This window comes from Maribacter algarum (ex Zhang et al. 2020) (assembly GCF_005885635.1).
GTDB lineage: Bacteria > Bacteroidota > Bacteroidia > Flavobacteriales > Flavobacteriaceae > Maribacter_C > Maribacter_C algarum.
In genome coordinates this window covers 173,015-230,685 of the sequence record NZ_VATY01000001.1, presented here as the reverse complement: position 1 = coordinate 230,685, position 57,671 = coordinate 173,015, and the positions used below count along the sequence as shown (strand labels likewise).

The following is a 57,671-nucleotide window of genomic DNA, read 5'->3' as shown; positions in this document are numbered from 1 at the left end:
AAAGGGAATAGACTCCACTGAGGCCAAATATGCTTCTATGATTGAAGGTATGGACAAAAGCCTTGGAGATATCATGAACTATGTGGAAAGAAAAAATATAGAAGACAATACTATCATTTTGTTCATGTCAGATAATGGTGGATTAAGTGCGCATGCCAGAGCAGGAGAGCCACATACTCATAATGCACCATTGTCAAGCGGAAAAGGTTCTATGCGAGAAGGTGGTATTCGTGAACCGATGTTGGTCAAATGGCCAGAGGTTGTCGAGAAAGAGTCGATATCAAAGCGTCAAGTAATAATTGAGGACTTTTATCCTTCCATTCTCGAAATGGCGGGAATCGATAGTTTGCAAACTATACAAAAAATAGATGGACAAAGCTTTGTTTCGGTTTTAAAGGGCGAGACTTATAATGGTGTTCGGCCTTTGTTTTGGCATTATCCAAATGAATGGGGTCCCTCGGGCCCAGGAATTGGTGCGGCAAGTACCGTACGAAAAGGCGATTGGAAATTGATTTATTATCACGCGGACCGAAGTATGGAGCTTTTCAATTTGAAAGATGATATTGGAGAAACGAAGAATTTAACTGAGTTAAATCCGGAGAAATTAAAGGAATTGGCTACTACCTTATCCGATTATCTTAAGGGAGTGAATGCACAAATGCCGATAGATAAAGAAACAGGGGAGGTTGTCGAGTATCCGATACAAATATTAACCACTAATGAAGAGTAGTATTTGTTTCTTATTGCTATTGGTTTTGGCTGGATGCATACAAGTTGAACCACCAGAACCTATTGGTCCAATTCCCTCCGAAAGACATTTAGCGTGGCATGAAATGCAATATTACGCCTTCATCCATTTCAACATGAATACATTTACCGATATGGAGTGGGGTACAGGCGGTGAAAAACCAGAACAGTTTAATCCCACAGAGTTAGATGCCCGACAATGGGCACGCGTTGCCAAGGATGCCGGAATGAAAGGCATTATCATCACGGCAAAGCATCATGATGGATTTTGTCTTTGGCCTACTAAGACTACGGAACATTCGGTTAAAAATTCCCCATGGAAAGATGGTAAAGGGGACTTATTAAAAGATTTATCGGAAGCATGTAAAGAATACGGACTCAAATTAGGAATCTACCTTTCTCCATGGGATAGAAATGCAGGAAATTATGGAGAACCAGATTATGTATCTGATTTTCATGAACAACTTCGGGAATTGTTGACCAATTATGGAGAAATATTCGAAGTTTGGTTTGATGGAGCAAACGGTGGTTCCGGATATTATGGTGGGGCTAACGAAACCCGAAAAATAGATAACAAAACTTATTATCAATGGGATAAAACCACAGCTATAGTTCGTGAATTACAACCCAATGCTGTCATTTTTAGTGATGGAGGGCCTGATATTCGTTGGGTAGGTACAGAGGAGGGTTGGGCCAATGAAACCAACTGGAGTATCATGCGACGTGATGAGATTTATCCGGGATGGCCTAGGTATGTAGAATTACGTTCGGGTCATGAAGATGGCACACATTGGCTGCCGGCAGAAGTGAATACGTCAATACGACCAGGTTGGTATTATCACCCAAGGGAAGACCATCAAGTGAAAACATTGCCGCGGCTTGTACAAACTTATTATGAATCCATTGGAAGAAATGGGAATTTTTTGCTGAATCTTCCAGTAGATAATCGCGGATTGGTTCATGAGAATGATGAAAGGCAATTACGCGGTTTAAAAAAACAAGTTGACGCTGATTTCAAATCTGAATTGGGTCGTGGTGCAAAAGTTACGGCTTCAGATGTGCGGGGAGGTAGTAATACATATGGGGCGTTTAATGTAAAAGATGAAAATAATGAAACCTATTGGTCGACAAATGATGGTATTACTGTAGGAAGTTTAACTTTTGAATTCAAGTCGGCAACTGAAATAAATCGAGTACTTCTTCAAGAATATATCCCTTTGGGGCAGCGCGTAAAGATGTTTTCTATTGAAGCCGAAGTCAACGGTAAATGGATTGAGGTGGATACGCAAACCACCGTTGGGTATAAACGTATTTTGAGATTTGATACGGTAGAAGCAACCAAAATAAGAGTAAACTTTCTAAAATCTAAAGGTTCGCTTGCAATTTCAAATGTAGAACTGTATCGAGCTCCGAATTTCTTGGTGGAACCAACAATTCAACGAAATAAGGATGGTTTGGTAACACTTTCCGTTCCTGATGAATCGGTTGAAATTTTTTATACTTTGGATGGAAGCGAACCCTCGAATTCATCGCAAAAGTATACCAAACCCTTTATGATAGACAAACCAACTACTGTCAAGGTAATTAGTTATGACAAAGACTCTGGGAAGCAAACAAAGTCTATCAGTAGTGATTTGGACATTCCTAAAAAAGATTGGAAAGTTGTTCATGCTACCTCAGGAAATCTTGAAGAAGCAAGGCGTTTGATTGATGAAAACCCCAAAACGTTCTGGGCAACTTCAAAAAGTGTATCAAGTCGACAAGAAGTTGTAATCGATTTAGGTGATACCTATACTTTGAAAGGATTTACTTATTGGCCTATTCAAGAGCGGTATCCATTTGGAATAATTAAATTTTATGGATTTGCCGTGAGTAAAGATGGTAAAACTTGGGAATCATTAGGAAAGGGAGAGTTTTCAAACATTGTGAATAGCCGCTTAGAGCAAAGAGTAGAATTCCCTAAAAAACAAGGGCGATTTATTAAATTACAAGCTTTGACTGTGGACGGAGAAGATATGCAAGCGTCTTTTGGTGAAGTCGGTGTGATTACCGAATGACTACTTCCGCAAATTAAAACCCAGCATGAAAGTCCATAATTCTTTTAATAAAAAATATGGTAAAGGAGAGAATCACACAACTAATCGCAGCTAGCGTATTTTCGTTATTCAACTGTTTTTTCAGGTTTAGTAGGATTACCTTCATGTCTTTGTGATTTCTTGGGCAAAGCTCTATTTAAAACGCTCTTTGTTGAAAAATAGTCTGTGAAATAACAGTTCTATTAGTTTAAAGGAATGACTACCGCTATTTAACGAGATGTGGTGAGTTTGGTCGAGTATTGTTTTTGGGATACCATGACTTTACCTGCAGTCAATAATTCTTCCAAGCACAGGAGTATACCGCTAAGTTTTACGCAGCTGCCCTAGAGCTAAACCCGACAATTTTTCTAGTACAGTTCTCGCCATCCATTGGTGTGATACATAAATTTCTAGGTTATGGACTTTTAACTTCAAAAATAGCTGGTTCAACTACTTAAGGCATTAATCAATTCATTCAAAAAAGGACTTTTATCTGCCAAACATACTTTGGGTATTTTAAAATTGGGACCTGCCCACCATTTTAGATAGCGCTCTATTTGTACTATAGTAGAATTAATATGTTCATTCTTTCCTTGTTTTTTTGCATTTGTCATGAGTTTATGCGCAAAATCTAGAATATCCTTCTCACCTTTTTCATTGGAAGTGGGTCGAGCTAGAAGATAAAGCTCGATTAAGGTGCCATAAGGCCAAGTGACAGAGGTTTTGGCTTTATTGATTTCTTCACGCGCCGCGCCTCGCGCCGCATACCAATAATCCATATCATCTTCATCCAATGCCCCTAAAAGTATAGTCTTTAAACTCAAGTACTGAACAATGCTCCAATGGTGAGAACGGTTACAATCCGCCGCTTTTTTGTACCATTTTTTTGCTTCTCGTAAATATTCCAATTGTTTATCCCATGTATCGCTACTTTGAAAGTTTCCCTCCATAAACTCAACTTCAGCTAAGCGCTTATAAGAACTTCCCATTAAGCCCGCATATTCTAAAAATTCTTTTTCTTGAGACTTTTCTTCTTCTATTTTGTTTGCTTCTAAACCCAAATCCCTGATTGACTCGTTTATCTGAAACTTTACCTTTATAAAATCATCTTCAGATAAAACCCCTTTATTTTTACCGTCCCTAATGCTATTAAGGATGGAAAGTTGGCATTTGGTTTTATGGTTTAAAAGCTCATATTGATATGTTATAGGTAGATTTACATAAGTTACTAAACTAATCCAATCATGGCTGTCCTGATGAGGCTTGTTGTTATACAAATTAGTTCTTATTTCCATTAGTATCTCACGAATATCATCACCTCGAAATAATCGATTGTAAAGAATTTTGGAAATCATATTAGACCCATCCATTGATAGGGGAAACTGTGAACCTATTACGATAGGTACCCCGACATTGAAAGTAACCTGTAAAGGGTTTTTATCTGGCAGAACGCCGTTTGTAAAATTAGCACCATCACATATCATATAGTTTACTAAATAAGGCAGGTTTTTTGGGCTCAAGTCTTCAAAAATCGATTTAATCTCCACGGCCGATGTAGATTTGTAATTTTCGGGGTCATCTATTTCAGTATTGAAAGCTATGCCATATTCAAAATCACCAGGGTTATTCCTATCTATCCTTAGAAGTCCATGCGCCAAAAGATGTATGTGTGTGTATGGCTTATTATTCTCACCTTCTTCGAGAATTTTGTTTTTGAATTCAAGAAATGTTGGATTTTCTAAAACAGTCAGTTGTTTGGAACCACCTCTATTATTTAGCGCATAGTTAAAGGACCCCAAGTGATTCTTGTGGGGTACTTCTTTGAATCGAATGCCAGTTTTGCTATAAGAAGGAGTAACATAGGCGAACAAGACTCTAGGAGTCTCGGGTATATTATGATTTAAATCCGTAGCTCTGCGATCGTTTCGAGTAAGAATACGCCCTCCTCCAGGTTTTGAAATAAATCTTGGAGAATTATTAACATCAAGTAATAATTCAAAGGGAATTAAAGCTAGTTCAGAGGGGTTCAAGAAAATTTCTAGATGATCTATGTCTTTTTCTACGGAATTGGAATCAATAAAAAAGGGACTTATGGAATCACTTATTTCCTTTATTACAGATAACTTTTTGGATTGAGTGATTCCACTTCCATATCTCAAAGTGTCGCTCAGTTTTTTTGATAGGTTTTTGTGACCTTCTGGTGTCTTAACTTCATCAAGGACACTTTTGTCTCCAATTGAAATGATATATGGTTTTCCTTCAGAAAGAATTCCTGTCTCTAATTTATCAAAACGAAGATATTCTATTTTTTTAGTTTTCATTGGAATCAAAAATCATCCTCAAAATCATCCTCAGAATCAATACCAAAATCATCTTCAATAATTACATTATTCTCTGTTATTTGATCCGCAGCAAGTATATCAATTTCGCTACTTAACCAATTTAATTTGAACAATTTAATCCCAAGAACACCAGATTTTCCTACGGCATCGAAAGTACTGTTATTAGAAGAAGTGAAGCTGACACCGCCTCCAACTTTACCACCATCAATTTGTTGCAAAATATCCGCACTTGCATTAAGTACAAATTCTGACCCAGCCTCACGCGCGCAGACGACTAAGCAGTTGTTGCCTGTATAGGTCCCAAAAACAACTTTATATTTTTTTTTCCAATCAGGTTGTGCAGCGAGAGCATGGGCGACTGATTTTAGATTTTCAATTTGACTCAATAATATTTCATCTGCCTTCAGAACAATTGAATTCTTTTTGCTAAACTCAAATTTTAAAGATGCTTTCGCATTTCCTAAACCAGCAAAAGAACCGACAATATTTCCATCTAAATCAAACTTTAGAGATTTTGTGCCAACTGAGGAAAAATTCACTTTGGTCGGCGGCCCAGGTTTAATATCGAGGACTATATCTGGGTAATCTGTTTTAATATTTCCTACGGGTTCAAATACCCCACCTCTAAAATACCCATAGCTACCCACTTCAATAATGTTGGTAACTGGCATCCAAGCACCATGACTTCTTAATTCTTTCCGTAATGCCTTCTCATAATTTTTAGCTAATCCACTCATGCTTTGTCGTCTTTAAAATTTATAAATAAATATGAACTTCATTTTTGATTCGGTAAATACCAAAAACGTAATATTCTTTAATTAAATTTCGGGGGGGGGAAGTAAATCTTACATTAATATAGGAAAATTACTAAAATAACAATAATTTTTTTTTGTAATCCTTTTGGCGAAAGTACCAAATTAAAGTAACTTAACATTTATTTCAACAGAATACCATAGTAGCCCAATGATTTAGTTTTTCTTCCCCCTAATAAATTAGAGGTATTCCTTAGTAAGTATATTTGAATTTTTAAAAACGAGTTTATGGAAAGTATTTTTCTTTCACATCATTTTGATGATCAAATTGAACCTGTAGTAGAATGTTTTCACAGACTCATTAAAAGTCATGATTTAGAAGTAATCGACGGTAAAAGACTGCAAGGTGAGCTTGTTGAGACTAAGGTGAGAGAACTTATAGTAAGCTCAGATGCGGTTGTGGTTTTTTTGTCCAAAAGAGAAGATGGAAAAACCAATGATTGGGTTAAGCATGAACGCTCTATTGCACAAACGTTAGGTAAACCAATAATTGCAATAATTGAAAAAGGAGTTCTGAATCCGCCTCAATTTAGCGGTTATGAAACCATGGAATATGATTCAAAGAACTTAGTTAAAACCGTACTTGAATTATCGGAAAATATATTTGGTTGGAAAGAAGGATTTGGAAAAAGAATTAAGGCTTCATTGGAACCAGATGAAATCGTCAAAACTGTAATGGAAAATTATGGAAGGGAAAAATTGGTCCAATATCGTTTTTATAGAAAAGGCTCATGGAGTTCTTGGAAAGAGGCTACTATTTTGAGAATGCCAGCGGGTCCAATTTTAGAGATGAATGGAATGACCGAAGATGCATTAGTGGAAATTCAAGTAAAGACACAAAATCAGGTATGGACATCGGAAACTGTAAATTCTAACTTAAGAATAAAGGTGATATGAAATACTCGGAAGAATTTAAAATTGGTCAGAGTTCAGAAAAAGATACAACCATTAAAGACTATTATGGATGGGCTATTTGGATAGAACCCAACTCAAATGAACTCTCCGAGATAGCACATGTTGAATATCTATTACATCCCACTTTTAAGAATAGGTTGAGAACTGTGGAGGACGAGCAAACAGGTTTTAGGTTAGAGTCCAAGGGATGGGGTGAGTTCATGATTGAAATAATTATTTACAAGAAGAATGAGGAACAATTGAAATTATCGCATTGGCTAACACTTGAAGATAACTATACAACGATTGAAGACACCAATGAAAATTCTGATTTAGAAGGAAAAAAAGTATACATATCCTATTCGAAAATAGACAGCAAAATGGCTACGGTTCTTGAGGATTTGTTAGACGATTTAGGAATGGAAGTTACATCAGGATCACATTATCAAGCCGGTGTGCCTATTGAAGAATATATTGAAAATGCAATTTCAGATGCAGATTTGGTTATTAACGTCAACTCAGAAAGACCAACAGCTTGGCATCAATCAGAATTAAGTTTTGCCCAAGAAAAATCAAAAGAGGTTATTTCAATAAATAATATTTTAGACACAGAGAAAGTAAAATCTTCAATGAGTTCAAAAAGTCTTCTAGATGATGATTATATGTCAAAGCTAAAAACATTGGGCAATAATTTGAAGAACTTAAAAAACTGATATGAAACCACTCTGCTTTGTACTCATGCCTTTTGGCATAAAATTAGATAAGTCTGGCCGAGAAGTTGATTTCAACAACATTTATGAGTCCTTAATAAAGAAAGCCATTGAAGAATGTGGAATGGAACCGATAAGGGCAGATGAAGAACTGCTTGGGGGAACAATTCATAAACCAATGTTTGAGCGACTAGTACTTTGTGACTATGCCATAGCCGATCTTACTTCTTTGAATGCAAATGTTTTTTATGAGTTGGGATTAAGACACGCCATCAAGGCACATACTACCATACCCATATTTGCTTTTGATGCTGATTTACCTTTTGATCTTAAAATGCAAAGAACCCTACCTTACCAATTGGATAATCAAGGTAAATTATTAAATATTGACGCTACCAAAAAAACCCTGGTCTCTCATTTAAATGCGTGCAAAGAAGAAAGTAGGGTGGATAGTCCGGTATTTCAATTAATAGAAGGTTGGAAAGTGTCTCATAATTTGGCTCATGAGAAAACAGATATTTTTAGAGAACAGGCCATTTATGAAAATGATATAAAAGAAAAACTTTTTAATGCCCGATTAAAAGGAAAAGAAGAGGTTCTCAAGATGTTTAAAGACTTGCACCCTATAAATCAAAAATCGGTCGGTGTGGTTGTAGATCTTTTTCTGTCTTTAAGGGGTGTAAAAGCCTGGGAAGAGATGATTGCTTGTTACAACGCAATGGATGCCCCATTGAAGAAATCCAAAATGATTCGCGAACAATTGGGATTAGCTTTCAATAGAAATGACGAATCTGAAAAGGCACGAAAAGTACTGGAAGAAATACTTAAAGAATATGGGTCAGATCCTGAGACAAATGGAATTTTAGGTAGAGTTTTTAAAGATTTGTTTGATAAGGCAGAAAAGGACAAGGATGAATTAAGAGCAAAAGGTTACCTAGAAAAGGCCATTAAATGTTACAAAGATGGTTTTGATGCAGACTGGCGTGACGCATATCCAGGCGTTAATTTAGTCACCTTATTGGAAAGAAAAGGAGATGAAAAAATGCTCGAGGAGTATTTGCCGATAGTACAATTTGCCGTTAGACGCAAAATCGAATCTTCCAGCCCTGATTATTGGGACTTGGCTACTTTGAGCGAGTTAAATGTTATTGAAAATGACTACGAAGAAGCATCTAAATTATTATCCGAGGCAATTACTCTAATTCCTCCACAGGAAACTTGGATGTTGGAGACAACCCTAAATAATTTTGAAATAATTGATAAATCAAGGCAGGAAAACGGAATACATGAAAAAGCGTTAGCATCACTGATTTCAGAATTTAAAAAGTATTTAGGCTAAACAATACATATTATTTATGAAAACCTTAGCAGAACATTTAAGTGCCAATAACGGAAAGAAGAGAATACTTTCATTAGATGGAGGTGGAATTCGCGGTGCGTTGACCTTAGGCTATTTGAAAAAAATAGAAAGTATTATTCGCGAAAAGGAGCAGGATGATTCATTGCTTCTATGCGATTATTTTGATTTGATCGGTGGTACTTCAACGGGTTCGATTATTGCTTCAGGCTTAGCTATTGGAAAATCAGTAGATGAGATAACAGAACTTTATTTAGAGCTTGGCGGGAAAATTTTTGGTAAAAAGAGAAGTTGGTGGAAGCCGTGGGAAACGGCTAAATATTTAAAGGCTGAGTATGACTATTCGGCCCTAGAAAAAAGTTTAAAGGATACTTTTGGAGATATTTTATTAGGTGGTCCTGAAATAAGAACTGGACTATGCATTATCGCCAAAAGGGCAGATACAAATAGTACTTGGACGTTAATCAACCACCCTGATGGTAAATTCTACGATTCCGAAATTGGTCGAAACAAAGATATACCTTTATGGCAGGCTGTGCGGGCGAGTAGTGCTGCTCCAACGTATTTCGTACCTCAGCTCATAGATGTAGGAAACAATGAAACCGGTGCCTTTGTTGATGGAGGAGTCAGTATGGCGAACAACCCCTCATTAACACTTTTGATGGTTGCCACGCTCAAAGGTTTTCCTTTTGGTTGGGAAATGGGTGAAGAAAAGCTAGAACTTGTTTCTGTTGGAACAGGATACAGCGTTTTTTCGAAAAAAACGGATGATATTGAAGATAACTGGATTTTAAGTTGGGCAAAAACGGTCCCAGATATGCTGATGCAAGATGCTAGTTGGCAAAATCAAGTTGTATTGCAATGGTTATCTAATTCTCCAACAGCCGACGAAATGGATATGCAAATGAACTCTTTAAAAGGTGACTATATCGGCGGGAAACCACTTTTGAAATATTTAAGATATAACTTTCCTATTACTACCGAAACATTAAATGCATTGGGCATGAATAAAGTTTTTGATGATAAGGATGTAAAAAGTCTAGTAGAAATGAGCAATGCAGAGAACAGATTTGAACTATTGGAGATTGGCAAACGCGATTCAGGAAGAATAAAAAAAGAGCATTTTTAAGAGTATCAGGGGTACAGAGTTAAAAGAAGGAGTTGATATTTTATTAGCTACCTAATTGAACAGCCTTCTCCATAGCATTATAACGTTCTCTCCACCTAACTAGATATCATCAATATGAACCATTTCTTGATCTCCAAATTTCCCTCCCCATAGTATTTTTTTGTAACCATTCTAAAAAGTACTTGATAGGTACAGGCACAAGTGGATATTTGATTAATACACTGAAGTTAGCAAGTAAATCAATGAACTTTCTATGCTGCTAGTTCCTAGATGGATACCAGCGTCATTATTTTGCGAGTCTGCTTCAAGAGCTTTGAGCCGTACCTGTGTTAATTCATGTTTGCCAATACCATGAATAAATGTTATATGTAGCATATCGATTTTTTAAAAGAATGACATGAAAAATTTTTTTATTGAGGGAAATGGAAAAAAGATAAATTATCTTGTAATTGAACCTAGCGACTTGTTCGTTTATCTTTTGCAATCATTATTATTTTTCAGCTGCAAAAATTCTATTGACTTGCTATCGCAACTTAATATAACTTAAACAGATTAATTAGTCTTAAAAAACGGTAAATTGAGTAGTCTTTTTCATCATTTTTATATTTTTAAGCTCGATAGATTTGTTTAGATGCCAAGAAGAAAGGTTTATATATCATCTACCTATATGGATTTAGTGCCGTATCGAAATGCGATCCTCAATATGTTTCAACATAAAGGATTGCAGGCTGAATATGAGGTTGTTTCCATGGAGGGGTATGTTTCTGAAAGTGGAATGAAAGCTCTTGATGTTTGTCTTTCGGATGTGAGGGAAGCTGATATTTATATTTTGATTTTAGCTAAACGATATGGATCTATAGTTGAAGATACCGGAATATCATATACGGAAATGGAGTACAATGAAGCAAAAAGACTTATAGATTCGAATCCACTTTACAAAATATTTGTTTTCTGGAGTGATGATGAGAATGAAAAAGATGATTTTGCGAATACTGAGAACCTAGAAGATCTTGCCTTAGAAAACTTCTACAACAAGGCAAAAGATCAGAATGCCTCTTTTATTCACCCATTCACTACTCCTGATAATTTATGTAAGCAGATATTATTGACTTTTAATCATAATTTTAAAAAGAAAATAAGTGCTAGTGACTATAAAGAATGCTTACTACAAATGGATCGCGTAATCCCCTCTTCAGTATTTAAAAAGAAGTTTAAAAAACGAACAAATTCTTTTTGTTTTGTTTCGGATAATGAGAATAGCCCAAACGATTTCATTAATCGGATTTTTCACGTTGATATAGGGGAAACAGGATATAAAAAGTGTCATATCAGCCTAAGTAAATTGAAAACTTTGGATAAGAGCAAGTTCGAGCTCTTTTTTAACATCTTTATTGAAAAAGCTTGGTCCATTGATACTGATGAATATGTATTTACTGGAAATGAGAGACTTTTTTTAACCATAGAAATTACCGATATAGAAATTCAAAATAATGAAAAATTACACTTATTAGAACAATTGCTTTTAGAGTTTTTACCCACTTTTTTGTTAACCGAAAATAGTAATCCTTCTAGCAATTTATTCTTCATATTTTTTAGCTATGAGGAATATAATATTAGTTTGAATAAGCAATATGAAACATTCATAAGAAATCTTAAAAAGAAATTATCTATTGAAAATTGTCTTTATGATATAGAAGAGTTAGATGATGTTGAGAAAGACGATATAAGGGAATGGTTGAATTCTTTTGTAAATGATAAATTTCTTGAAAATGATGTAGATGACATCTTACGGGAAAATCGACAGAATGCATCAAGAAGGAATTCCTATAAAATGAAAAAAGCTAATGAATTAATAATAAAATGGCTTGACAACCAATATAGAAACTAAACTAAATTATGGAAATAAAGGATGAATTACTTACAGAGGATTACTATAGGCCAAACAAAGATCTTCTGGCGGCTATCAATACTGCCCTATTTTTAAAGCGACCCTTACTTCTTTCTGGTGAACCAGGAACAGGGAAAACAGAATGTGCTAATTTTATAGCCAGACAATTGCAAAAAAGCTTCTCCAATAATTTTAAATCTGACAAAGCTTTACGGTTTAACACAAAATCTGTTTCACAATCTACTGATCTTTTTTATAGTTATGATGCGGTATCCCATTTTGGAGATAAGGAGGGGAAACCAAAAGAAAATTTTATTTCACTTAATTGTTTAGGCGTAGCAATTTTACAAACATTACCTGTGAATGAGAACTGGAATTCATTTCAAAACTATACTTCAGATGTGGTAAATGATGATAGTGGAAGAGGATCTGTTGTATTAATTGACGAAATAGACAAAGCACCTAGAGATTTCCCTAATGATTTATTATCTGAGTTGGAAAAACCGCCATTTAAGTTTACTATCAAAGAGTTAAATGGTTTGGGTTTTATGCAAGATGATGCAAGCCCAATAGTTGTGGTTATAACTAGCAATAGTGAAAAAGGATTACCTGATGCTTTTCTTCGTCGCTGTATTTTCCATCATATTAACTTTCCTTCTCCAGAAGTACTTTTAGAAATTGTTAGGACTAATCTGCAATTAGAAAGTCCTTTTTTCGCTAATGCAATTGATTTATTCATGCACTTGCGAAATATGAACAATATTGGAAAAGCTCCGGCGACCTCTGAACTAATTGATTGGATATGTTGTTTAGAAAAAAATGAACTTTTAGATTCTAATTTAAAAGATTGGAAAAACGCTTCACCAGAATTTCATAACAAAATACGGAACACTTTGGGCATAATAGCAAAAAACAGAGCAGATTTTGAAATTATGAGCAAAGAACTTGGAAAGCGATAAGACAAATACAGATTTTGCTAAAGGCAATTACATGCCACTATCCTTATTTTTTGATGAATTAAGGAAAAATGATTTTGTGGTTTCTCCTGAACAAATTTCTAATACCCATCTCATAATTAAGAATGTTTCAAAACGAGTTAATGAGGAATTAGAGTTATGTGATTATTTATCCCCAATTTTTGCTAATTCTCATGAAGAACAAATTCAATTTAAGCAGATTTTTGAAAAGTCCTTTAGATTTTCGGATAGTATAGGAACGACTAAAGAGCTATTGATATTGAAATGGATGCGGTCGATGCCTAAATGGCTCGGATGGGTCTTAGGGCTTATTTTGATTTTAGTTTTATCCCTCATTGTAGTCAGTCAGAATAAATGCTATTCCTGGTTAGGTTGCAGTGCTCCTATAGTGCAGATGGACGCAAAAGTATTTAATACAGATTCAAGAATAACTAGTAAGAACTTAGAACTTAGTTTTCAATTACAACAAAATTCTTCAAAGAATTTAACCCTTTCAATAGCGACAAATTGGGGAGATGGTTCACCAATTGATTCTACGTCATCCCATACCTATACTGAAGGAAATATTTATGACTTATCTGTGGATGTTGGCATGTTTAATAAGTGGGGAGTAAAATATGCGGATACAATCATCAAAAAGAGAATAGAAGTCTGTATCCCCGCTAAAATAGTATTGTCGGAATTACAGGGAAGAAATTCTATTCCAATAGGAAAAGAGTTTAAACTAATTGCTAGAGTAGATGGGGAAGAGCCAAAACAAGTAAAGTGGTATGGCGAAAACGAAGAAGAAATTTATAGTAAAAAGTCTAATGAGTTGGTGTATGTCCTGAACGAAGAAGGTGACCGAACTTTTTATTTTAAATCATTTTTTGGCGATGAAAATTCAGAATGCAATCTGCAAAATGCCTTTACGATTAATGCGTATCGAAATACTGAGAAACCTACAGCATTATTTGAAATGTCGGCTGATGCAGCATCCATTCCAAAAAAGAAAACCTATCAAAGTTGGTTTTATTTTTTAGCTCTTGCTGTCTTTTCAACTTCTTTTTTTGTTATCCATTTTTATCGAGAGCGGGAAGAAGAGAAGAGGGCCAAACATATTAATGATAAGCGATTTGATGAATTAGTCAACTCTTTCTCACTTGCAAATAAAGGTACTATAGATATTCCTTTCCATAAAAAGAATTTCTTACCCGTGGTAGAGAACAAGATTCGTGATGTGGCTAAAAGTATGAGGAAAAGGATAAATGATAATATAGTCTTTCTTGATATTAAAAAAACAGTTCATAGTGCAGTCCATAATTTTGGTTTTTTCAAACCTATATATGGTTCAAGAACACAACAAAGCGAATTTTTGGTATTAATTAATCAAAAAGAGGCTAATTCTCAACAAACAGAATTATTTGAATTTTTAATAGAACTTTTACAAAAACAAGGTGTTTACATTGATAAATATTACTTTAAAGAGTCACCTTTATATTGCTGTCAAGAAGCAAAAAAAATATCATTAGAACATCTAAACTCCAAATATCCAGAGCATATCCTCTTAATTTATGGTGATGCACATCAATTAATTTATCCAGATTATCCGGTTATTAAAAAAGACTTACTTAGAACTATTAATAAGTGGGAACATAGAGCAATTATATCCCCTATTTCATTTAATGATTGGGGCTTTAAAGAGAAGGAGGTTTTGTTAAAAGAATTACCGGTATTTCCATTAGATATTGAAGGTCAATTGCTGGTTATGAATAACCTTTTTATTGAAAACCTTAATATTTTAACCATACTGAGTCAATTCAAAAGCGGTTTTTATGAACATGTAATGGTAAATTTCGAAGATCTAGAGAATCTTCTTAAATACTGTGAAAAGGAATCATGGGCTAATATTAACAATGAAAACCGCTTTTCAAATGTTCTTTTTCAATGGATAGCTGCTCTAGCTGTCTACCCTAAAATAAATTGGAACCTTACCTTATCAATAGGAAAGAGAATAATGGATGAGTATGACCTTGCGAAAAAATTAAATTTCACATCATTATTAAAATTATCAAGAATCTCATGGTTAGAAAAAGGAGAGTTTCCTGATTTTATGCGTTTGAGCTTATTGAAACATTTAACTGTTGAAAATGAAGTTTTGGCAAGAGAAACTATTCTGGAGCTTTTGGATGAAATAGGGGAGGCTGAGTTGAATGAAACCCATTATGCTTTTGAAGAGAAGGAGACGCAACGAATTATTAGTCAATTTACTTTATATGCTTATGATTCCAATAAATATAACCATTATAAAGATGTAGAAAGTTTATTTGGAACTCTAAGAGAGAATAGCCAAATGACGGATATGGTAGCTAGAGCGTATTTGGAGAACCCGAATTTGAATTGGAAAACTCCGATAAATCACGATGATACTAGTTTAACTGGAATTAAAAATATAAGCCTGCAGAGTTATTTTAAAGAGGATTCTGTTAAAAAAAGGAGAAGTTTTAAAGATTATTTTTGGACAACTTTATTTTCGGCGTTTTTGATGTGTTCGATGCTTTTTGCAGGTGCGGTATTTCTTGGAAATTCATTTCTTAATGTAACAAATATGGAAAGTGAATGGGAGGCATTAATTTGGCAAGAAAACCCCAAAATGAAAGAAGTTGAAATACATTTGGAGCAAAACGTTGATTCTATTACAAGAAAATTGAGTCTTCAAATTGATAAAGAAGTTGAGGTTCTAAGGCCTATAGGAAAAGTTTTAGGTGATTCTTCCAGGATAGAAAACAAAAGCACGTTTACAATACCGGTATACACTGATGACAAGGAGAAATCTATCAAACTATTTTGGAATGATATTGTTATTATGGATTCAAGTATTGTTATTAATTGTAATTCTTATGATATTACTTTAAACAAAGCACTACCTAAACCAATACAAAAGATTGATTCTGATGATGACGGAATAGTGGATATAGAAGATGATTGTAAGAATGAGAAGGGTCCATTAGAAAACTATGGATGTCCATGGCCAGATCAGGACAAAGATGGAACTCCAGATAAAGACGATAAATGTGTCGACGTTCCTGGTACTATTGATAATGGGGGTTGTCCGCAATCAAACTTTATTTTACTTAACGACTTTAAAATTGGATTCTATTTTTATGAAGAGCAAAGATATTTGGCTGAAGAGTTTATGGATTATATGGAAGGAACTGACTTCAAGGGACAAATACAATTATATCCAAAGGACGATGACTTTTTTAAAGCATATAATTATCCATCAGGTTTTGAGATTCGGTATGAAGTAAAAACAGAATTTGAGGTTTCAAAAGAGCTTAAAAAGTTGTTGGAAGGTTATAACAGTTCAAAATACAAGTTTACAAGATATACTGTTGGAACAAACACACCAGGCTTCATATCTGTTTTCATACCTTACTATACTGAAAATGGAGATTTTGATAAGGATGGAGTTTTAGACAAAAACGATAAATGTCCAAAAATAAGAGGTCCAGTATCAAACGGTGGTTGTCCTTATAGTGCCGATGATTGGGATGGAGATGGAATTCCGAATGATGAGGACAGATGTCCGGAAGAAAGAGGAACTAAAATTAACAATGGATGCTTTAAACCTATTTCTATTGTTCAATCAGAAGATGATTCACTTAAGGTGACCAAAGTTCGTGGTTTTGATGATGACCTCGATGGAGTTGTTAATAACGATGATGATTGCCCTAATGAAGCAGGTCCGTCAGAAAATAATGGGTGTCCATGGCCTGATAAAGATGGTGACAGCGTATTAGATAAAGATGATAAGTGTCCTGATGTTGCTGGTACTCTTGCTAACAATGGTTGCCCAACAGTAACTGTTGAAGTTCTAAAGCAATTGAACGATTATGCCAAGACTATCTTGTTTGATACTGGTAAATCGTCTATCAAAGCTGAATCTACTGGTGTAATGGTTGATATTATCAAAATCTTAGGTGAGTACTCAACTGCTAGATTCTCAGTAGAAGGTCACACAGATAGTCAAGGAAATTCAAAAGAAAATTATGTGCTTTCCGAAAAACGAGCTAACGCAGTTCGTGATTACCTAATTGACCAAGGTATCGATGAAAATCGATTGATAGCCGTTGGTCATGGAGATTCTGAACCTATTGCTACTAATAATACCCGAGCCGGTCGAAAGAAAAATAGAAGAATTGAGATAAACTTGATCAAGTAACTGGTTTTATTCCTTTAATCTCGACTGCTTTGTGCTATACTCATAGAAAGTACTTTTGTGTAAATGGTGTTAAACACTGTATAAATGGTTGTACTCGACTGAAATATTATCTATAATTTTAAATGTTCGATTAAGAGACTGGTTTAGAGTTGGCCTTTAAGCAAAGAATTAAAATGCCTGCTTTATTAGAGTAAGAGAACTGACTCTGTTTCGTATTCTATCAAAAAGACGACATCTCGTCGGTTAGACTATATCCTTCCCCCCCCAAAAATTGTGAATTTGCCAAAGGCGCTGTAGTATGCAGAAAAGTGATATAAAACCTTCCGTATATATTTCTTACGCTTGGAATCCTGAAAGCGAAGCTATTGCCGAATTCATTGAAGTGGAATTCAAGAAAAGAGGTGTAGAGGTAATTCGCGATAAAAATGACTTGAAGTATAAAGGACGGATTAAACGTTTCATGGACAAGATTGGAAGGGGTAAATATGTAATCCTTGTTATTAGTAAAAAGTATTTAAGGTCTGAGAACTGCATGTTCGAGCTCTTACAAATATTTAAAAACCAAAATTTTTACGAACGAATTTTCCCAGTAGTGCTTGATGAAGTAAAAATTGCAAGGGCTGCCGATCGATTGGATCTCTTAAAATACTGGGAAAATGAGACGGTTAATCTTGATAAAAAGATTAGAGAACTCAAAGAATTAGCAAATATTCAAGGAGTAGCTGAGGATTTAAATCTATATACTGAAATAAGAAACAATATTTCAGGGTTGACGAACATCTTGAAGGACATAAATACCTTGAATGTTGATTTACACATTAATTCAGATTTCCAACAGCTATGTGATCTCGTTCAGAGCAAGATCAAGTCTGATTTCAAAGGAAAAAGAACTTCACCGATTAAAAAAGGAATTATAGCTTTTACTTTAATTTTCCTGTTACTCTTTATGTTTCAGGGCATTCGGAAGAGTGATTTTTTAAACAAGAGTAAGAAACTAAGAGACAGTACGGCTATTGCGAAAGTTAGATATGATTCCATACAAAATCTAAGAAAAAAGGATTCTTTATATACACTGAAAAAAAAGCAAAATAAAAAAATAGAGAAAGAGGCGACAGTTCCTTATATAGCCTATGACGTAAAGTTAATAGTACCTTCAAATATGTCTAAGGCTGAAGTTTTCGTTGACAATAAGCCAGCCGAAATCATTGAGCGGAACCTGATTTTCATAAAAATTCGTTTGCACAAAAAAAACGGTATGCATCGCTTTACAATTAAGAATGGCGATAGAAACTGTTTTACTGACCATAGAATTACCAAAAATAATATGCGGTTGACCCTATGTGATTAAAAGTATTGTTCCCCACTACAGATATTTATTCTTTTTGAACTATGAGCTTCAGAAACTCTAGTAAATAGTAAAAGTGATTAAGACCATGAAAAAAAAACTAAAAATAGGAGTCATATTAATATTTGCTGCACTACCTGGGTTAATACATCCCATAGTCGAATTGAATTCTACAAACGATTCTATAGTGTATGTCTGGGACTTTAGTGTCAGCGACGATTCAATTAGAAAAATAGGCAATCAGCTCACAAATGATTTTGAGACGGAATTAATCAATTCTGGATTATATACTGTACTTGAGCGGAGAAGATACAATCGAGTAATGGCGCATAAAAATATGGAAACGGAGATGGCGGAGATTCGAAGTCTACCTTTGGCTTCTCTTGATAGTCTCAGGGCATTTCAAGCCGAAGTTGTAATTTTTGGTGAAGTAAAAGATGATATTGATAGCGGTGAATACGAAGTTATCGTGACATTTCAAAGCTTAGGTGAAGTCATTCTTAGAAAAGGAAGTATTTTGATAAAAAGAGGTCTCATTCGTGATAATCTTACGCGAAAGAATGCCATGAAGAAGTTGCTCGATCGATTGCATGCCCATGAACTTCTCGCGGCCAAGAAGGAGCAATACGATCAAGTTTCAAGAGTTTTAGCGACGTATATGGTTCGTGTTAAAGATGTTCAAAAAGAATTTCAAGATATGGCGAACTTTGCTTTTGATAATCAAAACTACTTCAATGCATTAGCCGAGAAGATTGAAGACTATAACGAAGTTTTTGATGATGTTCACAATAATGGGGCAACATATCACATGAACTTTTCCAAACATTGGAATAAACCTAGAAGTCAAGAGTTAGAGGCTATTTTGAGCGGAATTTTAAATGACATTCATAAAACCAATATTCTAAAGCTTGACAAAGTGAGAATTGCTATTGGAGAGTATGGCCGCAGTACTTATAGTAATAGTGAAAAGAAAAAAATGAGGGAAGAAATACTTAAAGACATTAAGATAATAACCAATGATCTTGATACACAAATTGACATAATGGATTTAAAAATAAATACATTTCAGTCTCAGTTAAAAATTGAAATGAGTGGATAAAGATTTTGTGTAAGATGAATTAGCAACTTTAAAACCCCAATCCTATGAAAACAAAAAACTATAAAACCCTACTGATAATTTGCTGTACAATCTTGATAGTTGGATGTAGTTCAGACCCTGGTGGTGGCACTACATTTATTCCTGGATTTAACGCAACTTGGCAGGTTGAAGGCGACAGTGATTACAAGATTGACTTACAGCCAAATGACGATAATAAAAATGTTCATATGGGAGTATTTGATGGTGATGAAATTCACAATAGTAAATCCGAATTGAACAATCCGTTGTCTGGAAGTTTTAAAGGACTCGAAATTGAGTTTACTATCAATCGGGAAGACCCTGGTCCTGATGTTCAATATAAAGGAACAATGACTCCAGTTAGTGAAACTGATCATACGATCGTGCGCATTGAATTGAGCTCATCGGAAGGCGACTTGGTTTTGGTCTCCTTGTAATTTGCGAAAAACGTCGAATTATGCCTTTTGGTTACTTTTGAAGTCAAGTAGGAGGGAATACCTCTCGTTTTCCCACCTTACCTTGTTGTAAACAAAACACCCCCCCCCGGTTAGGTGATGCGTATCTTGACTTTTATTAAAAATACTCTGGCAAGATTGGTCTTTTATTAGTTCCCAATCTGTGGTGTATTTTTGAGTGAAGTGGAGCCGGAGGTACTAGAACCTAACATCTAATTCATCCATATGTAGGGGATTTGAGAGGATTGGCTTTTTGTGCTCACCGAATGGGTGATTTTAAATAGAAGCAGTAAACGAAAATTCAACACGGCAGAAACATTAATAGTATCAAAAATCCCCCCCCCTAAGTGTTAAGATAATGATAGATAGTCATTACCTTTTTTTATTCATACCCCCTAACATAAATAGAATATCAATTATTTTAAATTAAGGACTCCATTTTTAAAAACGTGTGAACATTTCGATAATTCATTGATGCCATGGATTTTCAAGGAAATAGTTTTTTGATTTCAAATTTCAAAAAGTTATTACAAATACCACGAAATGGAATTACTTATAACGCAGAAGTATATTGTTATAAGAATAATAAGGAGAAGTATTACATTTATTGTTTAAAAATGACTGTCTATGTAATAAACAATACCAACTACACAATTCTTAATAATCAAAAATGTAATATTCAATAAATTGAAGGAAATTGCCCACCCTAATGAACCTTACAGAAATCGAGAATGGTCTAAACCCATTTGGCTTTAATAAAAATAACCTTACTTCTAAAGTCTTCGAAGTCTTAGAGACATGTGAGCGCTCCAAAAATTTAATGATAGGTATTTATTTGATTGAACAGGGCCACTTTTTGTATGCAAACCAAAATCTTAAAAAAATGTTGGGTGAAGATTCTTCAAGATTATTGAAAGAAGGATGGACTTTCTGGCTCTCTCTTCTTGATTCGGATGAAAACCTACGGATAGAGGCCCGAATCCTGAATTTTTTGTCATTTGCTACGGTATGCAGTCCACTTTCACTGAGATATCATATTACAGATATTAAGAAGAAGCGTATTTCTATAAAGCATGAAATGATTGTACACAGGTTGAACAGGCTTACCTTGGCCGTAAACTATTTTTCCGATGTTACGGACAAGGAGCGTATTGAAGGTTGCTTCTCCGTTCCTGATAATAATAATCGAAACAGATATTCAAAAAGCTGGCACACTGCCATTTCCTCGCGGGAAAAAGAAGTGCTACATCTCGTTGCTGATGGTTTTTCTTCAAAACAAATTGCGAATATGTTGTTTATTAGTAATCATACGGCCATATCACATCGCAAGAATCTTATTGAAAAGTTTGGTGTAAAAAATACGGCTCAATTGATTAAAAAGGCTTCCAAGGTTATGGAATTGTGATTTACAAATTTATAGTTTGTACGGTTTTAAATTACCTGGAACTAAAATCCCCATTTTTAGGGATTGTTTAAGTACTGATTTCTTTTCATCTTAGTACTACTATTTATAGGGCTTTTCGTCAGGTCTTTAATAGTAATTCCCTCAAAACATAGTTTCCCTCATCCAACAATTAAGCATTCATTATAACATGATCAATAAAGCCTTGTCTTTCATTGAGGATCAAACTAACCTGTATTTACAAGGTATAGATCCGACTGAAACCGAGAAACAAGCTATCCTCGGTAATATTGCGAAAATCGCAGATGATGGAGATGACGCAGGGGTTGTTATTACACTAGTAAATATAGAAGAAGATCGTATTTCTAAGAATCCTGATGGCATCTATAGGGTAGGTGGGCAAGTAAAGAAGGGCAACCCCAAAATACTAGTCAATTTATATCTGCTGTTCTCCGTACACCTCAAAAATTATGCTACTTCTTTAACTATGATTTCTAATGTCATACAGTGCTTTCAGAGCAACAATTATTTCCCCCGATCAGAATTTCCATCACTCGATGAAAATATAGAACGCTTAAAATTGGAATTATATACGATGAATTTTGAACAAGTAAATCATCTATGGAGCACTTTAGGAGGAAAATACCTGCCATCTGTACTTTATAAATTACAAATGATACCCATTGCCGATCAAGACAATCAAACAGAGTCTGGATTGATTACAGAAATTGAAACAAATAAAAGTGTTATTGAGGCAGTCGCTCCATAAAACTGGTTGGATTTGAAATGTAACAGTTGATCTAGAAAATGCTTGGAGCTAAAATAAGCCAATAGAAATTTATAAATGAAATATACCACTCTCTTTACTATAGAAATAGAACATGATTATTATTCAATAAGCAAACCAGACGTATTTCGTATTGTACCAACTGAGGCCACTGAAATTGTGCTACGAAATGCGGGTCTTGTAACTAAATTTTATAACAATAAACTTTATGCACTCGTAAAGCATATACAAGATACACGTCCTCTTCTTGATCTGGCCAATAATATTAAGCTTCAGTTTTTCTTGGAGGTTGTAAATTCTAATTTCGCTCAGATTACCAATTGCAAAGTAGCTGATCCTTACAATAACAAATTATATTTCAGTAATGCAAACTCTATTATAGATGGAGGAGAAAAGTCTGTGGAAGACGAGCTTTATCTACATGAAAGATTGCCTGAGTTCGATAACGCAAATACTTATCTGTATAATGACCTTGTAAGAAGTGGTTCAAATACCGCCTATGAATGCTTAAAAAAAATCAATGCAACTACGGGAAATCTAAATAACAACACTCAATTTAGGAATTTAGGCAAGATAAGTTATGCAAACCCGAACTCCGCTCTGACTTTTACAAACCTATCGCGCGATGTGTCATTGACTACCCCAAACTCTGCAATTGACATTAAATACTTCGCCTATGATACAAGTAGTCTGCTATTTGATAAGGAAATAAAAAGTACAATAATAGGTCCTCTTGAAAACCCCAATAACATTGATTTCTCAGGCGTACAAATAAAGTTTAGTGATGATAACCATCAACCTTTTACAGAAGGTATTTATCGAGTGACTATAAATACTCAAGAAGAATTTTTCTATTTCAGGCCGACAAATGATTGGCAACCCTATCTAGGGTTAATAAACATTCATAATGACGACTTCGTTACTCGTGACGAATACCGTTTTCTTCAACCAGATGGTAGTTTTTATATGCTTCCGGCTAATCCTACGGAAGTTGATATAAGAGCGTATAAGATTCGGTTTGCGCCAGCTCAACACTTATTAAAATATAAGTGTAGAACCAACAATGTGGTTGATATAAGCGACGAGGATGGTGTAATTCAGTTCGAACGTCTAGTGGGCACAACTACTTTTCAAAGTACGTTACCGGTACGATTGAAAGAAGAAGCTATAGATACCATTTCTGTAAACCTAGCAAGTTCGGGTACATTGACGAAAACAAAACTTCCGGGGCGCAATACCCTGTCGCTTTCAGAAGATGAAAACAGCTATATCATTAGCGAAACTTATTTGAATTTATAAAAACAATTAAATCAGAAATTATGGCAACAGTTCTAAAAACACCAGGCGTATACATCGAAGAAATACCAAAGCTACCACCTTCTATTGCCCAGGTTGAAACAGCGATACCAGCCTTCATAGGGTATACTGAAAAAGCAAAAAAGAAGATTGATGATGATTTGGTAATGGAGCCTTTGAGATTATCATCTTTGAAAGAGTATCAAACCTATTTTGGATATTCAGAAAAGGAAACAAGTATCGGTGTACAAGTTTTAAATGCTGATTTACCAAATGAAGAAGTTATTGTTACACAACCTTCGAACCCTTCCCCCTTTAAAATGTACTACAACATGCAAATGTATTTTGCTAATGGGGGCGGACCTTGTTTTATTGTATCGGTTGGGACCTATGCTTCTGCCAGAACAAATAATTCGGTAGCCCCGGTAATTCTTAATGAGCAGGCTGGATTCATGGGCTTAAATGATGGGCTTAATGCGATTGCCCTTAAAGATGAACCTACGCTTTTAGTTTTCCCTGATGCCAGCGCACTGACTGATGATGCGGAGTTTTATGGTCTTTACAACAGTGCTTTGACGCAATGTAACAAGTTACAAGATCGCTTTACGTTATTAGATACCTACTCGGACAAAGAATATAATAACGGTGTTGCTGATGTCGATCCTGTTGAAGAAATCAGATCTAATATTTCTCCTGAAAAAGATATGTTGAAATACGGTGCTACCTATTACCCTTATTTAGAAACGACATTAGATTATGCCTATAGCGAAGGTGAAACCGAAGTTAATGGCTTAAATATTAGTTTATCGGCAACCGCCCAAAAAGTGGTTGACGGCATTGATTTACTAGAATTGGAAACATTATTAACAGCGATAGTTGACACTAAATTAGAGATTGAAGCGGCAAGTGAGAGTGATGCTTTACTTTCTAAGAATACCATAATTAATCAAGTCAACGCTCTTATCGGTTATCTCGAATCGAACAAGAATAGTATCAACAATTTAATTGAAGAGGCAACAGAATCGGAAGAGCCCACACTCGTTGAACCAGCAGCTACTAGTTTGGTAGCAAACATGACAACTTGGATGGATGCAAATTTGGAACAAATAATTGCCGACTTATATGGTAAACTATATAAACTAAATCAGGATGATACGAAAGCAAAGCTAGTAGGTACTTTGACGACTAATGCAACAAATATATATGGAGTTTTAGGTATCAATGAAGGTACCATTACTGATTCTACAATACACGATTCGCTAGAGGCACAAAAAACCACAGCGACCAATGAGCTTTTCGATTTGAAAGCTGCTATTGATGCTTTGGGCATAACTACACTACCTAAATTGTCCGATATAAAGGCAACAAACAATGCACTCTACAATCAAATTAAATCAGAAATAAGTAGGTTAAACGTAACCCTAACTCCAAGTTCAACAATCGCAGGTATCTATGCCAGGGTTGATGGTAGTAGAGGGGTTTGGAAGGCTCCCGCAAACGTCGGGTTTAATTATGTAGTAAAGCCATCCGTTTTCGTCAGTCATGAAGATCAAATGGGTTTGAATGTTGATACTCTTGCGGGAAAATCAATAAATGCCATACGAAGTTTTACGGGAAGGGGTACCGTTGTTTGGGGGGCAAGAACATTGGCTGGTAACGACAACGAATGGCGTTATGTTAGTGTTAGGAGGTTTTTCAATATGGTAGAACAAAGTTGTAAAAATGCTACAGAACCTTTTGTTTTTGAACCTAATGATGCCAATACATGGTTAAAAGTACAGACAATGATCGAGAATTACCTGACCAACCTTTGGAGAGAAGGTGCGTTGCAGGGCGAAAAACCCGAACATGCTTTTTACGTCGCGGTTGGTTTGGGAAAAACCATGTCGGCACTAGATATTTTAGAAGGTCGAATGATAGTAGAAATAGGCATGGCCGTTGTGCGACCTGCTGAATTCATTATTCTAGAGTTCTCCCATAAACTAGCAGAATCGTAGTTCGAAAAATCATATTGATTAATCATAAATAAAAGAAATAATTATGGAAACATATCCTTTACCAAAGTTCCATTTCCTGGTTGAATGGGGTGGAAGCAAGTACGGCTTTAGCGAAGTTACAGGTCTTGATTTTCAAGTTGAACCCATTGAATTTAGACATGGCAATAGTCGAGAGTTTCATAAAATCAAAATGCCAGGGATGCAGAAATATAGTAACCTCACTTTAAAGAGAGGCACTTTTGCAGATAATTTTGATTTTTATAACTGGGTCAATACCGTTAGTATGACAAAAGTGGAACGACGAGATTTGACTATAAGTTTATTAAATGAAGAAGGCAATCCCTTAATGTCATGGAAAATTAAAAATGCTTTTCCCATAAAATGGCAGCCGAGTGATATGAAGTCTGATGGAAATGAAGTCGCTATTGAGACACTTGAAATTGCTCATGAAGGTATGACAGTGGCCGGTAAGTAGGATATTTAGATACGATTCTTGGTTATGGAAGATGCACTTAGTTCCGGAGGGTATTATCCCCCGGTTGGCTTTTATTTTAAGGTTGACTTCATCAATATTGGCAATGACAATGATACCCGTTTTCAAAGTGTTGGCGGACTCAATATGGAACTCGATGTCGAGAATATAAAAGAAGGAGGACAAAATCTGTTCGAGCATAAAATTCCTGGTAGAAGCAAGTTTTCTGATCTCTCTTTAAAGAGAGGACTACTCCTTGATTCAGAGGTTATAAAATGGGTAAAAAACGCTTTGTATAATCGAGAGTTTGTGCCAGTAAATATGAACATACATTTACTGAATAACGAGCATAACCCATTACTTACTTGGAAGGTTTTTAAGGCGTGGCCGCGAAAATGGAACGTAAGCGATTTAAATGCTACAGAAAATTCAATTATGGTAGAAACCCTAGAAATAGCATACAATTATTTTAAAGTGGAAAAAGGATAATATGGCATTGCATATCAAAAATTTGAAGGTGAGTATTTCTGTAAATCAAGCTCGCTCGGAAGGTGGGGAAGGAAGTAGCACTCCCGTATCAGAGCAGGATGCAAGTAAAAAAATAGATTCCGAAAAAGTAGCTAAGGACGTGGTTGAGCAGATAATTCAGATAATGAATAACAAAAACGAAAGATAATGGCTCTCGGAAAAATCGAAAAGCTTAAGATTATTGCATTTAAAAATGCGGACTATTCAGATGCTCCTTCAGAGCAAGAAACATTTACCGCTATGCTTAATCCCGAGACTTACAGTTTAGATTATAAAGTTGAATATCAGGACGGGCAGGGGCAGGGTACCAGTAGTTCGCAGCAAAGATTTTCTGTAAAAAAACCTGAGGAATTTGCTTTTGAACTTCTCTTAGACAGTTCTGGAATAATTGATGAAAACCCCAGAGAATCTATCGAGGACGACATTACCGAATTGAGGGATCTTTTGTTAAAATATGAAGGTGAAATTCATGAACCTAAGCACTTTCAGGTATTATGGGGAAGCCTTTTGTTCAAAGGTCGGTGCACTGGACTAAATATCACAATTAAATTATTCAATCCTGATGGTAAGCCTATTCGTGCTCTTTGCAAAGTTACTTTTAGCGGTAGCGTGGAAGATAACTTGAGAACAGCGGAAGAGCGAAATGAATCTCCCGATATGACCCACTATCGTTTGATCAAATCTGGGGATACACTTCCAATGCTCTGCTACAAAATCTATGGAAGTTCCAACTATTATTTACAAGTAGCAAAAGTTAACAAACTTTCATCATTTAGGAATATTTCTCCAGGAGATGAAATTTTATTTCCTCCCATCAAGAAAAATACCCCAGTAGCATGAGTGAGGTAAATACCATACCAAGCACTTTACCTAAGTCGGTTTCGACCTTCACTATACTTCTGGACGGGAATAAAATCTCAGACCAATTTAAGGTATTGAGCATCGTTGTTCAAAAAGAAATCAATTCCGTAACTAAAGCTACAATCTTATTCCAAGACGGTTCGGCTGCAGAACAAGGTTTTAAGACAAGTGATACTGAAGAGCTCATACCAGGAAAACCTATAGAGGTTCTCGCAGGATATCAAAATGATGAAGAATCGATTTTTAAAGGTATTACCGTTAAGCACAGTATCAAAGTGAGAAAAAGTGTTTCGGTTCTTATTATTGAATGCCGGCATGAAGCCATTAAAATGACTACTAAATTAAAGAACAACTATTTCCATGAAATGAAGGATGATGAAATTGTGGATCAATTATGTAGGGATCATGGCTTAAGTTTAGAGAGCGATACATCAGAAATAACCCATAAAGAACTGGTGCAATTTAATTGTACCGATTGGGATTTCATAGCTTGTAGAGCAGAGGAAAATGGTTTTTGGATTGTTACTCAAGAAGGGACAAAAATAAACTTCAAAGCCCCAGATTTTTCACAAGAACCCGTGCTTACCCTTGCCTATGGTGCTACAATCAAGGAGCTTGATGCAGAAATCGATGCAAGATGTCAGTACGAAAAATTAAAGTCGATCAGTTGGAATCCTGCCGACCAAGAAACTTTTAAAAGCGAGGCACAAGATCCAGGAGTTCCTGCCGCTGGAAACATAGCTGCGTCCGATTTGGCAGGAGTAACCGCCAATACAGAATTAGAATTGCGACATACCTCCCTGTCAGAAGCAGAACTCCAAATTTGGGCCAACAGTATTTTAAAGAAACAACGTCTGGCAAAAATACGAGGTACATTAAAGATAGATGGTACACACATTCCTTTACCAGGACAGCTGATAGCACTTGAGGATGTCGGAGAGCGTTTTGAAGGTAAAGTGATGGTCTCAGGAGTAAGGCATCAGATAGAGAAGGGAAATTGGGAAACATATATCCAATTCGGGGAACCACTCGAGCGTTTCGCTGAAAAATTCAAAATTGAACAACCTATGGCATCAGCATTAGTACCTGCTGTTCAAGGATTACAAATAGGGGTGGTAACCAGTTTGGAAGACCCCGAAGGAGAAGAGAGAATTCAAGTACGCCTTCCGATGGTGCATGATAGCGATGAAGGTGCTTGGATGCGACTCTGCACGCTCGATGCTGGAAAAGAAAGGGGATGGGTATTTCGGCCAGAACAAGATGATGAAGTGATTGCCGGTTTCCTGAATGCAGACCCACGTTTTGGTGTGATTTTGGGGAAAGTACATAGTAGCAAAAACAATTCGCCCTTTTCCGCAGCCAATGACAACCCTGAAAAGGGGTACCAATCCAAAGAAAAATTAAAATTAGTATTTGATGATGAAAAGAAATCCATTTTGTTGGAAACCCCTGGAGGACATTCCTTACTAATGAATGATGATGACGCTAGCATTACCCTCGAGGATAGCAATGGTAACAAATTTATAATGAACGACAGCGGAATTCAAATTGAAAGCTCGAAAGAGATTAAAATAAAAGCTTCAAATAATCTTAAAATTGATGCCTCCAAAAATGTGGAGATAAAGGGAAGTTCAAAAACCAAGGTTGAAGGAGGTACTGGGGCCGAGTTTTCCTCAGGAGGGTTAACTAAAGTAAAAGGAACTACACTAGAATTGAATTAAAAAACTATGGGAGCACCGGCAGCTAGAGTTAATGATTTTCACATATGTCCAATGGTAACGAGTACCGTACCGCATGTAGGAGGGCCCATTTCTATGGGGGCTACTACGGTAAAAATAGGAGGATTTCCTGCGGCAAGAGTGGGAGACATGTGTACCTGTTCCGGGCCTCCAGATTCCATTTTAATGGGGTCTTCAACAGTAAAGATTGAAGGAAAATACGCCGCTCGCTTAGGAGATTCAACAGCTCATGGGGGAACCATTGCTGTTGGCGCGTTTAATGTACTCATAGGATAAATATTTACGAATGGCTAAGGCAAAAGATTTTATAGGTGTAGGTTGGAGTTTTCCACCTGCTTTCAATCAAGAAACGGGTCAGGTTGAAACTACTGAGCTATACGATGATATTCAGAAAAGCTTGGAAATTTTATTGACTACAAGACCAGGTGAACGCGTCATGCAGCCCAAATATGGCTGTCATATGGAACCTCTGTTATTTGAATCTTTAGATACGGGTGCCAAAACGATGATTAAAGAACGAATAAAAACCGCCATACTATACTTTGAACCTCGCATAGAAACTAAAAAGATCATTTTAGATGACTCTCGACAAAACGAAGGTTTACTATTGATTTCAATCGAGTACATCGTTAGTGCCACAAATAGCAGGTTCAATTTTGTATTTCCTTTTTATAGTGAAGAGGCAACTGAGATAAACACTTTAACCACAAACCACCCATTGGCCATTTAAAATGAGTGATTGTTCAGAAAATAAAACCCCATTGATTAGAACTGGTACAAGCCAGACACAACGAGTATTGCCTAAATTCAGTCCTAAATCAGTAGAAATTATTGATAAAACCACTGAAGATTGGATGGTTTGGGGTGGAAGATTTTCAGAACACATTCAGTATACCGATTTAAATAATGCCTCCGTGGGCACTATGAAGCCATTCTTCAAAAACAATATTAGTGCACAATTGGCCTTGGTCGCGAGCTACAAACCAGATGATTTATCCAAATACATTAGAGAAAAACTCATCTATATTGAAACCAATACTGCTGGTCTTAAAGAGGCCTATACTGAACTTTTTAATATTGTTTTTTCCTATTTTCTTGTAATTGATCGGTTGTTTCTAACTACAAAGTCAGATTCTGAGTACAATACTATTTTACTGCGTCATGTTCTGGCAAAAATTAAACCTTTGGAGTCCCGAACTTTTGCCTATTATAAAGCTTCCATAGAAGGAACGGCTTTACAGCGCTTGATTATTCCAAGTGAGAAGGTTGATTTGGATATTTTCTATGAACCAATTATTGGTCATGAAAATTTCGTCGCGACTGGATTGTCAAGCTTGGATGAAAACCGCTTCGTTCCACCGGAAGATTTTATTTTTTACTACAATGAAGCTTTGGCAGATTCTTCTATTTTTGGAGGTTTGACAGGTTTTAGAAAGCGAATTAAGTATGTAACACAGCATAATTTTTTTACTAGCATTCTTGACGAGATTACCGCTTCTACAAACTATATCACCAGACTTTCGCAGAAGTACATTACTAAATACTTAACCAATTGGTCCAAACACCGCCCTAATTATACACTTTACCTAAGTTGGTTACAATTACTTGATGGCACTAAAAATCATCTGAATGAACTTACAGGTCGGCACCTTGATTTTTACTACAAAGATGTACTACGATTAAAACCCTTGTCACAGGAACCTGACAACGCTTTTTTGGTATTGGAATTGAATAAAATAACTCCATCTTATGCAATAAAAGAAGATACGCTCTTTATGGGGCCAAAAGACAAAACTGGAAATACCATTACATATAAAAGTATTCGCGAAACGGTTCTCAATCAAGCAAAAATTAAACACCTCTCCTCATTGTATTGTGCAGACGCAAATGACAATACAACCTTACAACCAGGGAATGATAGAAGATTATTTGCTGCACCTATTGCAAATAGTGCGGATGGACTTGGTGAAGAAATTGCTGAAGATGTAATCGCTTGGCATCCTTTTCATATCAAAGAATACAAAAATGGTGAAATAAGTTCAATAAATATGCCCAAAGCTGAAGTAGGCTTTGCTGTTGCATCACATTATTTAAGATTAAAGGAAGGATATAGGACAATTACTTTAGAACTGATAACATCAGGGCTTTTTGATATAGATGTTTTCAGTTATGACGCGTACATAACAACAGAAAAAGGCTGGCTGAAAATAGAGTTACCTGTTTTAGAATTAAACAAAAGTAGTATTGGTTTAGTTTCTCAATTGACTTTTAGTTTAACTATTGAAGGCGACAAAGAAGCCGTAACTGGATATAATAGAGATGTGCATCAAGGAAATTTTAATACCACTGAACCCGTACTAAAAATCGTTTTAGCACATAAGGATTCTGAAGACTTCATATATGACAAATTAAGCAATGCAGGTGTCGCCAGAATCGATTTATCGGTTGGGGTAGGACAGATTACCTCCTACAACGAAGACGGAATAAAAAATTTGGAACTGTATAATGATACAAGTCCGTTGGACCCTTCCAAACCGTTTCATCCTTGGGGGCCCGAACCCACAGTCGGAAGTTCCTTTATTATTGGCAGTGATGAAATTTTCTATAAAAAAGGAGCAAATATTCAATTAAACTTTAAGTGGAAAGACTATCCTTTGAATAGTTCAGGAGGTATAAATTCTGGCGCAATTGATTTTGATGGTTATGGCGCAGTTACCTATAATTCTACCAATAGTGTGGCAGGACCAAATACTCCCAACGTTAAAATTTCGAAACTCAGTAAGAATAAATGGGAGGTTTTGGAACTTTATGATGATGAAAACGTATTCACTTCGCCTTCTGGTAGTAGCGCAATTGAACGCGTAATTCTAGGCGTTGATTTGTCTGAGGATAGCGAGGAGGAAATTTTTCTATCTAAAAATGAAGCATGGGAAGAGTATGGAGCAAATTCAAGTAAAGGATTTATCAAAGTATCCCTAAAAAATGATTTTGGACATCGCGATTATTATAGTGCACTTTTAAATTATTCAAAAGTTGAGGGCTTACTCTCAGCACCTGTATATCCTTATCAACCAACGCTAGAATCGTTTAGTATTAGTTACACAGCAAATTGTTCAATTTCGGTATATGATAACTTCGAAGATGGCCCAGGAAAATTCTTTCATATAGGCCCCTTTGGCGATAATGCGCAACATAGATCTTTACAAGGCTATTTTCCACCAAAATTAGTGAACAAGTTAATATATAAAACCCCTATAAATTATAAATCTCAAGGAAGTCTTTTCATAGGTCTAGAGAATTTGTTTCCGGGTGACACCCAGTCCATTTTATTTCAACTACAAGAAGGCAGTGAGGATCCCCTGCTTGAAAAACCAGAGGAGCATCTAATTTGGGAATACTTAAAAGCTAATGACGTTTGGGAAGAATTCGACGATGATGGAGTTGGAGATAATACAAGTGGCTTGATAGAGTCAGGGCTAATTAATTTTGTAATTCCTAAGGATGCAAGTCTAGTGCATGCCTCTTTTGAGAGTAATCTGATATGGATTCGTTGTTCTGTAAAAGAAGCACCAGATGCTGTAGCTAAGATTATAGGAGTTCATCCCAATGCCATTCAAGTGCAACGAGTTCTTCCGGAAACGATTACCTACGATACAATGATATCTCAGGCGGGTGAGATTAAGAAACTCCGTGACCCTGATGCAAGAATTAAAAAAATTAACCAACCGTTCTCAAGCTTTGGCGGTAGACCACAAGACGAGGAATTTTACCAAAGAGCATCGGAACGTTTACGGCATAAAGGGCGTCCAATAAACATTTGGGATGTTGAGCGTCAAATTTTGGAATCCTTCCCTATGAATAGGGTAAAGTGTTTAAATCATACTAAAATTGAAGGTTCGATAAGTGAAGGAAATTTGATATATAATGAAGTGGCCCCCGGTCATGTATCAGTAATCACAATTCCTGATTTGGCCAATAGAAATGACACTGACCCTTTAAGACCTTATACCAAGAAAAGCACCTTAAACAAAATTAAAAAATTTCTTGAGGCCAGGACTTCATGCCATGTGAAGATTCATACGGCACAGCCTGATTTTGAAGAGGTCAAGGTAAAATGTTCAATTACCTTGCAAGAAGAATTTACAGATATAAATTATTATAAAGAAGTCATTCAAAATGACATTATGAATTTCTTAAGCCCTTGGGCTTTCACTTCAAATAAAGAGCTCAATTTCGGGGGTAGAATTCATCAATCCGTTTTAATCGATTTTATTGAGGAATTACCTTATGTAGATTTTCTCATTGATTTTGAACTGAGGCATTTAACTTCTTCAGGTGATGATATTAAGGTAGATGAAGTTATTGCTTCCACTGCTCGATCCATTCTAGTTTCAGTACCAGCCAATAAACACGATTTAACGGTATTGCTGAATACACCTGAGGTAATTACTGATATAGATTGTAAAGATGACTGAACACATTACGATATTAAAACGACCTGATTTTAGGGAGAGTGAAGATTATATCGCTCTCCGAAAAAAAGGAATTGAACTTATTGAAAAGTTAGGCAGTACCTATTGGACGGATTATAATATTCACGATCCGGGAATTACCCTATTGGAATTATTGTGTTTTGCTCAAACAGAAGTCGGATTTAAATTAGGTTTCTCTATTGAAGATTTATTGGCCTTCAGAACCGATCAGGATGTGAAATGGAATGATCAATGTTTTTATACGGCACGTGAAATATTAACTATAAATCCTTTTACCAATAATGACTGGCGCAAGGTAATTATAGATCGACCAGGTATAGCCAATGCCTGGATGCAATGCACTCCTTGCCCTTGCCATCCACCGTTTTTTGGGGATTGCCGAGATAGCGTTTTGACCTATGAAGAAACAGAGCATCCAATACACATCAAAGGATTTTGGGATACGTTACTAGAACTCGAAGTGGATTCGCAATACGGAGATTTAAATAGCGGAAAAGTATTTCATTCGTTTTCTTTTGACCTTGGAAAGCATAGAGCCGTTGCCGAAATTAGATTCAGTCCATGGCACAAAGCAAAACTAAATACCCAATTGTTAAAGCTGTTGCGAGCGGATGAGATATCAACTTTTATACTCGAAATAAACCATTTTCATATTGATACAGCAGATTCGGTTTTTTATAAAGCTTTACGCAGTCCACTTCGCATAGATGTTTCCTATAAAATTAGCACACCAAGCGGTACAAAACAAGTCGATTTATTGGAATTACCAGTTAAAATCTGGTTTAAATCAAGCGCTGGAAGAAATGAAATTGACGAAAGCGATGTTGAAACAATTTTTAAAGATGTTACACTTACAGGACCTTTTAGTCAATATCTTTTTCAGTTGAAAAGAGCAGATGAAGCAGTTTTAGAAGCTACGAACGCACTTCATATCCACAGAAACCTAGCCGAAGATTATTGTAATATTACTACAGTGCCCATAGTTGATGTCGGGCTTTGTGCGGATATAGAAATGGCTGCTGATGCAGACATAGAGGCTGTATTGGGAGAAGCATATTATCTGATAACGGAATATTTGAATCCTGTTGTAAAGTTTTACACGCTAAGTGAACTACTTGCAGATGGTAAATACACTGAAGAGATTTTTCTAGGACCAAAACTAGACCATGGTTTCATACTTGAAGAAGAACTGGAAAATTCTGATTTAAGAACAACTATTTACACCTCGGACATCATCAATATTTTAATGGATATAGAAGGAATTGTCGCGGTAAAGAATATAGCTATTACGCGCTATGATGACGCCGGTAATTTAGTTGAATCTCAACTTTGGGAACTTCATATTCAACCAGGTCATCAACCTCGTTTATATATACATGCCTCCAAGGTATTGGTGTTCAAGGATGATTTGCCCTTTCTACCCCATCAAGATGAACTACATGATACCCTGCAGATGTGGAAAGGGGTTCGACAGCAAAATAAGGTTATTCAGACCAACAATGATTTAGAAGTTCCTTTTGGAAATTATATTGATAACAATGGTCATTATCCATTGCAGTATGATTTGCCAGAAACCTATGGAGTAGGGCCTCATGGTTTGAAAGAACCATCTTCAAATGAACGAAAGGCCCAAGCCAAACAGTTGAAGGCCTACCTATTGGTATTTGAGCATTTACTATCAGTGTTTCTTAGGCAATTAGAACGTTTTAAGGACATCTTATCCATTAATCCCACGATTTCCAAAAGTTATTTCGCAGACTTATTTAAAGAAGAAGAACTCAAAGGGGTATCAGAATTGTACATCGATGTTAACGATGATACGTTTCACAATCTTTTGGAGGATAGGAGTCAATTTCTAGAAAGGAGGAATGGATTTTTGGACCACCTTTTAGCTCGTTTCGGAGAGTCCTTTAGTGATTATGCCCTTATGTTGTATCAAGCATATGGGGTTGAGGAAAAAGCAGAGGAAGAGCTCGTTTTCGATAAGATTAATTTCTTGGAGAAATTTCCGTCGATTTCGTCCAATAGGGCCAAGGCATTTAATTACAAAGATGAAACTAAAGTATGCCATCCCGAAAATACGACAGGTCTAAGCGAAAGAATAAAAGTTATACTCGGTCTAAATGGTGCAAACTCATTTATTCAATATGAAGTAAGAAATAATAGTTCGGGTAAATGGGAGGGTAACTGGCAATTGAAAAATGACCAAGAAGAAAAACTCTTATTCGGAATCGAATTAACTGATATTGATCAGGAATATGATTTGAGAAATCAATTAAAAGAAAAAGTACAGGATGCTATTGCTCAACTTCATTTAAAAACACATTTAAATACTGTTCCAAAAGGCGGTAAGTTCGTGGTAGAGCTAGAAAACAGTACTGGAGATGTTATTGCAAATGCTTCTGAGGAATTTCTTCTTGAAGTTGAAGCAGATGCTCATAAAAATAGTATAGAAAGCTTTATGGATAAAGTTGTTCTGAGCGAAAAGATTTTTGTGGTGGAACATATATTATTACGCCCAAGAAATACATCCCTAGCCATTCCACCTGACGGAGACCCATTCCTTCCTATTTGTATTGATAGTGATTGCCGATTGTGCGGAGAAGAAGACCCTTATTCATTTCGCATTACGGTAGTTTTAAATGGGGAGCAAGGCGTAGCTAATGGAGGTATTCCTTTTAGACGGTTTGCTGAAAAAACGATTCGCTTGGAAACCCCAGCGCATCTAGGTGTAAAAATTTGCTGGGTCTCAGAAGAACAATTGGTAGCATTTGAAATTAAATATTGCGCTTGGCTATCTGAATTGGCAAAACCAGAACCCAACCCAGGAGATTTGCATAATAGACTTGTAGAACTAATTGACATATTCAAAAACCTGAAAAGTGTTTACCCACAGGCTACCCTGCACGATTGTGAAGATGGCGACGATGAAAATAGGGTCAGACTAAATAGCACTATCATTTAAAATATAATCTTATGGCACAACGTATTGAACAAGATCGGTATCCAAAATTTGTAGCAGATCAAGTGCTTACAGAACGTAGTCTCAATCAAATGTTTGGTTATTTGGAGGAACAACAGCGACTAACCCGAACTACTTTAATCGGCATTGGTATCTTATGTGGCATGAAAGTAAGTTTAAACAGCGATGGTACCGAATTGACGATATCGCACGGTGTCGGAGTAACTTCAAAAGGATATCTGGTGCCTTTTCCTGAAACTACCTATTCTTTTTATGATGACACATTCTCTCCTGAACAGGAGATATTCTATGATCCGTTTTTAGATGATGATAACAAACAAAAATTCGATTTACACCTGCTTCACAATAATGATGCGGCCGAAGTTCAAATCTCTCTTACTCCTGATTTTTTAAAGGATATGGTGGTGGTGATTTTTGTTGAGCTTTTAAAGGTTGACAACAAGAACTGTGACCCCGATTCATGCGATGATAAAGGTTGCACGATTGAAGTGACCCACAGACCATTGTTGGTTCATAAAGATGATATTCATAATTTGATTTTTGGCGATGCTGAAAACCCTTTCTTAAACGAGCCCTCCTGTATCGAATGGCAAGAATTAAAAATGCCCAAGTACAATGTACCGTCAACAATACAATTTAGTTCGGCTACAATTCTTCAAAACTTCTTAAACATTTTATCAAAAGAATTTATAGATGAAATTGAAACTGTTCTAAGTTCGGCCTATACTTCATTCGGCTATTGTATTAGTGAAGAGTTTCCTTCTAACCCTTTCTCGGGTCTTGCCAGTTCCGTTTCCTTTCTATTTGGCGCGGGCGCGGGTATAAGTAAAGAGCAACTGAATCATGCACAATATTATTATGACTTTTTCTCAGATTTAATTCTTGCGTATGAAGAGTTAAGAGAACTATGTAATGCTTGTTTATCAATTTGCTGCCCCAATGAGGAATTATTTCCAAGGCATTTGATTTTAGGGTACGCAATTTCGTCAGAAGAAGAGTTTAGACATCATTGGATCAAATCGCCAGCTCTTTCATGCGGTTCATGTTCGGAAGAGCGGATAAAGTTTTTATTAAAAAAAATCGCCCTACTTATTCAAAAAAGAAATATTCCTAGAAATATTCCTATAACCCTAGGTCAAAGAGAATCCGTTAAGATTACGCCTAGTACCTATGGAAACATTCCTTTGTCAAATAAAGCCATTCCCTATTACTATGACATTGTAAATAGCCCAAACGAATTATATGTAAACTGGAACCATAAAAGGAAGCAGTTGAAAAAAGGTGAGACCAATTTGTCATATGATGTGGTGGATTATGGCTTAAGCTCCTATTACAAGACCCCACTTGATTATGATCTCGAACCCCATAATTTTCTTCGGATCGAGGGTCATATTGGTCTGAATTGGCAAGAAGCATTGGATCAAATCAATAAAGTTATAAACGAGAAGCGATTGCCTATTGAGGTGCTAGCTTTAAATGCAGATATTTTACGGTCAGCAAACAATGTTTTAGAAAATGAAAAAGGGCTAACTATTGATGAAGTCATTGAAAAGGAAAGTTTTGCTTATTATGCTTTAAACAACCCCGGAATTCAACATAAGGCAGGCGTAACCACCGGTGGAACCTTCATTCTTGTATATAACGATAAACCAGAAGTTCAAGGAAACGGTTCTGAATTTGCTATAGTAGCAGATAGTATGGAGGAATTCAAAATGATGGAAATTGAAAGAACTGACAATCCAAATATGTTGACTTTAATGGAAGCAATGAAGTTCAGAAGTTTTGAAGAAGAAAAACTAAAAGAGTTAGTTGATCAATTTGAGGCAGGTACCGTTATCGCAGATTTCTTCGTACCTTATATTAGTAAAGCTATTGTTCAATCTGTTCCTCCGCCAACACCACCTGAAATTACGTTTGCAAAATTACCCACATTAAATTTAAGATGGGGCAAGGATAGAAGACCTTATAGTAGCCTTATAAAAAATGAAGCAAATATTGACATAAACTCGACTCAACCCGAAGAAAAAAAGATTAATGGTACGGTAAATCTTATGCAAGTCAACCTGTTAGGAGAAAACGATGAGTGGTTAAATAGCAAACCTATCCTACACTTGTTTAAATATAAACCCAAAAAGAGAAATTCAGAGGTAACCAACAAGTCTGGCTTTAGAAAGGAAGCTCCAAATAGTCTTAGTTTTTATAAGCGTGTTAACGAGTTTAGCGTAGATCGTAAAAATATGATTCTTGATATCAAACAAGATCGATATTTTTCAGTTAAAGGCTTTAAAAATGAAATTCGTGCAATGGGTCTAAGATCAGCTTTTCACAATGTATATTTTTATCTAGCATTATCAGTTGAGGTAAATGGGGAAACCATTTTTGGTAAACCTTCGAAAATTTTTAAAATAACAATTAATGAAAACAATCATTTTAGTTTTCATATAAGTTAATAAAGTATAAGGGGGGCACCGACCCTCCTTATTTAGGGCCTCGCAAGAGGGCCGATCTCCGAAAGCAAGTGAGAAATTATGAGCTTTCAGGGCCTCGAAAGAGGCCCAATCCTCGAAGAAGATGTACTTAGGTGCATCTTCTAGGGGATTATTATTTATTTGATAACCGTTATTTATGAATCAAAATTCAATTCATGATGCTTTGATCACTATTGATTTATATGGTGATGAGAATACGGGTTTTGATAGTAATGATCTCTTAGCTTGGACAAAATCCAATGTTTTAGAAGCCATTGAAGACAACATTGATAGTTTAGTAACTTCTGATTCCATAGTAGAAATATCAGAATTAAATATAACGATAAGCCTAGACCATAAAGTTGATTTTTTAAAAGGTGACGATACTATCAAAGCGCTTGTATGGGATCAAATTTATAGTGCACTTAAAAATACTTTAAAAGAAAAAACTACTATCCGCACCCCTGTTCAGACGTATCGTGCGAGCATCATTTTAAAATATATACAAACGGGACAGCTTGCAACGGATTATTCAAATGAAGAATGGAGCATCTATTCAACGGCCTTTTTTGATGATCTCATGATTGGAACTAACCTTGCGAAAATAGGCGGAGAAATAATTTTCGATAAGAATACATTTTCTCGTTTTTTCGAATTAATTGAACCAGTTCGATTAGATAAGATTCTTGATAAATTAGAAAATGAGAATAATACCGCTATAAAAATAAAAGCTCTTTTGAGGTTCGTAGTCGAAAATTCAAATAATTTTTTACCGATTACAGCAAAGGATTTGTACTATAAAGCTTTCTTTCATCTATTGCAAGTAGAAAACACATTTGAGTTTGCCTTTGAAAAACTAATCGATGAGTTCGTGGTTCAAAAAAGAATACACGATGGAAAATTAAAAGTGCCAGATGAAGTTTCTTTAGAAATTAAATCATTTCTAAAGAAGAATATTTTTAGAAAAGAAGATGAACTTGGCTATGGTACCGAGGCTACAAAAGAAAATGAATCAGAGACAGAAATAGAGATATTAGAAGAGGGTAGTTTTATTGGTCAAGCAGGATTGGTACTATTAGCACCCTTTTTATCCTTGTTTCTGAAGAAATTAGGTTGTTTAGGCTCCAAAGGAGAACCGCTTAAACCCAATGAAGTACCCATACTTTTACACTACCTAGCAACAGGAGAGCATGTTGCACCTGAATGGAAATTGACCTTGCCGAAAATACTATCTGGATTACGACCTGGCCAACATTGTGCAACACAAATGAAGCCCTCGAAAAAAATTGATGTACAGATTAATGAACTTTTGAAATCTGTAATTACCTATTGGGAAGCTTTGAAAAACACAAGTCCTGAAGGTTTAAGAGAGACTTTTTTAATTCGGGAAGGAGAATTGAAATTCAAGAATGGGTTTTATTACCTCTTCGTTGATATGAAAACGGTAGATATTTTACTGAATTATATTTCTTGGAATTATACAACGGTTAAATTAGGCTGGATGCAGCAAATCCTATTTGTAGAATGGAATAAAACATAAGACTTGTTCACAACAGCAGACAAAACGGTAAAACCTTCTGTTAATGTACAACGCAAAGCAGAATCATCTTTTTTTGGTCCTCAAAAAGAGACGGTAAGCCCTGCCCCTGAAAGTTCTTTTTTTAAACCTGCAATACAAACTAAACTGCAGGTAAATAAGCCCAATGACAATTACGAAAAAGAGGCCGATCTTGTTGCAGATAGAGTGGTAAACATGTCAGAAACTCAAACTGATTTTTCTACTATAGCGACATCGGAAATACAACGGCAAGAGGATACGGAGGAAGGGGAACAAGAGACGATACAAACTTCTTCAGTAATAGTTCAGCGTATGTCAGATGAAGAGCAAGAAGAAACCTCATCCCTTCAAACAAAACAAATTTCATTTCTTCAAAGAGATTCAAATTCCCTACAACGAGTTACTTCCAATGATGAAGATGAAACGGTACAGACTTATTCCAATCAGCGACCGCCTTGCATGTATCACTCAGATGTGATACAGTTAAGCGGTCGCGGTCCCCCGGCGGGTGCCGGGCGATTGCAAAGTCAATTGCACCAGTCGACTACCGGGGGCAAGCCTATGGCCGCTCCTGTCAGAAATTCTATGTCCTCCCGCTTTGGGGCAGATTTCAGTTCGGTACGGATACATACCGATACAAGCGCTCAGCAAATGAGTAAGCAAGTAAATGCGCATGCCTTTACGTATGGTAATCATATCTATTTCAATAGCGGAAAGTACGATCCCGCCTCTAAAGCGGGACAAACGCTCCTTGCTCACGAATTAACGCACACCATTCAGCAAGGGGCAAGCCCTGTTTATGCCAATGTCCAACGAAAGCATAATTTCACGACAGTTCAACGCAAAGCCATATTACAACGACAAATAGCACCACAATTAACAGCAGCGGTGGAACTCGCTACTGTGGAGCAAGGCAAGGTCATTGCCAATAAGCAAGGCCCTGATGGAAATAGATACGGCTGGGAGCGCCTTCTAGAGTACTTCGAAACTACTTTTGGGAAAGATAAAATTGTGACCCAACCTACAGGAGCAGATAATGAGGTTCCCAAGGAGGGCATCAAGAAGAAATCAGAATTTTATGGTGCAGTTGTAGAAGCCGATGCCGATGAAAATGGCAAAGGCATGCGTGACGTTATGCCCAGTTGGTGTGGAATTTTCGCTTTCTGGGCTTTGAATAAAGCAGGTATCCCCATGCCTAAATGGCAATTGGGCGAATCATTTATCCCACCGGAAGCTGCCTACCCCCCAGGCCACACGCCAAAACCGGGTGATATTGCCTATAAAAAAGAACGATCTCATTATGGGTTGGTTGTAGGAATGGAAGGCACTAATCGCGTAAAAAGCGTAAATGGAAATACCGCCGGAGATGACAATATGGGCGGCGAGATACAGGTGCAAACCCATGATCTTAGCAACTGGCATGCCTATTTCAATCCTTTAGTCGCTAAAACAGGAAACCTAAGAGATCCAGCACACGGAGATACCGATACCGAACCTAAGACTTTTAAAGAACTACGAAAATTAAAATACAATGTCAGCAGAAAAGTTGAAAATGAAAGAATAGCGGAAGATGAGGAACTACAGACCAAAACAGAAAGTAGTCCAAAAGAGGAAGAAAGGCTACAAGCAAAATCAAATGGTTTAGAGAAAGAAGAAGAAACTATTCAACGGTCCGAGATTGGTGGTTCAGGAGGTTTTGCCTCGAGAGGTATGGAGTATGATACCGATAATGTATCTGATACCATACAGACCAAGGCAGAATCTACTCCAGCACAATTGGTAAGAAATAAATCTCCTGGAGAAATGATTCAAGGTGGTTGGTTAGGCGATGCTTGGAATGCAGTCTCAGGATTGGCCTCCGATGTAGCCGATCGTATCGCTGAAGGTTTGAATGCGGCCAAAGACTGGTTGCTCGATAAAGTACGTGACTTTGTTATGGTAATTCCGGGATATACCTTGCTAAGCTATATTCTAGGCTATGATCCGATTACAGGAAGGAATATCAACAAAACGCCGATTACCCTATTGAACGCCGTTCTAGATATTATTCCCATAGGCGGAAGTATGGTGAAATGGGTATTGGAGTACTTTGAGGCTATAAACCCTGTGGCAAATTGGTTGTTCGAATCCGTACAACGATTCTCTGATTTAATATCACGGGTAGAAACACGCTTCGAAAATTTCTGGAACCGACTGAGTATTAGTGACGTAGGCAATCCTGAACAGGTTATGAGCGACGTTGCCAACCTATTTCAATCTGTTGTCACAGATATCATAAGCTTCGTAGCTGAGGTAGGGGGCGACTTTTTGACTATGGTCAAAGATATTGCTACCACAACGCTAGTTAATTTTGTTAAAGAGTACTTCCCTGATGCTTACGATTTACTTGTATTACTACTTGGTGAGGATCCAATTACCGGGGAACAAGTAGCTTTTAATGGCACAAATATTTTGAACGCATCTCTAAAAGTTCTTGGAGAACGTGGGGCTCAGATTAAGGCTCAAATGGAAGAGAATGGCATTTTCGTAAAATGCGTGCATTGGATAGATAGAAGTATTGGGCTTGTACAAGATCTCATTAGTGATGTTGGGAATATTTTTACCACAATTTGGGGACTTATAACCTTTGATTCGCTCTTCCACCCTATAGATACTTTTACTGAAATTGCGCAGGCCTTCCTCACTCCAATCAATCGAATTATCGATTTCTTCACGGATGCCATGGTCATTCTCGTTGGTATTCTAAAAGAGGCATTACTAAATCGATTAAGCAACTTTGCCAAGGAAACCAGGGGCTATTTCTTAATTACCGTGCTAATCGGAAAAGATCCCTTTACGGGTAACGTGGTACTCCGAAATACCGAGAATATGATTCATGGCTTCTTTAGTCTGATGGAAGGTGGGGAAGCACAATTCCAGCAGCTAAAAGAAAGTGGAAAAATTGATTCGATGACCCAAAAAGTGGAAACCGCTGTCGAACAGCTCAATTTCACATGGGATTATGTCATCGGTTTATTTACAAGTCTTTGGGAATCTTTGGACTGGAATGACTTCCTTAACCCTTTCGATGTCTTCCTCAGGATAGTTGCCACCTTTGGCGATCCTATTATTCGTTTAATCCGATTTGTAATTACAATTGTTCAAATCGTTGTTGAATTGCTGCTTATCGCGATGAATTTCCCGTTTGAAACGGTAAACAATATTATTCAGCGCTCGATAGAAGCATTCGGAAACATTAAGCGAGACCCTATAGGCTTCCTTAAGAACATTCTTCGCGGAATAAAACAGGGCTTTACCCAATTCTTCGATAATATTCTGAATCATTTAATGAGTGGTTTAGCGAATTGGCTGTTTGGTTCTCTCGGTGATCTTGGCATACAAATGCCACCCGACCTTAGCTTTAAGAGTATTCTAAACCTAATCATGCAAATATTGGGTGTTAGTGTCGACCATATAATGGAAAGAGTATGGTTAAAGCTGACAGAACAAATTGGAGCCGAAAAAGTGGCTAAAATCAAAGGTGCTATAGATAAGTTAACAGGAATCTGGACTTTTATCAAAGATGTTATCGAACGGGGACCTATTGCTATTTGGGAATACGTACAAGAAAAATTGAGTGAATTATGGAATATGGTCCTTGATGCGGCTAAAAACTGGATAATGACCCGAATCATTGCTTCGGTCACTACCAAATTATTAAGCTTTTTAGACCCAACCGGTATCATGGCGGTCATCAATAGCGTCATTGCTATTTACAGAGCCATTCAATCGTTTATTGAGCAATTGAGAGCGATGTTGGAAATCTTGAATTCATTTGTGACAGGTATTGCGGAAATAGCAGCTGGTAATGTAAGTGCAGCGGCGGATTACCTCGAAGGTGCTATGGCTAGAGGCATACCGGTAATGATTGGTTTCTTGGCTAATCAAGTTGGTTTGGGAGGTATTAGTAGTCGTATAGCCGAAATCATACAAGGCATTCGAGTGAAAATAACCGAAGGAATCGACTGGCTGGTTGCAAAAGCATTGCGGATGGGTAGGCCTATAATTGATGGCATATTGCGGGTCATTGAGTTTGGGGAAAGGGTTGTAGGTGGAATTAGAGCTGCCTTCGGAGCAGTATTCGGATTTAGTGCTGGAGGTGAGGCTCATCGACTTTGGGTTGAAAACGAGGGTGGAACTACAAAAATCAAGGTGGCGAGTGACCCAATGGATTTAACTGCTAAAATAAGTGTTTGGCGCCAGGCTACCAATGGAGATGAAGCAAAAACCAATGCCATTAATGACGCCGAGTCACAACATGGGGTAGCAAAGCAAAAAGCCGATGCTCTTGCCAGTGCTGATCAGGCCAATGATGAACAGAGAGTTGCTGCAGCTCAGACCGAACTGGACGCAGCTATGAATACTTTAAAATTAAAGGTTGCCCTTGTATTTGGTTTAATGCCAGAACTTATAGAAGGGGATATAGATCTTTATCTAAGTAGCAATGTTGGTTCTACATTTTTAAATAGTTCAGGAGCATTGTTAAATCCGCCAGGAAATACATTGAAAACTAATGTAACTGGAAAGGGATATGCCGTAATAGATAAAACAAGTGATAGAAAGGCTCATATCAGGAGAACTGGTGGGACAGGTTTGAATGCATATCATTTTGATAACGAAGGAAAACTACAGCCTGGTAGTAGTAGTGGCAATCACACCGAATACCAAATCGATGATATCGACTTTATGGATTTTGAAGGAGATGCAAGAGATGCCTTCCAAATAGAGGTTACTACTCAAAACGGGAATAATTTTACAGCCACTCTTAGTGAAAACGAACTCGAATCCACAACTCAAGTCAGAACCGAAAATCAGGAAATAGTTGGGACGGGACTCGCACGACAACGTGATACAGGAGTCTCCGGTAGGTCAAGAATGAATTCTACAACAGCTACTGGTTTACACAGAGCCCATTTAATTGCAAATAGATTTCAAGGGCCAGGTGAAGCTCAATCGTTAAATATTATTTTAACAAGCCCCAGGTTTAATACAGGCACAATGGCAGGTGTAGAGGATAATATAAATGACTGGATAGGAGAACGGGTTGAAAGTAATCGAGCAAGAGGAACTTTGCCAGAGGGGGGCATTCTTCGTTTTAGAATGCGTGTTAGAGCAACTTTAGAATTCAATGAGGGAAGATCTCTGGCTAGGGCAATTCTAAATAATTTGATTGCTGCAGAGTTCATTGAATCAGAAGTTGACCAAACAACGTTAATGAATCAAATCTTTGAAAAACTTACAGCAGAGGCCAATACTCAGCAAACGGGAGACGGATTTAGACGACAGACGAGAAAAGTTGAGTATTTCGTCGATAGTAGTAAAAGAGCAGAAATAGGACCGGATAGTGACATTTAAATATTAAAAAGCAATATAATTATCATGAAAAACAAATCATCAAGACGTAGACGCAGGGTTAAAAAACAACAACCCGCTCAAAAAAAGCAACAAAACGAAAATTTCTTTGAAGCGCAAATACAGCGTAAATGTGAAAAATGTGAAGACCAGGAGAAAGAAGTACAAAAAAAATCAAAAGGACAGTCGAGTGGAAAATCAAAGCCCTTTTTCAGTTCTTATATGAAGAATATCAATACGAAAGGCACTCCTCTTTCCCAGGATAACCGAACGTTTTTCGAAGGACGAATGAATGATAATTTCGGCGATGTAAAACTTCACGCAGACAGGGAAGCAGCCAATGCAGCTAAGGAGGTGGGAGCTAAAGCTTTTACCTGGCAAAACCATGTCGTAGTAAACAAGGATTATTTTAAGGAGGGCAGTCTCGAGTCCAAACAGCTGTTGGCACACGAATTGAAACATGTACAGCAGCAAAAGAACGGGCGTCACCAAATACAAATGATGCCCGAAGATCAAAGCGCAGAACCTACAAAAGAAAAAGGGGTAGAACAAATCACCGCTAATGATGCCATGAGTATGGAAAAAGAAGCAGAAATGGAAGAAGAAAAGATATTAGCTCCAGAAAGCCTTCCTGATTTTCAAACCTTCGGGACTCCCTTTAACAAAACCGCCTTGGCCAACTCGGTAACTTTTGAAGGCAAAACGGAAGGAACTTTTGATGGTGGGGTCGGATCTACCAGAAATTTACGGCGAACTGCCGCAGAAGGCTGCACAGGTTGCACCGAAAACGACTGTTTTCGATATACTGGTCAATTGCAAATCAACTACAGCGTATCAACACATGTCACGCTGCCAGATGTACCTCAAGGTCTTACTGATTGTCAGCATGAACGGGTTCGCAATGCCATAGACAATGTATTGGCACCCCATGAGCAAGATCATGTTGCGGCCTTTAACCAATACAATGGGAGTGTTCAGCTAGCCATAAATTATACAGGTTGTAGCGCAGGTATCACTGATCATGTACAACAATTACATGACGCGAATGCATCTACTAGAAGGGCTATGGCCCAAGCAGCAAGTGATGCGCTGGATCCTTTTCATATTTCAGTTGATTTAGATTGCGAGGAAGAAGTGGTGCCAACGCCTGCGCCAACGGAGGGGGAATAAAGACTACAAAATGATTGAATACATCATAAATATATAGTATCTTAAAATCCATACTTCCCTCGTTTTTATTATTAAGATTTTAAAAGTTTGAATGTAAGAATATAAGGTTATGCAAAGAATTGAAGGAAGTATGAAAGTCGTGGGTAAGTACCAAGACTATTTTATGCAGGGGGTAGAAACCTTAGGTAAACTTTTGCTAGAGCGAATCACAGCAGACCAAAATCAAACCAACTTTCTTCTTGAAAGCTATAAAACAGACGAATTCACTTCGCAATTAGACGCTATTTTACATGTAGATGTTCCTTTTTCATTTGAAGAAAAGCTAGTGTTGCTTTTAGCACTTACCCCAAGTGTAAAACCTGGTTTTATAGAGGACGTAATGCTCAAGGCACTCCCTCAAGGTGGAGAATTTATTGCCATTGGTGGCGTAAAAGGACAACAACATCGAGGTATTCTGCCCACTGGTGAAACAGCTATTTATATGTTGGCAGGTCTAGACATTAGAGAACGGTTAGTACATCAAGAAATATTCAGTAGTGATGCGATTTTCGCTATTCAAGGAATTCTTCAAGTTGCAGGGGCGCCCCCAGGAGAGCCTAATATGAGTGGATTGCTACAAATCGATTCAGATTGGCTCGAAAAAATTCTGATGGGTAAGGAAGCATCTCCAGTATATAGTGTTGAATTTCCAGCGAGAAAAATCTCAACTTCAATGGATTGGGATGATTTGGTATTACATCCACAATCGAATGAACAAATCAACGATATTCAAATTTGGATGTCTCATCACCAAAAAGTTTTGAAAGATCCAACTTTTGGCAGACGGATTAAACCTGGTTATCGCGTCTTGTTTTATGGAAATGCAGGTACTGGAAAAACCTTGACAGCCACCCTTTTAGGGAAGAAATTTAACATCCCAGTATATCGTATCGATCTTTCACAAGTTGTTTCCAAATACATAGGAGAAACCGAAAAACATATAGAACAGGTATTTACTCGGGCCGAACGAAAAAATTGGGTACTATTCTTCGATGAGGCCGATGCTCTTTTTGGCAAAAGAACCAGTGTTCAGAGTTCCAATGACAAGTTTGCCAATCAAGAGGTTTCCTATTTACTGCAGCGAATTGAAGACTTTAACGGGTTGTTGATATTAGCCTCTAATTTTAAGAACAATATAGATGATGCCTTCTTAAGACGGTTTCATAATGTCATTCATTTTCCATTACCTGGTGTTAAGGAACGTTATAAATTATGGATTCAAAGTATGCCCTCTGGGATGAAGGCTAAAAAAGATATTGATTGGAAGCAAATCGCAGAGAAGTACGAGATTACTGGGGCGGAAATCGTGAACGTTATGTATTACTCCGCCTTGAAGGCCTATTCTCGTAAGAATTCCATTTTACTTAAAGATGATATTTATGAGGGTATTAAAAAGGAATTGAAGAAGCAAGATAAAACGTTTTCCTACTAAACGATTAGCGTAGTGGGATTTCTGAACCAAAATTTAACATATTAGTAATAGTCTTGAAATGGCTATATGGTTATTAGTAATATAAATAGTTCGTCTTCAAATCGAATAATTTCCAAAATTGAGCTGTTGTTTCCCTTTCCGACTATAGAAAACCAATTTGTTCTTAGACCGAATGCATAATAAGGCTTGCGACTCACTATAAACCCTTATTAGACCCAAATCTGATGAGAGAAAGGACATAGAAAAAGAGAAGCGTGAAGGCATTATGGGAAGTAAAAGGAACAATTAATAAACAAATCGATAGAATTTGAAATCAATTATTCCTGTTTATTGTATCGAAAGAGAGAACGCGCTCTGGGTATAAAAAATAAAAGGATTTTAATTTCTTTTGTTTGAATTTGATGGTGTTTAAAGAGCGGAACGTTTACAGTTTGAAGCGAGCTTTTGCGAGTGAGAAATGTAAAGCAAGAGAGTAACACGCTAAAGATGTGTTATGTATTTTAATTAATAGATATTCAGTTTTTTGAAGGTTATAGTTTTTTCGATTAAAAAATCTTTGCTGTAACAACGCTGGAAACCCCTATAAAAATTGAAAAAGTTTACTGTTAAACTTTTAAAACAGAAAATCAATAAGTTATCTTATTGTTCGGTGAGTAATTGTGCAATATGATATACTTACCGAATAGGTAACTTTTTTAACAGTATTATTAAATATTAAATGAAGCTAGTAAAAATATAAAAACCTGTAAATCAGATTTTTACAGGTTTTTGTATCAATTTGATACTTTAATAGTGGAGCCGGAGGGATTCGAACCCTCGTCCAAACAAGCAACGTTAATGCCTTCTACATGTTTATTTTCTGATTGATTTTCGACGCAGGCCTGACCAGAAACAGCCTAACCAACGCTTATCTCCTTAAGTTTTAGTGCTACTATCGGAGTGCTAATAGCCTTATATCGACATTTATGGTGCTCCTGATTGAATCGCCGTCGACAGAGGCTATTCAGGAACATCTCGCTTCTCTACCTAGTAGAGACGAGGCTAATCTTACTATAATTCAGATTAAGCGGCAAGAGCGTAGTTATTATCGCCAATTAAAAGTGTGAAATATGAGATTTACGAGCTATACATCAGCGCTCGACATGCTTACATTGCCATTGGTCTCGCTGTCAAAACCAGTCGGCCCCATTGTCATTCCCGCGTAGGCGGGAATCTATTTTTTAAATAGAATGACAATATTTTTCAAAGAACAATTTCTTGGGCGTCCCCTTCGCTAAAACGCTCAGGTCGGGCTTTCGGTAGTACACGGTACTTGCCTCTATCCCTAACGCACCTCCCGTCAAATAACAGACAGGCCGCCAAAGATACCCCAAAAAGTATTCCAAAAAAAGTTTTGATAGGGTCCTGTCATCCGTTAAATTTGGAACTATTACCGCACCAAAAGTTACAAACCCAAGAATATATGAAGTTCGGAATCATCAGAGAGCGCAAAAATCCACCCGACCGGCGCGTAGTACTATCACCGGAAGCCTGTCAAAAAGTCTTAGAAAACCATCCAAAGGCGGAGATTATTGTCGAACCTTCACCAATTCGAGTTTTTAAGGATAAGGAGTACAAAGCTGCGGGACTCGAAGTAGCATCCAAGATGGAAGAATGCGACGTGCTTCTCGGCGTAAAAGAAGTACCTATTGAAGCCTTGATTCCCAATAAAAAGTACTTTTTCTTTTCCCACACCATAAAGAAACAACCCTATAATCGAAAATTGCTTAAAGCCATTCTTGATAAGAATATCGAACTCTATGACCATGAAGTTATCACCAATCAAAAAGAGCAACGTGTTGTTGCTTTTGGGAGATACGCGGGCATCGTGGGAGCGTATAACGGATTCCGAGCTTACGGACTCAAATACGGAACATACAAGCTTCCCAAAGCAGAAACTTTAGCAGACCAACAAGCATTGATTTCGGAATTGAAAAAAATAAAACTCCCGAATATCAAAATTATGCTCACGGGTAGAGGTAGGGTAGGTAACGGCGCTCGTGAAATGCTCGACGGAATGGGCATGCGAAAAGTAAATGTAGGAGAATATTTAGAAGAGGAATTCAAAGAACCAGTCTATTGTCAAATTGATGCATCCGAATACAACAAACGCAAAGACGGAGTACGCGGTAACAAAGCGGATTTCTTTGCAAATCCTGAAGAATATAAAACCAATTTTACAAGATTTACGAAAGTAACTGACTTCTATATTGCTGGACATTTCTACGGAGACGGTGCACCGTATTTGTACACTCGGGAAGATACAAAACATCCCGATTTTAAAATCAAAGTAGTGGCTGACGTCAGTTGCGATATTGATGGGCCAGTGGCAACGACTATTCGACCCTCCACCATAGCAAAACCAATCTACGGTTACGACCCCAAAACAGAAAAGGAAACCAACTTTAAAAACAAATCTGCCATCGCCGTAATGGCAGTTGATAATCTACCTTGCGAATTACCCAACGATGCAAGTGTAGGATTCGGAGCTGCCTTTATGAAGCATGTGATTCCCGCTTTTTTTAATAAAGATGAAGACGGTGTCCTTAAACGTGCTCGTATGACAAGAAATGGAAAGCTAACAAAACGCTATTCCTATTTGCAGAATTATGTAGATGGAAAGGAATAGATTTGTTTGAAGTTTCTTATCACAGGTTCAATAGCTAATCGCACATTTGTTGGAAAATAAAATAGTCTTCATTAGTAGTTTAGGAAAGATTGCCTTTTTTCTGATGCTTATTTTCTCTGTTTTCCTCCTCACGGTAAAGAGCACGAAAAAAAGTTCCAACTATATTCTAGGCCTAATGTTACTTTTGGTAGCTTTTGATTTATCAGGGTTTTTTATTGGCGAGTGTTTTGAAGAACATCTTATCTTAAATAGCATTAAAACAGCATCTGCACTTTTACAAATGCCCTTGTTTTTATGTTATGTACTCTCGGTTTGTTTTTCAAACTTTAGATTTAAACCGATACATCTTCTACATATAGTTCTATTCGTTACTTTTTTAATCATTTTTAAAATTGCCTCTTTATCAAGCTCATCTTTAAAACTCTACGGAGTGATAGTTGAACTTCAATGGTTCGCTTATATGATTGCGGTTTTTGTGAGTTTAAAAAGATATAACAGAATTCAGCTTGAAAATACCTCTCAATCGAATTCCAGAGCCTATCAATGGTTGTTTCAGTTTGCGGTATTATCCTGTGTTGCCCACAGTTTTGTTCTTATGAAGTCGTGTCTCCAATATGTTAACCTTGAACACTTAATTTTGGATTTAAATATTGTCATAAGCATTTCAACTTTAGTAATTACAACTTGGTTTGTTTTAAAGGCGTTATATCATCCACAATTGTTTACGGGTATTGAAACAAATTTAAGACCAGTGAAATCTTCATTGCGCAGGGGTGATAGTAGCTTGAATCAAACCCTATTGAAAGGTGAAATTGAAAGACTTCAGGCTTTCATGAAAAATGAAAAACCCTATTTAGATTTTGAGCTAACGCTACAAAAGTTAGCTACTCAGTTTGATATGCCAGAAAAGGAGTTATCAATTCTCATAAATCATCATATGGGAAAACACTTTTTCGATTTTATAAATGAATATCGTATTGAAGAGGCCAAAACTATTTTGGCAAATCCTAATGAAAAGCATCAAACCATTTTAGAAGTACTTTATCATGTTGGGTTCAACTCTAAATCTTCGTTCTATACTTCCTTTAAAAAGCTAACTGGTAAAACGCCAACCGTTTTTAGAAAAGAGCAATTGGCCCATTAAAAAATTCCAAAAAAAGAGTTCGACTTTCTTTATTCGGACTTTTGAAACGTTTCAAAACTTCACTTTTGTTGAGAACTAAAACAGCACAAAATGAAATTTTACGCAAAGCTTCTAGCATTTCTTTTCACGACAATCACTTTTAGTCAAAAAACAGATTCTAAGTTAAAAGGAATCGATAAAGGTATCACAAACCTTATGCAGCAGTATGATGCTATAGGACTTTCGATTGCGGTGGTACATGATGGTGAGATTATTTATTCAAAAGGTTTTGGCTATCGAGATATTGAAAATAAGTTGCCTGTAACAGAAAACACCGTATTTCATATAGCTTCAATGACCAAGGCTTTTACAGGTTCTCTTTTGGGAATTTTAGAGTCCGAAAATAAGTTGTCCCTAAAAGACAAGCCTGCATTGCATGTGCCCAACTTTCAATTTTACAATGATAAGATGAACAATTTGATAACTCTTGAAGATTTATTGAGTCATAAAAGTGGATTAGGGAATCATGGTGCCTCTATGGTAATGTTTCCTGATTCAAGTAAACTACGAACGGTTCAACGATTAAAGTTTTTAAAACCAGAAACTGAAGTGAAAAACAGTTGGGAGTATAGTAATATGGGTTATACGCTTGCCGGTACAGTTGTTGAGCAAGTAACTCGTAAAAATTGGGAGACCAATATTATAGAGCGAATCTTTAGACCTTTAAAAATGAATTCTTCATTTACTACTTTGAAAGCAATGAAGGAAACAAATAATTATGCCACTGGCTATGCTATGCATAAAGGAGAGGTGGTCAAAGTACCCTATGAAAATTACTACTCGTACACGCCTGCAGGCGCCATTAAAAGTACGGTAAGAGACTTGTCGAATTGGATGTCTGTTTGGTTGAATAGGGGGAGATTTGAGGGGAATCAAGTTATCCCTGAAAATTATATTTACGAGGCTTCACGACCTCAAAACCTGAAATACAATGAGGAGTATTCAGAGGATTCATTTTTATTTACCGAAGGTTTTGGTTGGCGCATGCGTTCTTGGAATGGTCATTACCGATTACGCCATGGAGGTAATACCAATGGGTTTAGCACAGTTATGGAATTGTTTCCTTTTAGAAAGACTGGTGTCGTTGTTTTGTGCAATAAAAGCAATACAACACTTCCCTACATCATATCTGATTATATTTCAAGAAAACTTCTCGACTTGTCTCCGGAAAAGGAATATCCTGTTCTAGTAAATGATATGTATAAGGGTGATGTAGAAGATAAGCCCTTAAACAAGGACAAAATGCCAACCCATGAGCAAAAGGATTTTTTAGGCAATTATGATGCAAAAGGGTACGGTAGAATCAAAATTATAAACGAAGGAAATGGTTTGTTTGCCCAATTGCCAACATTCAAATTTAAATTAGAACATATTGCTTATAACAACTTTTATTTAAAGGGACTATCTGACTTTAGGGAGTCTTTTAATCCTGAATTCACTGTGAAATTTGTTCATGACTCCAAAGGCAATGTTGAAGCACTAGAATTATTGGCTCAAAAGGAGCCGATACAATTTAAAAAACTTTCAAATGAACATTAGGATGTTGATTTTATCTTTAGCCTTAATAACTCATGATTTTCGTAATACTCTAATTTCGATGAATAGTATTGCCATTATCCCAAGACTATACGCCACCAAATCCTGAATACTAAAGCTATTACCGAAAACCAGATTCGCCCACATATTGCCTTTAAGCCCTAACATTTCTAGGAAATTGGTTAACTGCAAAAACTCAATGGTGAATGCCATAACTAGGGTCATTAAAGCAATTAGTACTGAATTTGCCTTTACAAAACTTTTAAAGAAACAGTAGAGTAATATAACCACTAAAAAGTCTCCGAAAGTATGACGGATGAATCCACTTTTTAAATAATAGGCGATTGCTGCTTCGGTTAAGAAGAGCAGGATGAAGAATAGGAAATAGATTTTGTTGAATGTTAGTTTCATGATCTTGTAACAATTTTAATTTAAAAGATTTTTTAGGGTTCCCCTCCTTGAAAAAGGAGGGGAACCTTTCTTCTCTATTTTCTATCCTCTTTTTTCTACCATTTGACTCTCACGCAAACTCAAAACCGACTGTAACACCGAAAACAAAATCCATAGGAAACCTCCGAAGGCGAAAGTGATGAGCCATACTTTGGGTTCTTTCAAACTATATGCGATTTGATAGAATAAGGTTGCTGGTTTGGTAGTGATATCCCAAGAATTGAAACGTAGAAAACGTCCTAAGTAGATGCCGTAGCCACTTAAGAGACAAACTTTGAATAGGGTGTATTTGGCAACCTGGTTTCCGTAGCGTTGACTAATTAAGGTAAACATATCCAGCATAGATAACAGTCCCAAAAGCAACCCGTTGAAGGCAAAAACGAAAACTAAAAAGAGGTCAAGCCAAACCAAACTGGAACGGTCGCTATGAAGATGAACTAAATCTGTTATGATATAGGGACTATTCGGAAGAAACAATAACCACGCAGCAAACCCTAAGAAACCAACAATTTTTAGAGAGCGGAGTTTTGAACTCATTTTAAAGAGCTGGGTAATGGCAAAAGGTATTCCCGCTAGGAAAAGATTCCAAACCAAAAAAAGATAAAAGGAACTATGAGTTATTTTCATCCGAAATAATAACAGGAGAAAGGCAAAGCCAACGGAAAGACTAAGATTAAAATAAAGATTGCTGTGATTCGAGAATTTCATATGGTTAAATTTCATATTGTCAAGGATTTATAAAATAGATATATAATAAAGCGATTGGAAAGTTCATGACTACAATAATTAGGGCCATTACATGCTCATGAATGTTCTTTAAGTTGGCCATAGTATTGATAAACAGAATAAATAGTATCACTAGCGTTATCGGAATGTATAGCACGAGAAATACAATGCCTATAGTAATTATCAGGTCATTTTCGGCCATCAAGGCAGTTAGCATAAGCAGGGTTCCGAAAAAGAGCCCTATGGTTGCCAAGCGTACGGCAATTCGATTCCATCGATGTTTAAATAGTGCTATCATTTGGTGTCGTTTTTTGCGATTTGATATAAGGTGTATTCTTGCCATGTTTTTTCAGATTGCGCTTGCACGAAGGTTTCGTACTTTTTTTCTATACGGTCTTTAGTTTTAATTTCCAATTTAGTTGCATTGGCTTTTGTATACTCGTAAAGCTGTTCGCTATTGCTTTGCCCTAACCAAATCAGATAATGTATATCAGGGTTTTCAATGGTATTAAGGTTATACCATGTGATGGTTTTATCCCAGGGAATGGCCGCACTGACAATTAGAAAGGCAAAGACCGTTGCGATATTGGTACGTACCAAATAGATGAAGTTCTTTACTTGAGCAACTTTTACATATGCTGTTACTAGTCCTATTAAAGTAAGTAGGAGATAGACAAAAACACCGATACGTTTGTAGGTTAGACCCAAAGTTTCTACATAGGTGTAGTTCTTATAAGCCGTAAAAGCGACTAGAATTACATTGAGGCCAATCCAAATATAGGTTAGTGATTTGATACGTTTGTTGCCCTGAAAGAAGTTGAGGTTTCCACGGAAGAAATACAAAATAAGTGCAATTGCACAGACGATTGAAAACATCAATGCATACACTCCCTGATGAACGGATTGAGATAATCCGGAATTGGAGATTTCTGTCTTCTGAAACAGATAGATAACATCTGTTGTTAGAAAGAAAAGTAGAAGCAGATTCAAGGCAATAAAAATCATACTTCCTAAGGTATGTTCACCTTCAAGTTTCTTCTTTTCACCGATAAGGACGATTTCGGTTGGTTTTTTTAGGTTGTTAGTCTGTGCCAAATCAAATGCTACCAATTCTTTTGCATCGAAAGGACGCAACAGGTGCAAGAAGATTATATATCCCAATAGGGTAAAAAACAACCACGGGAAGCTTATAAAATCTAGGTTAATCCTCTCAATTAGATTCCCAAAAACCGGATTTGCATTTCGATACAACATTCCAAAAATGAAGAGCAGTGCAAGTGCCGCTAGTCCACCTTTCAGGCGATTGAATAGTTTGGGAGAAATATCTTTCTTTTCCTTTTTCTCTTGACCCTGTTCATTTTCTTGCTTCTGCATATAGTTCGCTACAGAACCTATGATTAGGTTTATGCATCCTAAGAACCAGGTTAAATAAAGGGAGCTTTTTTGGGAAATTGATTTTCCCACGAAAACCATAAAAGTCATAAAGTGAACGAAAATGGTAAAGCCTGAGGGGTTGAGAAATACAAATACTGCGGTTCCTACATAAGCGAGCGCATAACCCCAAGAAATGGAATGTTGCTTTCGTAGAGTTGATACAAGTACCACCACTAAGATGGAAATTAAGAAGAGGTTTAAGCCGAAGCTTTTGCTATAAAATAGAATGCTAAAGGCTAGTGCTGACAAAATTGATTTGATATGAACGTTCATAATATTGCTATTTAAAATGAGAGTATGTTTTTTATTTGAACAACTGTAAGTACCAGAACAAAGCCGATGAGAAGACTTAAGTTGCGGTAGATATGATAGAGTTTTGAGTCTTTATTTTTTACAATTTTCATCTGTAGATGTATTAAGGTCAGGTGTAATTCGCTAGTAAGTCTTTTGAATAGTATTCAAAGTTGAAATGGCGAATTTCATAGTATTTCTAGATAAGCTCCCGATAAGGGAAGGTTAATGAGTAACAAGACTAGAGCCTTCAAATGTTCTGGATAATCTTTTATTCTTCGTAAAGTGTTCACCGCTAAAGGAAGCAGCATAATACTGTTCAGTACACCAATCACTATGGCAAGGAAATAGCCAATTCCTACAAAGCCTGTATTCGAATTATTTTTAAAAAGGAATAGGCATATAGCGCCAACAATGATGCTGGGTAGGGCTATCTGAACAGCTATGTAATTAATGGAATGTTTGAATTTATTTTTCATTGTTGTGGGATTTAATTGGGTTAAAAAGGACTGTAAAAGATTATATCGATATAGTAAAGTGTAATGGGAATATTTAGTAACAAAATGGTTATAGTACCGAGGTTCTCACAGTAATCCTTATGAAATCTAATGGCGTTCGTAATTAGAATCAATAGCATAATTATATTAGCAATTAATGCTAAGCCAGTGTAGTATAATCCGATTACAAGTAGTGAGTCTGCTGATATTGATTGGGA

Annotated in this window: 42 protein-coding genes and 1 other RNA gene (2 of these 43 running past the window's edge); 33 read left to right on the top strand and 10 right to left on the bottom strand. The window is 36.6% G+C overall.

What is annotated here, in order from left to right; translation table 11 throughout:
* A protein-coding gene (locus FEE95_RS01005) for a sulfatase (protein WP_138655969.1) crosses the window boundary here: on the top strand, positions 1–730 show its end. It extends 815 nt beyond the left edge of the window; the window shows 730 of its 1,545 coding nt (coding positions 816–1,545); its start codon lies beyond the left edge, outside the window; it ends in the stop codon at positions 728–730.
* On the top strand, positions 720–2,804 hold the full coding sequence (locus FEE95_RS01000) for an alpha-L-fucosidase (RefSeq protein ID WP_138655968.1): 2,085 nt from the start codon (positions 720–722) through the stop codon (positions 2,802–2,804). The genes FEE95_RS01005 and FEE95_RS01000 overlap by 11 nt, the downstream gene beginning before the upstream one ends.
* 464 nt (positions 2,805–3,268) lie before the next feature.
* Here the strand turns inward: FEE95_RS01000 and FEE95_RS00995 are convergent, their stop codons facing one another.
* Positions 3,269–5,143, bottom strand: a complete 1,875-nt coding sequence (locus tag FEE95_RS00995; protein ID WP_138655966.1) for a CHAT domain-containing protein — start codon at positions 5,141–5,143, stop codon at positions 3,269–3,271.
* Between the two features lie 5 nt (positions 5,144–5,148).
* Positions 5,149–5,901, bottom strand: coding sequence for a hypothetical protein (locus FEE95_RS00990; protein ID WP_138655964.1), 753 nt, complete (start codon positions 5,899–5,901; stop codon positions 5,149–5,151).
* Between the two features lie 303 nt (positions 5,902–6,204).
* Between FEE95_RS00990 and FEE95_RS00985 the strand changes: the two genes are divergently transcribed.
* The 4 genes from FEE95_RS00985 to FEE95_RS00970 are packed head-to-tail and all read left to right on the top strand — an operon-like array spanning position 6,205 to position 10,066.
* Entirely contained in the window at positions 6,205–6,873 is a 669-nt protein-coding gene (locus FEE95_RS00985; RefSeq protein ID WP_138655963.1) for a TIR domain-containing protein, read from the top strand.
* Entirely contained in the window at positions 6,870–7,583 is a 714-nt protein-coding gene (locus FEE95_RS00980; protein ID WP_138655962.1) for a pYEATS domain-containing protein, read from the top strand. Before FEE95_RS00985 ends, FEE95_RS00980 begins: the two co-directional genes overlap by 4 nt.
* Position 7,584: 1 nt before the next feature.
* On the top strand, positions 7,585–8,919 hold the full coding sequence (locus FEE95_RS00975) for a TRAFs-binding domain-containing protein (RefSeq protein ID WP_138655961.1): 1,335 nt from the start codon (positions 7,585–7,587) through the stop codon (positions 8,917–8,919).
* 16 nt (positions 8,920–8,935) lie between these two features.
* Positions 8,936–10,066: a patatin-like phospholipase family protein gene (locus FEE95_RS00970; RefSeq protein WP_138655959.1), complete on the top strand. Its 1,131-nt coding sequence runs from the start codon at positions 8,936–8,938 to the stop codon at positions 10,064–10,066.
* A gap of 213 nt (positions 10,067–10,279) precedes the next feature.
* Here the strand turns inward: FEE95_RS00970 and FEE95_RS22050 are convergent, their stop codons facing one another.
* Complete coding sequence (locus FEE95_RS22050) at positions 10,280–10,441, bottom strand: hypothetical protein (protein WP_171036951.1); 162 nt, start codon at positions 10,439–10,441, stop codon at positions 10,280–10,282.
* Positions 10,442–10,697: 256 nt separating this feature from the next.
* Between FEE95_RS22050 and FEE95_RS00965 the strand changes: the two genes are divergently transcribed.
* From FEE95_RS00965 to FEE95_RS00850, 24 genes are all read left to right on the top strand, one after another.
* Positions 10,698–11,954 (top strand): DUF4062 domain-containing protein, encoded by a 1,257-nt coding sequence (locus FEE95_RS00965; protein WP_138655958.1) that lies wholly within the window; start codon positions 10,698–10,700, stop codon positions 11,952–11,954.
* Between the two features lie 8 nt (positions 11,955–11,962).
* Complete coding sequence (locus FEE95_RS00960; RefSeq protein ID WP_138655957.1) at positions 11,963–12,913, top strand: AAA family ATPase; 951 nt, start codon at positions 11,963–11,965, stop codon at positions 12,911–12,913.
* A 31-nt stretch (positions 12,914–12,944) separates the two neighbouring features.
* Entirely contained in the window at positions 12,945–17,135 is a 4,191-nt protein-coding gene (locus FEE95_RS22280; RefSeq protein ID WP_463605650.1) for an OmpA family protein, read from the top strand.
* Between the two features lie 298 nt (positions 17,136–17,433).
* Positions 17,434–18,483 (top strand): toll/interleukin-1 receptor domain-containing protein, encoded by a 1,050-nt coding sequence (locus tag FEE95_RS00950; protein ID WP_138655956.1) that lies wholly within the window; start codon positions 17,434–17,436, stop codon positions 18,481–18,483.
* 85 nt (positions 18,484–18,568) lie between these two features.
* Positions 18,569–19,579 carry a hypothetical protein gene (locus tag FEE95_RS00945; protein ID WP_138655955.1) on the top strand — a complete coding sequence of 337 codons (1,011 nt, stop codon included), beginning with the start codon at positions 18,569–18,571 and terminating at the stop codon, positions 19,577–19,579.
* 44 nt (positions 19,580–19,623) lie between these two features.
* Positions 19,624–20,034, top strand: a complete 411-nt coding sequence (locus tag FEE95_RS00940) for a hypothetical protein (RefSeq protein WP_138655954.1) — start codon at positions 19,624–19,626, stop codon at positions 20,032–20,034.
* 727 nt (positions 20,035–20,761) lie between these two features.
* Positions 20,762–21,457, top strand: a complete 696-nt coding sequence (locus FEE95_RS00935; RefSeq protein ID WP_212748411.1) for a LuxR C-terminal-related transcriptional regulator — start codon at positions 20,762–20,764, stop codon at positions 21,455–21,457.
* 187 nt (positions 21,458–21,644) lie between these two features.
* Entirely contained in the window at positions 21,645–22,223 is a 579-nt protein-coding gene (locus FEE95_RS00930) for a Pvc16 family protein (protein WP_138655953.1), read from the top strand.
* A 75-nt stretch (positions 22,224–22,298) separates the two neighbouring features.
* Positions 22,299–23,540: a hypothetical protein gene (locus FEE95_RS00925; protein WP_138655952.1), complete on the top strand. Its 1,242-nt coding sequence runs from the start codon at positions 22,299–22,301 to the stop codon at positions 23,538–23,540.
* A 20-nt stretch (positions 23,541–23,560) separates the two neighbouring features.
* Complete coding sequence (locus FEE95_RS00920; RefSeq protein WP_138655951.1) at positions 23,561–25,534, top strand: phage tail sheath family protein; 1,974 nt, start codon at positions 23,561–23,563, stop codon at positions 25,532–25,534.
* A 43-nt stretch (positions 25,535–25,577) separates the two neighbouring features.
* The gene (locus tag FEE95_RS00915) at positions 25,578–26,009 is read left to right on the top strand and encodes a phage tail protein (protein ID WP_138655950.1); all 432 of its coding nucleotides are present in this window, start codon (positions 25,578–25,580) and stop codon (positions 26,007–26,009) included.
* A gap of 24 nt (positions 26,010–26,033) precedes the next feature.
* Positions 26,034–26,495 (top strand): phage tail protein, encoded by a 462-nt coding sequence (locus tag FEE95_RS00910; RefSeq protein ID WP_138655949.1) that lies wholly within the window; start codon positions 26,034–26,036, stop codon positions 26,493–26,495.
* A gap of 1 nt (position 26,496) precedes the next feature.
* Positions 26,497–26,682, top strand: coding sequence for a DUF5908 family protein (locus FEE95_RS00905; RefSeq protein WP_138655948.1), 186 nt, complete (start codon positions 26,497–26,499; stop codon positions 26,680–26,682).
* Positions 26,682–27,374, top strand: a complete 693-nt coding sequence (locus FEE95_RS00900) for a CIS tube protein (protein ID WP_138655947.1) — start codon at positions 26,682–26,684, stop codon at positions 27,372–27,374. Before FEE95_RS00905 ends, FEE95_RS00900 begins: the two co-directional genes overlap by 1 nt.
* A complete protein-coding gene (vgrG, locus tag FEE95_RS00895; protein WP_138655946.1) occupies positions 27,371–29,116 on the top strand; it encodes a type VI secretion system tip protein VgrG in 1,746 nt (581 codons plus the stop codon). Before FEE95_RS00900 ends, vgrG begins: the two co-directional genes overlap by 4 nt.
* Positions 29,117–29,122: 6 nt before the next feature.
* Positions 29,123–29,410 carry a PAAR domain-containing protein gene (locus FEE95_RS00890; protein ID WP_138655945.1) on the top strand — a complete coding sequence of 96 codons (288 nt, stop codon included), beginning with the start codon at positions 29,123–29,125 and terminating at the stop codon, positions 29,408–29,410.
* Positions 29,411–29,420: 10 nt separating this feature from the next.
* Positions 29,421–29,864: a GPW/gp25 family protein gene (locus FEE95_RS00885; RefSeq protein WP_138655944.1), complete on the top strand. Its 444-nt coding sequence runs from the start codon at positions 29,421–29,423 to the stop codon at positions 29,862–29,864.
* Position 29,865: 1 nt separating this feature from the next.
* Positions 29,866–33,609, top strand: coding sequence for a hypothetical protein (locus tag FEE95_RS00880; RefSeq protein WP_138655943.1), 3,744 nt, complete (start codon positions 29,866–29,868; stop codon positions 33,607–33,609).
* On the top strand, positions 33,602–36,592 hold the full coding sequence (locus tag FEE95_RS00875; protein WP_138655942.1) for a hypothetical protein: 2,991 nt from the start codon (positions 33,602–33,604) through the stop codon (positions 36,590–36,592). Before FEE95_RS00880 ends, FEE95_RS00875 begins: the two co-directional genes overlap by 8 nt.
* Positions 36,593–36,603: 11 nt before the next feature.
* Positions 36,604–39,060: a hypothetical protein gene (locus tag FEE95_RS00870; protein ID WP_138655941.1), complete on the top strand. Its 2,457-nt coding sequence runs from the start codon at positions 36,604–36,606 to the stop codon at positions 39,058–39,060.
* Positions 39,061–39,235: 175 nt separating this feature from the next.
* Positions 39,236–40,618 (top strand): contractile injection system tape measure protein, encoded by a 1,383-nt coding sequence (locus tag FEE95_RS00865; RefSeq protein ID WP_138655940.1) that lies wholly within the window; start codon positions 39,236–39,238, stop codon positions 40,616–40,618.
* 3 nt (positions 40,619–40,621) lie between these two features.
* Positions 40,622–46,030, top strand: a complete 5,409-nt coding sequence (locus tag FEE95_RS00860; protein ID WP_212748410.1) for an eCIS core domain-containing protein — start codon at positions 40,622–40,624, stop codon at positions 46,028–46,030.
* 24 nt (positions 46,031–46,054) lie between these two features.
* Positions 46,055–47,197: an eCIS core domain-containing protein gene (locus FEE95_RS00855; protein ID WP_138655939.1), complete on the top strand. Its 1,143-nt coding sequence runs from the start codon at positions 46,055–46,057 to the stop codon at positions 47,195–47,197.
* Positions 47,198–47,306: 109 nt separating this feature from the next.
* Positions 47,307–48,668, top strand: a complete 1,362-nt coding sequence (locus FEE95_RS00850) for an ATP-binding protein (RefSeq protein WP_138655938.1) — start codon at positions 47,307–47,309, stop codon at positions 48,666–48,668.
* Between the two features lie 790 nt (positions 48,669–49,458).
* On the opposite strand, the gene ssrA is transcribed toward FEE95_RS00850, so the two are convergent.
* Positions 49,459–49,855: a transfer-messenger RNA gene (gene ssrA, locus FEE95_RS00845) on the bottom strand.
* A 275-nt stretch (positions 49,856–50,130) separates the two neighbouring features.
* Between ssrA and FEE95_RS00840 the strand changes: the two genes are divergently transcribed.
* The 3 genes from FEE95_RS00840 (at position 50,131) to FEE95_RS00830 (ending at position 54,058) form a co-directional block, all read left to right on the top strand.
* Positions 50,131–51,336 carry an NAD(P)-dependent oxidoreductase gene (locus FEE95_RS00840; RefSeq protein ID WP_138655937.1) on the top strand — a complete coding sequence of 402 codons (1,206 nt, stop codon included), beginning with the start codon at positions 50,131–50,133 and terminating at the stop codon, positions 51,334–51,336.
* A 49-nt stretch (positions 51,337–51,385) separates the two neighbouring features.
* Entirely contained in the window at positions 51,386–52,480 is a 1,095-nt protein-coding gene (locus FEE95_RS00835) for a helix-turn-helix domain-containing protein (RefSeq protein WP_138655936.1), read from the top strand.
* A 90-nt stretch (positions 52,481–52,570) separates the two neighbouring features.
* Complete coding sequence (locus tag FEE95_RS00830) at positions 52,571–54,058, top strand: serine hydrolase (protein WP_138655935.1); 1,488 nt, start codon at positions 52,571–52,573, stop codon at positions 54,056–54,058.
* 30 nt (positions 54,059–54,088) lie between these two features.
* On the opposite strand, the gene FEE95_RS00825 is transcribed toward FEE95_RS00830, so the two are convergent.
* The 6 genes from FEE95_RS00825 to FEE95_RS00800 all read right to left on the bottom strand — a co-directional run.
* A complete protein-coding gene (locus FEE95_RS00825) occupies positions 54,089–54,466 on the bottom strand; it encodes a ribosomal maturation YjgA family protein (protein WP_138655934.1) in 378 nt (125 codons plus the stop codon).
* An 81-nt stretch (positions 54,467–54,547) separates the two neighbouring features.
* Complete coding sequence (locus tag FEE95_RS00820; protein ID WP_262710883.1) at positions 54,548–55,132, bottom strand: DUF1361 domain-containing protein; 585 nt, start codon at positions 55,130–55,132, stop codon at positions 54,548–54,550.
* Positions 55,133–55,232: 100 nt separating this feature from the next.
* Positions 55,233–55,529 (bottom strand): hypothetical protein, encoded by a 297-nt coding sequence (locus FEE95_RS00815; protein WP_138655932.1) that lies wholly within the window; start codon positions 55,527–55,529, stop codon positions 55,233–55,235.
* Positions 55,526–56,938, bottom strand: coding sequence for a DUF4153 domain-containing protein (locus FEE95_RS00810; protein ID WP_138655931.1), 1,413 nt, complete (start codon positions 56,936–56,938; stop codon positions 55,526–55,528). The genes FEE95_RS00815 and FEE95_RS00810 overlap by 4 nt, the downstream gene beginning before the upstream one ends.
* A 206-nt stretch (positions 56,939–57,144) precedes the next feature.
* A complete protein-coding gene (locus FEE95_RS00805) occupies positions 57,145–57,435 on the bottom strand; it encodes a hypothetical protein (protein ID WP_138655930.1) in 291 nt (96 codons plus the stop codon).
* A gap of 20 nt (positions 57,436–57,455) precedes the next feature.
* Positions 57,456–57,671: the 3' portion of a hypothetical protein gene (locus FEE95_RS00800; protein ID WP_138655929.1), read on the bottom strand. The gene runs 90 nt beyond the window's last position; the window shows 216 of its 306 coding nt (coding positions 91–306); its start codon lies off the right edge, out of view; the stop codon is at positions 57,456–57,458.

Excerpts from the sequence above, each read along its gene's own strand:
- FEE95_RS01000 (WP_138655968.1), top strand. The coding sequence starts at position 720 with ATGAAGAGTAGTATTTGTTTCTTATTGCTATTGGTTTTGGCTGGATGC.
- FEE95_RS00995 (WP_138655966.1), bottom strand. The coding sequence starts at position 5,143 with ATGAAAACTAAAAAAATAGAATATCTTCGTTTTGATAAATTAGAGACA.
- FEE95_RS00990 (WP_138655964.1), bottom strand. The coding sequence starts at position 5,901 with ATGAGTGGATTAGCTAAAAATTATGAGAAGGCATTACGGAAAGAATTA.
- FEE95_RS00985 (WP_138655963.1), top strand. The coding sequence starts at position 6,205 with ATGGAAAGTATTTTTCTTTCACATCATTTTGATGATCAAATTGAACCT.
- FEE95_RS00980 (WP_138655962.1), top strand. The coding sequence starts at position 6,870 with ATGAAATACTCGGAAGAATTTAAAATTGGTCAGAGTTCAGAAAAAGAT.
- FEE95_RS00975 (WP_138655961.1), top strand. The coding sequence starts at position 7,585 with ATGAAACCACTCTGCTTTGTACTCATGCCTTTTGGCATAAAATTAGAT.
- FEE95_RS00970 (WP_138655959.1), top strand. The coding sequence starts at position 8,936 with ATGAAAACCTTAGCAGAACATTTAAGTGCCAATAACGGAAAGAAGAGA.
- FEE95_RS22050 (WP_171036951.1), bottom strand. The coding sequence starts at position 10,441 with ATGCTACATATAACATTTATTCATGGTATTGGCAAACATGAATTAACA.
- FEE95_RS00965 (WP_138655958.1), top strand. The coding sequence starts at position 10,698 with ATGCCAAGAAGAAAGGTTTATATATCATCTACCTATATGGATTTAGTG.
- FEE95_RS00960 (WP_138655957.1), top strand. The coding sequence starts at position 11,963 with ATGGAAATAAAGGATGAATTACTTACAGAGGATTACTATAGGCCAAAC.
- FEE95_RS22280 (WP_463605650.1), top strand. The coding sequence starts at position 12,945 with ATGCCACTATCCTTATTTTTTGATGAATTAAGGAAAAATGATTTTGTG.
- FEE95_RS00950 (WP_138655956.1), top strand. The coding sequence starts at position 17,434 with ATGCAGAAAAGTGATATAAAACCTTCCGTATATATTTCTTACGCTTGG.
- FEE95_RS00945 (WP_138655955.1), top strand. The coding sequence starts at position 18,569 with ATGAAAAAAAAACTAAAAATAGGAGTCATATTAATATTTGCTGCACTA.
- FEE95_RS00940 (WP_138655954.1), top strand. The coding sequence starts at position 19,624 with ATGAAAACAAAAAACTATAAAACCCTACTGATAATTTGCTGTACAATC.
- FEE95_RS00935 (WP_212748411.1), top strand. The coding sequence starts at position 20,762 with ATGAACCTTACAGAAATCGAGAATGGTCTAAACCCATTTGGCTTTAAT.
- FEE95_RS00930 (WP_138655953.1), top strand. The coding sequence starts at position 21,645 with ATGATCAATAAAGCCTTGTCTTTCATTGAGGATCAAACTAACCTGTAT.
- FEE95_RS00925 (WP_138655952.1), top strand. The coding sequence starts at position 22,299 with ATGAAATATACCACTCTCTTTACTATAGAAATAGAACATGATTATTAT.
- FEE95_RS00920 (WP_138655951.1), top strand. The coding sequence starts at position 23,561 with ATGGCAACAGTTCTAAAAACACCAGGCGTATACATCGAAGAAATACCA.
- FEE95_RS00915 (WP_138655950.1), top strand. The coding sequence starts at position 25,578 with ATGGAAACATATCCTTTACCAAAGTTCCATTTCCTGGTTGAATGGGGT.
- FEE95_RS00910 (WP_138655949.1), top strand. The coding sequence starts at position 26,034 with ATGGAAGATGCACTTAGTTCCGGAGGGTATTATCCCCCGGTTGGCTTT.
- FEE95_RS00905 (WP_138655948.1), top strand. The coding sequence starts at position 26,497 with ATGGCATTGCATATCAAAAATTTGAAGGTGAGTATTTCTGTAAATCAA.
- FEE95_RS00900 (WP_138655947.1), top strand. The coding sequence starts at position 26,682 with ATGGCTCTCGGAAAAATCGAAAAGCTTAAGATTATTGCATTTAAAAAT.
- vgrG (WP_138655946.1), top strand. The coding sequence starts at position 27,371 with ATGAGTGAGGTAAATACCATACCAAGCACTTTACCTAAGTCGGTTTCG.
- FEE95_RS00890 (WP_138655945.1), top strand. The coding sequence starts at position 29,123 with ATGGGAGCACCGGCAGCTAGAGTTAATGATTTTCACATATGTCCAATG.
- FEE95_RS00885 (WP_138655944.1), top strand. The coding sequence starts at position 29,421 with ATGGCTAAGGCAAAAGATTTTATAGGTGTAGGTTGGAGTTTTCCACCT.
- FEE95_RS00880 (WP_138655943.1), top strand. The coding sequence starts at position 29,866 with ATGAGTGATTGTTCAGAAAATAAAACCCCATTGATTAGAACTGGTACA.
- FEE95_RS00875 (WP_138655942.1), top strand. The coding sequence starts at position 33,602 with ATGACTGAACACATTACGATATTAAAACGACCTGATTTTAGGGAGAGT.
- FEE95_RS00870 (WP_138655941.1), top strand. The coding sequence starts at position 36,604 with ATGGCACAACGTATTGAACAAGATCGGTATCCAAAATTTGTAGCAGAT.
- FEE95_RS00865 (WP_138655940.1), top strand. The coding sequence starts at position 39,236 with ATGAATCAAAATTCAATTCATGATGCTTTGATCACTATTGATTTATAT.
- FEE95_RS00855 (WP_138655939.1), top strand. The coding sequence starts at position 46,055 with ATGAAAAACAAATCATCAAGACGTAGACGCAGGGTTAAAAAACAACAA.
- FEE95_RS00850 (WP_138655938.1), top strand. The coding sequence starts at position 47,307 with ATGCAAAGAATTGAAGGAAGTATGAAAGTCGTGGGTAAGTACCAAGAC.
- FEE95_RS00840 (WP_138655937.1), top strand. The coding sequence starts at position 50,131 with ATGAAGTTCGGAATCATCAGAGAGCGCAAAAATCCACCCGACCGGCGC.
- FEE95_RS00830 (WP_138655935.1), top strand. The coding sequence starts at position 52,571 with ATGAAATTTTACGCAAAGCTTCTAGCATTTCTTTTCACGACAATCACT.
- FEE95_RS00825 (WP_138655934.1), bottom strand. The coding sequence starts at position 54,466 with ATGAAACTAACATTCAACAAAATCTATTTCCTATTCTTCATCCTGCTC.
- FEE95_RS00820 (WP_262710883.1), bottom strand. The coding sequence starts at position 55,132 with ATGAAAATAACTCATAGTTCCTTTTATCTTTTTTTGGTTTGGAATCTT.
- FEE95_RS00815 (WP_138655932.1), bottom strand. The coding sequence starts at position 55,529 with ATGATAGCACTATTTAAACATCGATGGAATCGAATTGCCGTACGCTTG.
- FEE95_RS00810 (WP_138655931.1), bottom strand. The coding sequence starts at position 56,938 with ATGAACGTTCATATCAAATCAATTTTGTCAGCACTAGCCTTTAGCATT.
- FEE95_RS00805 (WP_138655930.1), bottom strand. The coding sequence starts at position 57,435 with ATGAAAAATAAATTCAAACATTCCATTAATTACATAGCTGTTCAGATA.